The sequence below is a fragment of the Streptomyces alfalfae genome (assembly GCF_004127445.1).
GTDB classification, from domain to species: domain Bacteria; phylum Actinomycetota; class Actinomycetes; order Streptomycetales; family Streptomycetaceae; genus Streptomyces; species Streptomyces alfalfae.
The window spans coordinates 1-57,671 of sequence record NZ_QEXM01000015.1 but is presented as its reverse complement, the minus strand read 5'-3'; the positions used below and the strand labels follow the sequence as shown (position 1 = coordinate 57,671).

Below are 57,671 nucleotides of genomic sequence, written 5' to 3'. Positions count from 1 at the left end.
GAAGGTCTCCTCGCCGCCGACCTGCTCGTAGTAGGTCTGCTCCTGGACCGTGCCGTGTGGGATCTCTTTCACGCTGTCCATGGTCTCAGACGGGGCGGCCGAGTACGGAAGGCCTAGGACCGCCCCGCTGCCGGTCCCGGATCGCCGCCGTCCGGCCGCTCGCATCGGGGGCTCCGGCGCAGCACAGTGGATGTATGGAACCGGATCCCGCACGTGCCGCCGACGCCAGGGCCTCCCTCGTGCGCGAGATCGAGGCGAGCGGGGCCTGGGCGGAGGACCCCGCGTGGCGGGCGTCGTTCGAGGCCGTGCCGCGGCACCTGTTCGTGCCGTACTACTACCTCGGGGCGCCTGGCGGGTACGAACGGCTGTGGTGCGAGGACCCGGACCCCGGGCGCCGGGACCGCTGGCTGAGCGGGGCCTACGCCGACGCCCCGCTCGCCACCCGCGTACGCGACGGAGAGCTGATCTCCTCCAGCAGCCAGCCGTCCCTGATGGCGAAGATGCTGGCGTGGCTGGACGTGCGGGACGGGGCCGACTGCGACGTCCTGGAGATCGGCGCGGGCACCGGCTACAACGCCGCGCTGCTCGCCCACCGGCTCGGCGACGCCCACGTCACCACCGTCGACCTGGACCCGGAGATCACCGAGTCCGCGCGCCGGCACCTGGCGGCCGCCGGCTTCCGCCCGGTCGTGGTGACCGGTGACGGGGCCGCGGGGTGCCGGGAGCGCGCGCCGTACGACCGGATCATCGCCACCTGCACCCTCAGCTCGGTGCCGCGTGCCTGGCTCGCCCAGTGCCGCCCCGGCGCCCGCGTCCTCGCGCCGCTGGCCACCGGCCTGATCGCGCTGACCGTCCGGGACGCCGACCACGCCGAGGGGCGCTTCCTGCACACGCCCGCCTATTTCGTGCCGCTGCGCGGCGGTGACGTGCGCGACCCCTATGAGCGGCGCATCGGCGGACTGCCGCGCGAAGCCCTGCAGAACGAACTCTTCCGGTTCCTGCTTGAGCTGACCGCGGGCAGCCTCGACCCGCACGAGGCGCTCGCGCTGTGGCAGCGCGAGCGGCGGCCGGTGCGCGAGCGCTTCGGGGTGACCGTGCGCGGACCGTACGAGTGGGCCTGGCTCGACGACCCCGAAGGGCCGTACGTCTGGCCGCTGTGACGGTCCGCGTACGGGTCAGTCGCGGCGGACCGTGATGGTGGTCCAGGCGCCCACGTGCACGCGGTCGCCGTCCTGGAGCGGGACGGGGACGAACGGCTGGATGGGCTCCTCGCCGTCGTTGACCGTCGTGCCGTTCGTGGAGTTCTGGTCGACGACCGCCCAGCTCCCGTCCGGCTGCTGGACCAGGATCGCGTGCTGGTGCGAGACGCCCGGGTCCTCCGGCGGCACCGACAGGTCGATGTCCGGGGTGTCGCCCGTGGAGTGGCGGCGGCGGCCGATGGTGAGCTGGTTGCCGGCCAGCGGGCGCTGCTGCTCCGGCGAGTACGCGGGCAGGTTCAGCCCCGAGGCCTCGGGGCCGCTGCGCTGCATCATCGCCATGAAGTACTCGCGGTCGGGACCGATGGTCGCCGTCCACGTGCCCGGTCCCTGCGGCGCCTGCTGCTGCGGAGGCCCCTGCGGGAAAGGGTCCTGCTGCTGCGGCGGGCCCTGTGGCGGCGGGCCCTGCGGCGAGCCCTGCTGCTGCGGCGCCTGCTGCGGGGGCGGGCCCTGCTGCGACGCCGGGTTCTGGAACACGTCCTGGCGCCGGAAGGGCTCCTGCTGCTGGGGCGGCCTCGAGGGGGACTGCTCCTGCTGCGGCGGGCCCTGCCGGAACGGCTCGGCCGGGGCCGGAGGCGCCGCGGCGGACGACGACGGCGGGGAGATCACCCAGTCGTCATCACCGCCACCGCCGAAGGACGGCCCTCCGGAGCCGGGCGGCGGCGGGGGCGGGCCCTGCGGCGCACCGCTCTGCTGCGGGAACGCGGGCGCGGGCGGCGCGGGCGGACCCGGCTGCTGGAACGCCTGCGGGGCGCCGGGGCCCTGCGGACCGGACGGGCCGGGCTGCCCGCCGTTGCCGTTCCCGAAGGGCGGGATCGGCTCGGCGGGACGGTTCATCTGCGAGGGGCGCGAGCCCTGGTACTCGTACGAGTCCTGCCCCGGGTGACCGGAAGGCCCACCGGGACCACCGGGGCCGCCGGGGCCAGGGTTACCGGGACCGCCGGGGCCGCCGGGGCCGGGATTACCGGGACCGGGGCCAGGGCCACCGGGACCAGGCTGCTGGAACGGCCGGCCCGGGTGCGGCGGCGGCATACCGGGCCCGCCGTGCGTGGCCGGCAGCGGCGGGTTCGGCGCGGCCGGGGTGTACGACGTGGCGGTGTTCGTCAGGAAGTTCCACCGGCACTCCTCGCAGAACGGCGCGTTCGCCTCGCGGGGCGTGCGGCACTGCGGGCACAGCTCCGCCTCGGGGCCCGGGTCCGGCACGGCGGCCGGATGCGGGCGCCCGGGCGCGGGCCGCGAGAAGTTCGGGTCCTGGCCGGGCGGCGGCGGAGGATAGCCGTATCCGGCCGCGGGCGGCGGCGGGGGAGGCGGCGGTACGGCACCGGCCATGCGGTGACCGCAGACCTCGCACCAGTCATCGGAACCCGACTGGTGTCCGTTCGGGCAGGTCGGCATGTCGGCGCTTCCCCCTCTCCTTCTCCGGCCCGAGGGCCGTACGTGTGGTGTTCTACGCGAAGCTACTGCTTCTTCACGCGAACCGTCTTCGTCGACCGGGTCTCGAGTGTCATCTCGTCGGCCTCGGCGACCTTCGGTTTCAATCGAACAGTACCTTCCGCCGCGTCCACGACGTCCACCACCTTGGAAAGCAGTTTCGCCGTATCCGCGTTGCCGGAGGCGGCGGCGAGCTGGACGGCCCGGCCGAGCTTCGCGGTCGCACCGTCGAGATCGCCCGCTTTGCGGGCGTCGAGCCCCTGCTGGATCACCTGGGCCAGCTCGGCCTGGCCCGTGTAGTGCGCGACCTGCGGATTGATGCTGGTGGACGCCGCCATGTCGTCCGTCCACACCGCCCGCACCAGGCCCTGCGACAGCGTCTGCGCGCTCCCGTCGCCCTGCGGCACGACCAGGGAGACGCGGGCCGCGAGCATCTCCTGGCCGAGGCCGGCGCCGGGCACCTGTACACAGATGTGGTAGTCGCGGGACTCGTCGCCCCAGGACCCGGTGGGGTAGTCCCCGGCCCGCGGTCCCGCCTCCGTACGGCGGTCGGTCAGCTCCTCGACCGTGGGCGCCACCTGCTTGACGAACTTGATCTCCACGCCCACCGGCGTCCACAGGCGCAGGCTGACGTCGGCGACCTCCTTGCCCATGGCCGCCTCCATCATCGAGGTGAAGTCGGCGGCGAGCCCGGCCGGGTCGGCGACGATGTCGGCGGTGCCGAGCAGCGCGGAGGCGATCCCTGTGACCTCTTTCACCTCCCAGTCCGTGCCGACACCGCGGGCGTCGCAGGTGAAGCGGCCCGCACAGGAGTCGAGCGCGGCCTTGAGGTCCTCCGGCGACTCGTGTTCGTTGCGGCCGTCGGTGAGGAGGATGCCGTGCCGGATCGTGACGTCGGCGGAGGCGAGGACGCGGTCGGCCAGGCGCAGCCAGGCGCCGATCGCCGTGCCGCCGCCCGCGCTCAGCCTGCGCAGCGCCTGCTTGGCCTGCCCGCGGGTGGCCGCGTCCGCCACCGCGAGGCGGCCGTTGCCGGGGTAGACCTCCGTGGCGACATGGGTGCCGCCGATCACCGCGAAGCGCACGCCGTCGCGCAGGGCGTCGATCGCCGCGGCCGTGGCGTCCCGCGCGCCCCGCATCTTCGTCGGCGGGTAGTCCATGGAACCCGAGCAGTCGACCATGATCGCCACTGCGGCGTCCGGGCTCTGCCCCGCGGAGTACAGGTGCGGCGCGCCGACGGCCGCGCCGATCGTGCCGCCGCCGGTCGAACTGACCGTGGCGATGGCGTTGACCTCGCGGCCGCCCTCCGGCAGGAACTCGTTCTGGTAGACGTCGACCGAGAACTGCGGCACGTTCGATTTCGAGAAAATGGCCATGGATGCTGCTCCCCCTCAGATCCTCATGGGTTCCCGGCCTCCCCCGGCCGGTTCACGTGCGGGCGGCGTGCGCGCCGGCGGCGCGCGGCGCCCGCGTCGGTGCTAGGCCGATCCTGCCCCTCGCGGCACGAAGGGGAACGGGACGACGGCCACTGTTACGTTGTCGTGGCCCCCGCCGTCCAGCGCGTGGCCGACCAGGACCTGGGCGCTGTGCAGCGGCCGGTCCGCGGCGTCGGCGGGCACGGCCCGGGCCATCTCCTCGACGGCCTCGGCGTAGTTCCACAGTCCGTCCGTGCACACCACCACCACACCCGGGCGGTCGGGCTTGAAGGAAGCGGTGTGCGGCTCCAGTTCGTAGGCGTCGGCGCCGAGCCAGCCCGTGATGGCGTGCGCGCGCTCGTCGGCGTACGCCTCGGCCTCGTTCATCAGGCCCGCCGCGACCATCTGCGCGGCCCACGAGTCGTCCTCGGTGAGGCGGACGGTGGGGCCCTCGCGGTCGTCGGGGACCCAGTAGGCGCGGCTGTCGCCGACCCAGCCGACGACGAGCAGCCCGGCGGCGACGACGGCCCCGACCAGGGTGCAGGCGGGCGCGTTCTGGTGGGGGCTGTGCTCGCGGGCCGAAGTGGGCTCGGCCGCCAGGGCGTTGACCGCGTCGGCCGCCGAGAGGATGGCGTCGTGCATGGCCTGCTGCGGGTGCGTGCCGCGGGGGAGCGCCTCCTGGAGCGTCTCGTTGGCGGCGCGGGACGCGGCGAGCGAGGCCTCGTCGGGGCGGGTCGCGGAGGAGACGCCGTCGCAGACGATGGCGACGACGGCTGACGAGCCGTCGGGCAGGGCCGCCGCCGAGATCGCGAACGCGTCCTCGTTGCGGTGGTGGCGGAGCCCGCGGTCGCTGACCGCGGCGACGGTGTCGAGCTCCTGCTCCATGTGGTCGCGCTCGCGCGGCTGGGCGTGCCCGCAGTTCTCGCAGTACCCGTCGGCGTCGACGCGCCCCGAGCGGCAGGCCACGCAGACCTTGTCGCCCGCGGCCGGGGCGGGGTCGGGCACGGCCGTGCGCGGATCGGTGACGTCGGCGGGGATCGCGGGGGCCTCGGCGGGGAGCGGCGGGGCGGCGGCCGGCGCGGGCAGCGGGTACTCGTCGGGCTCCCTCAGCTCGCCGCCCGCCGAGTCCGTGCCCGGCAGGTCGGTGGGCAGGTGCGTGGGCGCCGGGGTGTCGGAGCTGTCCACCTCGGGGGCGGCGGGCCAGGGCTCCTCCGGGGCGGGGAAACCGGCCGACCCGTTGGGGGAGGCGGCGGGACGGGCCGGCACCGCCGACAGGTCGTACCCGCACGCTCCACAGAACAGGTCACCCGATTCCAGCGGCTCCTCGCAACTGGGACAGGCAGACAGTTGGGGCATCTGCGACATCACTCACACCCACGTCCGGGGGCGGAAACGGTTGGCCCGCTCCACCAGTTCGATCCTCTCCTCGCCACCCTGTGCGAGCCGGGCCAGTGTCCGGTACGAACGCTCCAGTCCGAACCGGAGACCGCGCTCGTCCAGTTCACTGCCGAGCAGTGCGGTCCGCGAGCCGGTGGCCGGCGGCGCGGAAACGTGACCAGAGTGCCTACCGGAGAGTACCCAGTCGAGCGCCGTCCCCAGAACCTCGGTCGACAGGCGCTCCCTGCGCACCGCGTCGAGACCGAAGCCGGACAGGGCCTCGATCTGGCCCGCGGCGGCCGTCAGGTCGTCCAGGAAGGCGGCGTCGGGCGGTGTGGCCGGTCCGTCCAGGCGCCGGCGGAGCCGCGCCCGCACCGCGGCGACGCGGGCCGCGGTGTAGTGGATCGAGGACTCCGGCACCGACTCCAGGGTGTGCACGGCGCCGGTCCGGTCACCGGCGGCGAGCCGCACCCGCGCCAGGCCGAACGCGGCGCTCACGTAGCTCGGGTCGGTGGTCCACACCAGGCGGTAGTACTCGGCGGCGTTGTCGAGCTGGCCGAGGACCTCCGCGGAGACGCCGAGGGCCAGCTTCGGCGCGGGCTCGCCGGGGAACGCGTCGTAGACCGCGTCGAAGGAGAGCGCCGCGTTCTCGAAGTCGCCGGTGGCCAGGGCCGCCACGCCCCGGTACCAGACCACCCGCCAGTCGTCCGGATGCTGCCGCTCCAGGTCGACCAGGGCCTGGGAGGCGGACGCCAGTTCGCCCATGGCGAGCCGGGCCCGCAGACCCCGCAGCCGCAGCTCCACCGAGTCGGCGGGCGCCGCTCCGAGCGCGGTGATCAGCTCCGCGGGCGCGGACGCCAGGAGCCCGGCGAGGAAACCCGCGTTCGGATCGCCCGGGTCGACGTGCGGCACCGGCAGGGCCAGCGCCGTCGCGACCGCGTCCAGCGGGCGCACGAGCGTGGACGTCGGGGGCGCGGGCGGCAGCGCCCGGTGGCCGCTGCCGACCTCGGGGACGGCCGGGCGCACCCCGAGCCGCGACACGTCGCCCGAGAGCTCCGCGAACAGGTCGGTGTCCGGGACCTTCACCTCGGGCCCGAACAGCGTGGACAGGGACGGGCGAGGCTTGCCCGTCTGGAGTGCGACGACCTCCCGCAGGACGCCCGTGAGCTGCTCGGCCATCTCCTGCGCCGAGGCGAAGCGGCGGGCCGGGTCCGGGTCGGTGGCGCGCACCAGGAGCCGGTAGAAGGACTCATAGGCGCGGAAGACCTCGATGTTGTCGGGGTCGGGCAGGGAGTCCGCGAAGACGTTCGTGTAGCCCTGGAAGTCGAAGGTCAGGACGGCGAGCGTCCGCGCGACCGTGTACAGGTCGGAGGCCACCGAGGGCCCGACCTCCGCCACCTCGGGGGCCTGGTAGCCGACCGTGCCGTAGATCGCGGACTCGTCGTCGTCCATCCTGCGGACCGCGCCCATGTCGATGACCTTGAGCTGGCCCTCGGTCTGGATGGCGTTGTCCACCTTGAAGTCGCAGTACAGGAGATTGCGGCTGTGCAGATGGCCGAGGGCCTCAAGGGCCTCGATGCCGTACGCGCACGCCTGCTCGACCGGCAGCGGGTCCCGCCTGCCGTCCGCCGAACGGCGGCTGTTGGCGATCTCCTTCAGGGACTTGCCGCCGACGTACTCCATGACGATGTACCCGTCCATGGAGCCGGTGCGCTGGTCCAGGTGCTCGACGAAGTTGTAGATGCGGACGATGTTGGCGTGCTCGATCTCGGCGAGGAAGCGCCGCTCGGAGATCGCGGCGGCCATCGCGTCCTGGTCGCCCGTGTCGAGCAGGCCCTTCAGCACCACCCAGCGGTCGGACACCGCGCGGTCTATCGCGAGATACACCCAGCCCAGGCCGCCGTGCGCCAGGCAGCCCACGACCTCGTACTGCCCGTGCACGATGTCACCGGGGTTCAGCTTCGGCACGAAGGAGTACGGGTGGCCGCACTTGGTGCAGAACCCCTCGGTCCGCCCCGGCCTGTCACCCCGCGCCCGCCCCACCGGCGCCCCGCAGTCCGAGCGCGAGCAGAACCGCTTCCGCTCGGGCACCTCCGGATTCTCCTGCACCGCGCCGCGCGGGTCGGGACGCGGCACGTCCGGCACCGCGACCAGGCCGACGCCGAGCCGCCCGCGCCCCGAGGACGGGGCCGCCGAGCCCGAGCTGCGCACCGAGACCGAACGGGACGTCGAACGGCCGGAGACGGAGCGCGAGAGCCGCCCCGACACCGACCTGCGGGAGGACTGCGAACGGGCGGAACGGGACGAGCGGGAGGAGGAGCGGGAGCCCGAGCCGCTGCCGGAGCCCCGCGAGCCCTTGCCGCCGCCCGTGATGCCGGTCGGCGACGACCCGACCATGCCGGTCGGCGAGACCACGGGCGCGAGACCGCACGTGTCGCAGTACAGCTCGCCGCCGCCCATGTCCTCGTACGACCCCGCGCATCCGGGCCGCTGGCACTGCCGCTGGCTCACGCTTCCTCCCTGCGGTCGGCGGTCCCGCCCTGCTGCGGGACCCTGGGGGCGAACAACTCGGCGGCGGCCCGCTGGTAGCGCAGCACCGCCTCCTCGGCCACGCGCAGGTCGCAGGGCGCGCTCCACAGCATCCGGCGGGCCGCGTCGTACCGCTCGATCAGGAGCGGGTCCTCGGCGTGGCCGTGCCGCGCCACCTTCGCCTTGTACGCGTCGAGGCGGCCCCGCAGCTCCGCGCGGACCGCGAGCGGCGCCGTGACGGCCGTCAGCGACTCACGGGCCCGCACCAGCTCCTCCTCGGCCTTCTCCTCCAGCGATTCGAGGAGCGGCGAAAGGCGGTGCCACTGGGCGTTCCTGCGGTAGTCCGACGCCAGCGCCAGCTGCTCCTGGAGCGCGGTCGGCGGGCCGCTGACCGCGGGCACCTCGGAGGCGGCGATCTTCGCGAGGACCTCGCCCCTGGCGTTCCTCGCCTCCGCCAGGGTGCGGTCGGCGCGGGACAGCACGTCGCGCAGCCGGCCGAGCCTGGCCTCCGCGTCCTGGCGGACGGTGAGCACCGCCTCGATCTCGCGGCGCACCTCCTCCAGGGCGCGCGCCTCGCGGTCGTAGCGGTCGGTGTGCGCACGGCCGCCGCCCGGCGCCGAACTGCCCTCGGCGCGCTGCCAGAACGCGAGCGGGTCGCTGATCACCTGCTCGCGCAGGGCGGTCAGGCTGCGCGTGATGCGCTCCAGGTCGTCGCCCGAGGGGTGCTCACCCGGGCGCACGCCCACGGAGTGCGCGAGCTGGCGGGTGCGGGCCAGCTCGGCGGCGAGCAGGTCGATGCGGGCGGGCAGCGCCGACCAGACGGCGTCGGCGGCCACCACCACGTCGAGCGAGTGCGCGTACAGGTCGTTCATCCGGGCGACCAGCTCTTCGAGCGTGAAGCGCTCGGTCAGCTTGGCGGGGCCGCCGGTGAGCGACGGCGAGGCGCCGGACGCGGAGCCGCCCGCCACCGTCACGGACCGGCCGCGCAGCAGCTCCGTGAGCTCCGCCAGGTCCTCGCGGCCGGGCCAGCGGCGGCGGGCGCGCAGCTCGCGCGCCGCCCGGAGGGCGCCCGCGTACGCGTCGAAGTAGGCCCAGAGCAGCGTGATCCGGTTCTCGGCGGCCGCCCACCGCTCCTCGGTGACGCCGGTCAGCTTCGCGCCCTCCAGGAGGCGGCGCCCGGCGTGGTCCTGCAGGGCGAGGAGCGAGGTCTCGATCGCCTCGTGCTCGGCGTCGAGGCGCGCCAGCGCACGGTCCACCTCGTCCCGGTCCATCAGTGGACCGGGGGGCTCCGTGACGCTCATCGATCACCTCTCCGCTCTGCGTGGCCGTGACTCTTCGGTCTTCTCACACCACTCTTCGGTCTTCCCACACCAGTTGTACGCCCTGGGGCATAACGTCCGCGTTCCCTCAGTCGCGGTAGTCCGCCTTCGGCGGTGACGCGTTCTCGCCGATGGGGCCCCTGAGCCATTCGTCGTAGGACTTCTTCCAGCCGTCCTTGTCCGCGCGGTAGTCGGCGAGGACCTTGTTGACCCGGCGGACCAGGTCGTCCGCGCCCTTCTTCATCGCCACCCCGTAGTACTCGGTGGTGAACGGCTTCTCGCCCTTCAGCTCCACCGCCGGGTCCTGCGCCGCCTGGCCCGCGGCGAGCGCGCTGTCGGTCACCACCGCGTCCACCTCGCCCAGTTGCAGCCGCACCAGGCAGTCGAGCTGGTTCGGCACCGTGGTGGAGATGTCGGCACCGTAGCTCTGCTTCTTGAGTTCGTCCTCGGCGATGGAGCCCGCGGCCGAGCAGACCTTCTTGCCCTTGAGCGACCCGTTGTAGCCCGTGATGTCGGACTTCCTGGGCGCGAGCACCTGCTGGCCGGTCTTGAAATACCCGCTGGAGAAGTCGACGTCCTTCAGGCGCTCGCAGTTGACGGTCATGGTGCGCACCACCATGTCGACCCGGCCGTCCTTGATCGCCGGGATGCGCTCGTTCGTCGGGATGGCGCGGAAGACGACCGCGTCGCGGTCGTCGAAGATCTCCTCGGCGATCTTCCGCGCGAGATCGATGTCGAAGCCCTCCAGTTGGCCGCCCTTCTTGTTCGGGTCGCGGTAGCCCCAGCGGAAGCTGTTCTGGTCGACGCCGACGACGAGCTTCTTGACCTTGCGGTTCTTGATCTCCTCGATCGTCGGGCCGTCCTCGTCCGACGGGGGCAGGCTCTGGTCGTCGCAGTTGTCGGCCTCGGCCCGCGCGGGCGCCGCCACCGGGACGGTGTCGCCGCCCCGGGCCGCGCCGGTCCCGCCGCCGTCGTCACCGGGGGGCAGGGCCACGAGGGTCGCCGCGAGGGCGGCGGTGAGGCCCAGCGCGCCGAGGCCCGCCAGGCGCCCGCCGCTCGGCCAGGACCTGCCGCGTGGTGTCCGCATCGTCCGTGCGCTCCCTTCCGCCCCTGCCGCCGATCCTGGCCGCGTCCCGGGCCCCGGCCCCGTGTCCGTCCCCGGCCCGCTCATCGGTACTCCGAGAGCCTGCGGCCGATGCCGAGCACGGCGCCCCCCGCGCCGAGCACCGCGAGAACCGCGGCGCCGACGGGCAGCCCGCGCATGGCGCCCCTGCCGTCCTCGGCCGCCTGCTCGAACTCCCGCCGCTCGTGCGCCAGCGCCCGGTCCAGGGCCGCGTCCACGTTGTCGAAGCACTCGCCGGTCGCGCCCTTGGCGCCGATGACCTTGTTGAGCGCTCCCTGGTAGTCACCGGAGTCGTCGCTCTCGCGGGCCACCTCGTGACGTTCCTTCCAGACGCCCACGTTCTCCGCGGCGTCCAGCACCGGGTTCTCGCCGCCCGGGTCGCCGTCGGCGAGGGCGACGGCCTCGCCGAGGAGGCCGCTGTCCTTGTCGCCGAGCCGCTTCATCAGCGCGCGGTAGGAGACGTCGAACTTGTCCTTGCTCTCGCCCTTCACCTCGGTGGTCTCCGCGCCCCGGCTCACCAGTGTGAGGTTCTCGTTGCCCCGGGCCTTCAGGGAGCCGATGCGGGCGTCGTTGAGGACGTTCAGGGAGCGCACGCCGTCGTCGTACGACTCGTTGAGCCCGGAGCGTGCGAACGTGTGCCCGATGACGAGCCAGAGCAGGACGACCGTGCCGGCGGCCGTCGCCGCGAGCAGGCCGGGGTTGAACACCCGGTTCGTACGGCGGTAGTTGCGGCGCTGCGTCCACGCGAGGGCGGCGAGCGCGGCGACGCCGAGGGCGATGGCGAACCACGGATACGGCTCGGCCTTGGCGTAGTCCGAGGACAGGCGGGCGTTCTCCGCCTTGTACAGCTTCTCGGCGGCCGGGAGCATCTGCGTCTGCATCTTGTCGTTCGCGTACCGCAGATAGGCGCCGCCCAGGGGCAGGCCCTGGCGGTTGTTGGCGCGGGCGCGCTCGATGAGGCCCGTGTACTCCGGGAGCAGTTCGTTCAGCTTGCCGACGGCGGCGGCCGACGACGAGGTCGAGCCCGCGTTCGACGCGGCCTTGGCGAGCTTCTCCGAGGCCCGCTCGATGTCCCGCTCGTACCGGTCGCGGACGGCGGCGGGCTCCTGGCCGCCGGCGAGGAAGCCGCTGGACGCCGCGGTGTTGGCGTCGGCCAGCGAGCGGTAGATGGCGGCGGCGTCGTCGCTCAGCGGCTGGCTGCGGTACAGCACGTCGTGCGCGGCAGCCGAGCGGTCCGTCATCTGCCAGGTGGTGACCGCGCCGAACCCGATGACGAGCGCGGCGAGGACGGCGCCGATGATCCGCAGCCTGCCCGGCTCGGTGGTCGCCGCGGCGCGCAGCCGGTCAGTGCCCTCGGCCCAGGCGGTGCGCCGCTTGGCGGCGGGCTGAGCGGCGGGCTGAGCGGCGGCCTGTGCGGTGGGAGACCTGCGGGCGGGCGGGACACCCGGGGGCGGCTGCGGCGGGGCGGCGGGCGGCGTCGGCGCGGACGGCCCCGGCACTCCGGCCTGACCGGGAGTCCCGGCCCGCGCCGGAGGGTCCGGCGGCACCGCGCTGCCGTTCGGCGGATGTGACACCTCGACCTCGACCTCCCCCTTGGTCATCGGACTGCGGCTCCGGCCCGGCGCGGCGGCACGGGAAGAAGTCCACGGCCGCAAGTATTGCCGCAGGGACTGACATCCGCACAGGCCTTGACTCGATCTTGTTCGGATCCCTGCTCTGGAACACGACATTCGAAGGTGTTCGGTTCCCTTTTCCCTCGAACGGGGCGAGCGGACGGGAGGGGCGGCGGTGTCGAACACGCCGGGCCGCGACGGGCGTTGAGCCCGGCGCGGCCCGGGAGGGGAGGCTCCTGGCGGGGCGCTCAGGCGTCGCTCTCGTACTGCTCCCGCACGCGCGCGTGCACCCCGGTCGGAGCCCCCACCTGGTCCAGGCCGAGCAGCGCGGCGCCCAGCACCGGCCGCGCCACGACCACCCGCGGCTCCGCCTTCGGCGCCCGCTCGGCGAGCAACGCCGCGATGCGGTTGTCCAGTTGCGGATGACGCGCCGCCAGGACGCTGCCGCCCAGCAGGACCGGAGCCTCCTCGGCGAGCAGCCCCAGGCGCTCAAGCGCCACGGCCGACATGGCGACGACCTCGTCGGCCATCCGGTCCACCAGCGAGCGCGCCACGCCGTCGCCCGCCGCCGCGGTCGCGAAGAGCACCGGCGTCAGCTCGTGCCGCCGCACCGCCGGGATGCGGCCCAGGTGCAGCGCCTCGATCAGCGCGTACATCGAATCCAGGCCGAAGTGCGCGGGCAGCGTCTCGCGCAGCGCGGTCGCCTCCCCGCGGCCGTCCTCGGCCCGCGCCGCGTGCCACAGCGCCTCCTCGGCGAGGCCGCCGCCCCCGCCCCAGTCGCCGGAGAGCCGGCCGATCGCGGGGAAGCGCGCCGTGCGCCCGTCGGGCAGCATGCCGACACAGTTGATGCCCGCCCCGCACACCACGGCGACGCCCCGCGGCTCGGCGTCCTCGAGGAGCCCGGCGCGCAGGATGGCGAAGGTGTCGTTGCGCACGTCGACGGAGGGGCCCCAGGCCCGCCTCCGCAGCGCGTCCGCGAGCTCGCGCTCCTCCACGGGCAGATCGGCGTTGGCGAGACAGGCCGAGACATGGCCCACGGAGTCCACGCCCGCCTCGGCGAACGCCCGCGCCACCGCCTCCGCGAGGACGTCCACCGCGGTCTCCACGCCGACCTGCGGCGGCTGGAACCCGCCGCCGCGCGCCGCGCCGACGACCTCGCCGTCGGCCGCGACCACCGCGACGTCGGTCTTGCTGTTGCCCGCGTCGATCGCGAGCACGCTCGTGCCTACGCCCACGCCAGGTGCTCCCGGTTGTGCGCGAGCAGGCTGTCGGTGAGCCGCTCGGCGTACGCGTACTGCCCGACCAGCGGATGGGCGAGCAGCGCCGTGAAGACGCGGTCGCGGCCGCCGTGCAGCGCGGCCTTCAGGGCGAGCTCCTCGTAGGCCGTGACGTTGGCGATCAGCCCCGTGTACAGCGGGTCGAGCGCCGGCGCCGCGAGCGGCGTGGCGCCCGTGGCGTCCACCGCGGCCTGCACCTCGATCACCGCGTCGTCGGGCAGGAACGGCAGCGTGCCGTTGTTGACGGTGTTGACCACCTGGTGGGGGCTGCCGCCGTTGCCGAGCAGCGAGGCCGCGAGGTCCACGGCCGCCTCGGAGTAGAAGGCGCCGCCGCGCTTGCCGAGCAGCGCCGGCTTCTCGTCGAGCGCAGGATCGCCGTACATCTCCAGGAGCTGCCGCTCCATCTCGGCCACCTCGGCGGCGCGCGACGGCTTGGTCCGCAGCTCCTCGACCACCGCGTCGTGCTGGTAGTAGTAGCGCAGGTAGTACGAGGGGACGACGCCGAGCCGGTCGACGATCTCGCGCGGCATCCGCAGGTCCTCGGCGACCGCGTCCCCGTGCTCGGCGAGCAGCTTGGGGAGCACGTCGTCACCGCCGGGGCCCCCGAGACGCACGCCGGTCTCCCACGTCAGGTGGTTGAGCCCCACGTGGTCGAGGTGCACCTCGCCCGGCGTGACGTCGAGCAGCTTGGCGAACTTCCGCTGGAAGCCGATCGCCACGTTGCACAGGCCGACCGCCTTGTGCCCGGCCTGGAGCAACGCGCGCGTGACGATGCCCACGGGGTTGGTGAAGTCGATGATCCAGGCGTCCGGGTTGGTCCGGCGTACGCGCTCGGCGATGTCCAGGACGACGGGGACCGTCCGCAGCGCCTTGGCCAGGCCGCCCGCGCCGGTGGTCTCCTGGCCGACGCAGCCGCACTCCAGCGGCCACGTCTCGTCCTGGTTGCGGGCCGCCTGTCCGCCGACGCGGAGCTGGAGCAGCACGGCGTCGGCGTCCGCGACGCCCGCGTCCACGTCGGAGGTGGTGACGATGCGGCCGGGGTGGCCCTGCTTGGCGAAGATGCGCCGCGCCAGGCCGCCCACCAGTTCGAGCCGGTCGGCGGCGGGGTCGACGAGGACCAGCTCCTCGATCGGCAGGGTGTCCCTCAACCGCGCGAATCCGTCGATGAGTTCGGGTGTGTAGGTCGACCCTCCGCCGACCACTGCGAGCTTCATATCGGTTCTCAGCCCTTTACTCCGGTGAGGGTGACGCCTTCGACGAAGGCCTTTTGTGCGAAGAAGAAGATGACGATGACGGGCGCCATGACGAGCAGGGTCGCGGCCATCGTCATGTTCCAGTTGACGCTGTGGGCGCTCTTGAACGACTCAAGTCCGTAGCTCAGTGTCCACGCGCCGGGGTTCTGGGCCGCGTAGATCTGCGGCCCGAAGTAGTCGTTCCAGCAGTAGAAGAACTGGAAGAGCGCGATCGCGGCGATGCCCGGCTTCGCCATCGGCACGACGATCTTGACCATGGTGCGGAACTCACCGCAGCCGTCCACCTTGGCCGACTCGATGTACTCCTTGGGGATGGTGAGGAGGAACTGCCGCAGCAGGAAGATCGAGTACGCGTCGCCGAACGCCATGGGGATGATCAGCGGCCACAGCGTGCCCGACAGGTGGAACTGCTGGGCCCAGACCAGGTACATGGGGATCACGATGACCTGCGGCGGCAGCATCATCGTCGAGATGACCAGCAGCATCGCGGTGCGCCGGCCCCGGAAGCGGAACTTGGCGAGCGCGTACGCCACGGGGATGGCCGAGCAGACCGTGAAGAGGGTGCCGAGCCCCGCGTAGAGCAGCGAGTTGCGCCACCAGTCCAGGAAGCCCGGCGTCTCGAACACCGTCTTGTAGTTCGACCAGTGCCAGGAGTCGGGCCACAGGTCGCCGCTCATGGCCTGCGAGTCGCTCATCACCGACGTCAGGAAGACGAAGACGAACGGCAGGACGAACAGCAGCGCGACGGCGATCGCGACACTGTGCACGGCGATCCAGTGCAGGACGCGCTTGCGGCGGGCGCGGGCGGCGGCGGGGCCGTGCGGCTGCGGCGGAGCGGGGGCGGGCGCGGCGGGCGCGCCGAGAGTCGTGGTCGTCATGGGGAATCCTCAGTCCTCCGCCGAGAGCAGTCCGGAGCGCTTGCGCATCAGGAGCAGGGTCACGGCCATGGCGATGGCGAAGAGCACGAGCGAGAGCACGCACGCGGCACCGGTGTTGAAGTTCTGGAAGCCCAGCTGGTAGACGAGCTGGGGGACCGTGAGGGTCGAGTGGTCGGGGTAACCGGGCTGGATGACGGAGCCGGGGCCGATGTTGACGCCGGAGGCGACCTTTCCTGCGACCAGGGCCTGCGTGTAGTACTGCATGGTCTGCACGACACCCGTGACCACCGCGAACATCACGATCGGCGTGATCGCGGGCCACGTGACGTAGCGGAACTTGGCCCACGCCCCCGCGCCGTCCAGGTCGGCGGCCTCGTACTGCTCCTTGGGCACGTCGAGCAGGGCGGCCATGAAGATGACCATCAGGTCGCCGATGCCCCACAGGGAGAGCATGACGAGCGAGGGCTTGGCGGTGTCCGGGTCGTTGAACCAGTTGGGCCCCGAGATCCCGACGGCCTCCAGGACCTCGTTCACCGGCCCCGTGCCCGGGTTGAGCAGGAAGACGAAGGCGACGGTGGCGGCGACCGGAGGCGCGAGATACGGCAGGTAGAAGGCGGTGCGGAAGAACCCGGCCCCCGTCTTGATCTTCGTGATCAGCAGTCCGAGCGACAGCCCGAAGACCACCCGCACGGCCACCATGACCACGACCAGCCAGAGCGTGTTCCACAGGGCCGGGCCGAACAGGGGCATCTGCTCGAACACGTACGTCCAGTTCCGCAGCCCCACGAAGGTGGGCTCCTTGATCTGGTTGTAGTGCATGAACGAGAAGTAGACGGTGGCGATCAGCGGATACGCGAAGAAGACGCTGAAGCCGACGAGCCAGGGGGAGAGGAACCCGAGCGTGCGCAGTCTGCGGCGCGCGGGGTTGGAGAGGGTCAGTGCCATGGCGGGGTCCTTAAGCTCTTCAGCTCTTCGACTGGAGGGTGTCGGCATCGATCTGCTCGTCGAGCTTCTTCAGGCCCTCACGCAGGTCACCCACGCGCCCGGCCTCCACGGAGTAGGCGAAGTCACCCAGCGAGACGACGTACGCGCCGCCGTTCACGGAGGGCGGCAGGGCCTTGCTGTGCTTGTTCCGGAGGATGTCGAAGAAGGTCCGGAAGGTCGGGTCGGCGTCCAGGTCCGGCGACTTGAGCGCGGCGAACGTGGAGGGCACGTTGTGGATGGCGTTCGCGAAGCTCACGACCTGCCGGGTGTCGGCGGTCAGGAACCGCACCAGCTCCCAGGCGGCGTTCTGGTGCTTGCTGCTGTGCGCGATCCCCGCGACGGTGCCCGTGATGAAGCCGCGCCCGTACGTCTCCGCCCGGTCGTCGGGGACGGGCAGCGGGGCCACGCCCCACTCGAAGTCCGCCTTGGCGTCCTTGAGCATCAGCCCGCGCCACTCACCGTCCAGATGCATGGCGACCTTCTGGGTCAGGAAGGCGTTCTGGCTGGACATCTCGTCACCGAAGGTGAGCCGGAACCGTTCGAGATCGTCGAAGCCGCCCTGCGCCCGCGCGAGCCTCCGCGCGGTCTTGAAGAAGTCGTACGTGGCGGGCTCCTCGGCCAGCCGTGAGTCGCCCTTCGCGTCGAAGTACCGGGGCCCCCACTGGGCGAAGAGCCGGTCGGGGCTGTTCTGGTAGAAGCGGAAGTTGGGCATGTACCCGACCTGCTTGTACGAGTTCCTGCCGCTGCGGACGGTCAGCTTCTTGCTGACCTCCTCGAACTCCGACATGGTGCGCGGCGGCCGCTCGATGCCCGCCTTCTCGTAGGCGTCCTTGTTGTAGTACATGCCGAAGGCGTCGGCGAGCAGGGGCAGGGCGCACTGGTTGCCGCGGTAACTGGTGTAGTCGAGCAGGGCCTTGGGGAACGTCTTGCGCTTGTCGAGCCCGGTCTTCTCCATGAACGGGTCGAGGTCCGCCCACATCCCGGAGTCGCAGTACTGCCCCACGTTGTTGGTGGTGAAGGACGACACCACGTCCGGAGCCTTGTCGCCGCCCGCGCGCAGGGCCTGGTTGATGGTGGCGTCCGAGACGTTGCCGGTGGCCTTGACGTCGATGTTCGGGTGCAGCTTCTCGAAGCGGGCGATGCTGTCGTCGACGGCCTTCACCTCGCCGGGCGTCGCCCAGCCGTGCCAGAACTTCAGGGTGACCGGCTTGGTCGGGTCGTCGTTCGCGCTGCCGACGCTCGGGTTGGCGCAGCCGGCGAGCATGAGCCCGGCTGCGGCGAGCGCCGCGGGTATGCGCCATCGCGGCATGGCGGACTTCCTTTACGGAGTACGGGGAGGGGGCGGGGCGGTGCTGTGCTCTGGTGTGCTCTGCTTCGGCGTGCGTGCGGGTGCCGGGTGTGGGGTCAGGCCGTGTCGAAGACCTGGTCGCGGGCCTGGGTGAGGGCCTCGCGGAGGGCGCCGGTGAGGATGGGGTCGCCGTCGAGTTCGCTGACGCCGACCTGGGGGCGCGGCAGGGCGAGGCCGGTCAGCTCCTCCTCCACCCGTGCGCGCAGCTTGTCGCCGCCGGCCTGGGCCACGGAGCCGGAGATGACGACGAGTTCGGGGTCGACGACGGCGACGACCGCCGCGATGCCGGTGGCGATGCGGCGGGCCACCTCGGTGAGGACGGCGTCGTCGGCGAGGGCGTCCTCCAGGGAGGCGCCGGGGCCGCCGAGCTCGCGGACCACGGGTGCGGAGACGAGGCTCTGGAAGCCGCCGCCGCCGTCGGGCCCGCAGGTCGCCTCCGGGCCGCCGCGTGCCAGGGGAGCGCCCGGCAGCGGCATGTAGCCGATCTCGCCCGCGCCGCCGGTCGCGCCGCGCAGCAGCGTGCCGCCGAGCACGATGGCGGCGCCCACGCCCTCGTCGAGCCAGGCCAGCACGTAGTTGTCGTGGTCCTGGGCGGCGCCTTCGTACTGCTCGGCGACCGCGGCGAGATTGACGTCGTTCTCGATGGCGACGGGGGTCCCGAGGACCGCGGCGAGGTCGTCGCGCAGGGTGCGGGAGTGCCAGCCGGGCAGGTGCGGGGCGTAGCGGAGCTGGCCGGTGTGCGGGTCGATGGCGCCGGGGGTGCCGATGACGGCCGCCCGCAGGTCGTCGTGGCCGAGCCCCGCCTGCCGCAGGGCGCCGTCGACTGCCTCGGCGACGAGCTGGGCGGTGCGGTGGCGCACGTCCTCGGCCACGGCGTCGGCCTCCACGCGCTCCCTGCCGAGGACCGTGCCGGTGATGTCGGCGACGAGGGCGGTGATGCCGGTGGGGTCGGCGGACAGGGCGGCGACGTGGCCCGCGCCGGGGTGGACCTCGTACAGCAGGGCGTTGGGCCCCGGGCGCCCGCTCTGGCTGCCGGTGGTGTGCACGAGTCCGGCCGCTTCGAGCCGCCCGAGGAGCTGGGAGGTCGTCGGCTTGGACAGCCCGGTCAGCTCGCCGATGCGGGTACGGGTGAGTGGTCCGTGCGCCACGAGGAGGTCCAGCACGGCCCGGTCGTTCATGGCCCGCAGGACGCGCGGCGTGCCGGGGGTGCCCGGGGTGCCCGGAGCCCCGGGGGTGCTGCCTGCTGCCATGACGCCACCTGCCTGTGCCAGTCGGCTGCCGCCGCTTAACTGTTAGGAAACTTTCCGAACTGTCCAACCGGTGTGGACGGTAGGCCTGGCGTGAATATGCCGTCAAGGGAAGGAGGCTCTGCGGCAACCAAGTCGTTACCTGCGGGGGTGTGGCGTTGCGCGGGGTGCGTCCCGGGCTTCGGCCGCGGCCGGGGGCGTTGCGTGCTTGCCGGGGCCGCCCGGTTCTCCGGGAGTGTGGCGGTTCCGCCCCGTCAGTAAAGGGCGCTCCTTCGTCGCGTCGGCTGCGCCGATGTCCCTTCGGGCCACCCTTGACTGCCGGCGCTCCACCGCAGGGGTTTTGCCGGCCGGGCGGCCGGGGTGGGGAGTCGGGGTCTGGTGGGTTGGGGGTGCGGTTTCCCTGCCGGGTGCGGACTAGTCCTTCTGGTGCGGGCGTCAGGGGGTGGCGGGTTGCTGCCGGTCCGGCGGTCCGGCTGGGTGGGTCATCGGCTGTCGCTGCCGGGTGCGGACTGGTTCGTCGCAGCCTCGGCGATGTTGATGGGCGCGCGGCCGGGTGGATCGGCTGGGCTCCGGTGGCGGTGTCGGGCCTCGCGGCCGGGTGCGGACCGGTCCATACGGGGCTCGGGTGAGGGGCAGCGCTCGGCCGGGCGGATTGGCGGACGGGCTTCGGTGGCGGTGTCGGGCCTCGCGGCCGGGTGCTGGCCGGTCCATACGGGGCGCGGGACAGGGGCAGCGCTCAGCCCGGCGGACGGGCGGATGCCCTCTGCGGTGGCGGTGGCGGTGGCGGTGGTGGCGGTGGCGATGGCGGTGGTGGCGGTGGCGATGGCGGTGGTGGGTCTGGGGCACGTGGGGGCGGGGTTGGTCCTCCCGCCCTGGAACGGAAAGAGCCGGCCGGCGCTTCGATTCGGTTGGTAGTCGCGGCCGACTGCGGACCGGTTCATATGGGCGGCAGGTAAGGAACGTGCTCGGCCTGGCAGGCGGGTCGGCCGGGGTCGGGCCTGCATGGGGCACGCGTGCCGGCTGTTGTATCCGGACCCGGGTCCGGGTCGGGGCGGTGTGCCGGCGAGTGAGACGATCACCCACCGCACCGGGACAGGAGGGCGGGGTGGCGGCACCAACTTTGCGCAAGTTGTGTTTCGCCCAACAGGGGGCGCACGCGGCAGAGAGTGCGCCATCAGCAAAGTAGGTCCCGCCCACACCACCGCCGCACGCCACAACACCAACGCCAGCCCAGCCCAGCCCTCCGGAGCCCGACACCACAACCTCGGAAAGCCACCAAAGGAGGTGCCCCAGCCCCCGCACTGAGGGCACACCGCCCACCCCGGACGTGACGGATAGGGGATCGCAGAAGGGCCCCCACTACCGCCAGAGAAACAGCAGGTCAGAAGCAGACGCCTGACCCCGACAGCGGGCTTTCCTGCACCGCACGCATGCACGCACGCATGCACGCACGCATGCACGCACGCATGCACGCACCATGCACTGCACTGCACACACTGCGTACGGTGCAGTGCAGTGCACGGCAATGACCAGCATCGCCCCCGACGCCGCATGGTCCGAGATGCCGCGCATCCGAGCCTCCGAGCCCGAGGCCCCCGTACCGGCGAATGTGATGACCGGCGAACCGGAGGACCAGCGAACCCGCGCACGGGCGAGTCGGAGGCCCGCCCCCGTGACGTCCGCGCCAGAAGGACTGGTCAGCACCCGGCAGGAAAACCGCACGGCCCATCCCACCTGTCCCACTGGACCGGCAGGCCCCCGTGCCCCCTGACGTCCGCACCAGAAGGACTGGTCCGCACCCGGCGGGAAAACCGCACGGCCCATCCCACCTGAGCCGCCGGACCGGCAGGCCCCCGTGCCCCCTGACGTCCGCACCAGAAGAACCAGTCCGCACCCGGCAGGAAAACCGCACCCCCAACCCACCCGGCCCCGCCGCCCCACCCCGGCCGCCCGGCCGGCAAAACCCCTGCGGTGGAGCGCCGGCAGTCAAGGGTGGCCCGAAGGGACATCGGCGCAGCCGACGCGACGAAGGAGCGCCCTTTACTGGCGGGGCGGAACCGCCACACTCCCGGAGAACCGGGCGGCCCCGGTGACCTGGCAAGGCTCCCGGCCCGGCGGAGCTCCCGGCCGGGCGGAGCCCCGAGGCTGGCGTTACTTCGACAAGTTCGGCGGCGGCGTGATGGGCGCCGTCGCCAGGGACTGCGGGGACGTCGTCGAGGCGTACGCGGACGGGGGCGCCATGCCCGCCGAGGGGTCGGGCGCATCCCCCGGCGGGGGCACCGGCAGGCCGCCCACGATGCGGATGCCCGCCGCGTCGAAGGCGCGCTTGACGCGCCACCGCAGCTCCCGCTCCACACCCAGCGACTGGCCCGGCATCGTCTTCGCCGAGACGCGGACCACCATCGAGTCGAGCAGCACGCTGTCCAGGCCCAGGATCTCCACCGGGCCCCACAGCCGCTCGTTCCACGGCTCGTCCTTCGCCATGGTCTCGCCGACCTGGGCCAGCGTGGACTTGACCTTGTCCAGGTCCTCGTCCGGACGGACCGTCACGTCGACGCCGGCCGTGGACCAGCCCTGGGAGAGGTTACCGATGCGCTTGACCTCGCCGTTGCGGACGTACCAGATCTCGCCGTTGTCGCCCCGCAGCTTCGTCACGCGCAGGCCGACCTCGATCACCTCGCCGGAGGCGACACCGGCGTCGATCGAGTCGCCCACGCCGTACTGGTCCTCCAGGATCATGAAGACGCCGGAGAGGAAGTCCGTGACGAGGTTCCGCGCGCCGAAGCCGATCGCGACGCCCGCGACACCCGCGGAGGCGAGCAGCGGCGCGAGGTTGATCTCGAAGGTGCCGAGCACCATCAGCGCGGCGGTGCCGAGGATCAGGAACGACGCCACCGAGCGCAGCACGGAACCTATGGCCTGCGAGCGCTGACGGCGGCGCTCCACGTTGACCAGGAGACCGCCGAGAGCCGTCCCGTCCACGGCCTGCGCCGTGCGGTTCATGCGGTCGATCAGCTTGGTGATCGCCCGGCGGACCAGGATGCGCAGGGTGACGGCTATCGCCACGATGAGCACGATGCGCAGGCCGATGCCGAGCCACGCGGACCAGTTCTGCTCGACCCAGCTCGCCGCGTTCGTGGCGCTCTCCTGGGCGTCCTCGAAGGTGGGTGGCTTCGGCGACGACGTGTCGTCCGGGTCCGCTCCGGCTGCCGAAAGGACGGACAAGAGCACGGCAGGTACCTCCAGGTATCGCGGCCTGCCCGGCGAACGAGAGAGCGATCAGCGGTGATCGACGATGTACCGGGGGAACCGGGCAGACCCACCACACTAACGGGGCATTGTGTGTGGATCGTTGTGATGTTCGAAGGAGGGTGGAGGGAGAGACGGTGCTCACCTGGGAAGGAAGGAAGTGACGCATCGTCGCCGGACGACCTGTGGTCGAAAACACTTCAAGGCCGTTACCGGCACATGGTGGCGCTTCGACCAGGCATGAGGGGAGACTGGCAGCAGATCGTCCCGGCGCGAGCCACGCGCCGCCGGCGTACAAGGAGGCATCCGTGCCGCATGTCCTGGTCCTCAACGCGTCGTACGAGCCTCTCGGCGTCGTACCGCTCCGCCGCGCGCTCGTCCTCGTCCTGGAGAACAAGGCTCTCTGCCTCGAGGAATCCGGCGCCTTCATGCACAGTGCCACACGCACCGTCCCCGCACCCAGCGTGGTCCGCCTCAAGCGGTTCGTACGGGTTCCCTACCGCGGCCCCGTTCCGCTGACCAGGCGGGCGCTGTTCGCCCGCGACGGCGGCCGGTGCATGTACTGCGGTGGCGTCGCAACCAGCGTCGACCACGTCATCCCCAAGAGCCGGGGCGGCCGGCACGCCTGGGACAACGTGGTGGCCTCGTGCCGCCGCTGCAACCACGTCAAGGCCGACCGGCACCTCATGGAGCTCGGCTGGCGGCTGCGGCACAAGCCCGCCCCGCCCTCGGGCCTCGCGTGGCGCATCATCGGGACCGGGCACAGGGATCCGCGCTGGCTGCCCTACTTGCAGCCGTTCGGCGCGGACGACGCGATGGCTCGGATCGATGGCATTTCCGCCTAGCAAACGATCCGGGCCTTCGTCGTAGAAGGGCGCGGGGGGGTGCGCATGCCGAGGGTCCGGCGCGCGCACCCCACCGCCTACTCCTCCGCCACCGCGTACGCCTCCACCGACCAGAGGGAGTAGCCGAACCGCGTGGCGCGCTCGTCGCCCTGGACACGGAGGTAACGCGTGTCACGCGCGTCCATGCGGATCGCCTCGCGCCCGCCCTTGCCGTCCCGCACCGTCGCGGCCGTCCGCCAGGTCTTGCCGTCGGCGGACGTCTGGACGCGGTACCCGGCGGCGTAGGCGTCCTGCCAGCGCAGCACGACCTGGCCGAGCCTGACCGGTTCCGTCAGCTCGACCTGCCACCAGGCGCCGTCCTCGACCGGTGAGGACCAGCGGGTCCTCGGGTCGCCGTCGTTGGCGGCCGACGCGGGGAAGTCCTTCGTCTCGTCGCCCGACGACGTCGCGCGCCCCTCGCGCGCCACGTCCGGTCCCGCCGTACGCGGGTAGGCGCGCACGGAGACCGTGCGGGTCTCGTCGCCGAACGTCAGCGGGATGTCGTACGTCCCCGCGCGCGTGCCCGGCAGGACCGTGATGTCGACCGGCACGTCGACCCGCGTGCCGCGCGGCAGCGTGGACTCCTCGGGCATCCGCACCCGGATGCCCTTCGGGGCCTCGGCCGTGAGTCTGCCGCGTATGTCGCCGGGGCGCTGGGGGAGCAGCCGGGCCGTGACGCGCCGGGAACCGCCGCCGATCTCCGCGTCCGCCTCGGCGCGCTCCAGCGAGAGACGGGCCTCGGGGGCGTCGGCGTACCAGGGGACGAGATGGCGGACCGTGCCGTCGGTGAGCGTGGTGCGCACGGCGTCGGCGCGCAACGCCCTGCCCCCGGCACCGGCGGCTCCGCCCTTGCCGCCGCCGTTGCCGCCCTCCGCACCCTTGCCGCGTCCCTTCGCGGCGCCCGCGAGGTCGACCTCGGTGAAGCCGCTCGCCGAGAGCGTGCCGATCCGCTGCCAGCCCTCGCCCGGCACATGCGCCTCGACGGTGCCCTCGGTCCCTGGGTCGGTCAGCGCCGTCACGGCGGCCAGCGTGTGCGTACGGCCGAACCGGGCCGTCGCGTGGTCCGAAGCCCGGTCGCTGTCGGTGCCCGCCCAGGCCGCGTACGCCTTCTGGGCCCGTGCCAGGAACGGGTCGAGCACGCCTTCGCCGACGGTCACCCGTTCGTCCTTCAGCTCCTCGCGCAGCTCCGTCAGTCTGCGGGAGGCGCGCCAGGCGGCGGCCCCGTCGCCGGCGGACTGGGCGCGCAGCATGTCGACGGCGGCCTCACCGGCTTCGCCGTACGCGCCGAGCTTCTCGATCCAGGGTCTGATCTCGTCGTCGAGGGGGCTGTCGGCGAGGCGGCGCGGGGCCTCACGCATGACGCCGAACGCCTTGCGCAGCGCCGTCGCCGAGTCCTCGATCCGTTTCCGGTCCGTCGTCGTGCGGGCCTGCCACAGGTCCCGCATGAGGGGGCGCAGATACGCGGACTCGTCGGCGCCGAGCACGGAGGACGCGTCGTTGCCCGCGAGGGCCCGCAGCGCGCCCCGCGCCTCGGGGTCGCCGCCCGCCAGGTCGTCGATGGCGGCGAGCCAGGACTCGTGGGGGCGGTAGGCGCGGGGGTTCCAGGCGTAGTCGGCGGCGGTGAACAGCGGGATGCGGGAGGCCGACGGCTGCTCCATGGCGTTGCCGAGGAGGGCGGCCGAACCGGTGGCGACGGCGGGCTCACGGCCGGTGTAGGGGCCGAGGAAGATGCGGTCCTGCGCGAAGTCGTTGACGGGGTAGTTGTCCATCGTGACCAGCGGGTGCGGGCCGAAGGCGTCCCTGGCGCCCGCGAGTTCGCGCCCGGTGATGGTCTTGGGGACCACGCCCACGCCCGTCCACGCCACCTGGACGCGGGTGTCGAGGTCGTCCGAGAGGGCCGCGCGGTACTCCGTCGTGCCCTTCTGGAAGTACTCGGTCGGCATCAGGGAGAGCGGCTCCGCGCCGGGGTGGCGCTCGGCGAGGTGCGCGGCCACGGCGTTGGCCACCCGGGCCTGCGCCTTCGCGGCGGCCCTGGGGCCCCTGCCGAACGTCTCGGCGTCCCGCTCGCAGTGCCACTCGCTGTAGCTGACGTCCTGGAACTGGAGCTGGAAGGCGCGCACTCCGAGCGCCCACATCGCGTCCAGCTTGCGGGTGAGGTCCTTGACGTCCCGGTCGGAGGACATGCACATGGCCTGGCCGGGGGCGACGGCCCAGGCGAGCGTGACGTGGTTGGCCTTCGCCCGCTCGGCGAGGGCGCGGAAGCCGGCGCGCTGCCCGGCCGGGTAGGGCTCGCGCCAGCGGGCCTGGCGGTAGAGGTCGTCGCCGGGGGCGTAGAGGTAGCGGTTCTGCTTGGTGCGGCCGAGGAAGTCGAGCTGGGCGAGGCGCTGGCCGCGGGTCCACGGGGTGCCGTAGAAGCCCTCGGTCAGGCCGCGCACGGCCGTGCCCGGCCAGTCCCGCACCCGGACGCCCGGAATCGTGCGGGTCTTGGCCGAGACGAGCTGGCGCAGGGTCTGCACGCCGTGGAAGAGGCCGTCGTCGCCGGTTCCTTCGAGGGCGACGGTGTCCCGTCCGTCGACGCGGCCGACGGCCAGGCGGTAGCCGCCGGACGGCAGGTCGGCCCGTTCGCGGGCGCCGAGCGCGCGCAGGGCCCGGTCGGCGCCGGAGCCGCCCGCCCGCACGACGAGGGTGCTGCCCGCGGGCAGCGGGTCACCGTCGCGGACCTCGGTGACGCGCTGGACGCCGGCGTCGCGCAGCAGCTCACGGAGGGCCTTCAGGGCGTACGGGTCGGAGTCCGCGCGCCCGCTTCGGGCGCCGTCGCCGGCGGCGGTCACGAGGACCACGTCGTCCCCCACGGTGACGGCCCTCCCCGCGGCGTCCATCGTCTGGGGGCGCGGCCAGACGGGCGGCGGCTGTGGCGCCGCCTCGCGCTCACCGCCGACGGTGTCCGGGGAGGTGGCGGGGGCGCCGGGTGTCCCCGGTGCCGCGAGGGCGCCCGGGGCTCCGCCGAGGGCGCCCGCGATGACGGCGACCGCGATGGCGGCCGCGCCCTTCCTGCGCCGCAACTGCACGGCCGCTCCCCTGTTTCCCATGGCCCCTGTGGCCCCTGACGTCACATGTGGCAGTGAGCCCACCACTGCGGCGGCCGAGGTGTCAACGGGAGGAGGTGTGACAGGAGTGATTCTTCGCGGAACCCACGCGAACACGGGCCCGGCCGCTGTAACGCGGGCCGAGGCGGCAGCACAGCAGGGCCCTGAACCGCCTCCTCCGGACGGCGCACATTTTCCCGGCTGGAGCAGCCTCGGAGCTTGATCTTCCGGAGTGAGCCGGGGCGCGGGAAAAACAACTCCCGCGCCGGGAACCTGACGTGACCAGCGTCACGTTGATACAACGTATACGTCTGCGGCCCCACGTATTGGGTAGGGCTGCCGTGACCTGCCCCCTGACAAGGAGCTCACACGTGGCCGCTTCCGCCAACCTCCTCCTCGACGCCCTCTCCAAACAGGTGCCCGGGCCGGTCTCCGGACAGGTGCCCCGGCAGTCGTCGGGCCCCGACTGGGCCAAGGCGACCGGACCGGACCCGGCGCAGCTCTCCGGACCCGACTCGGGCCTCGACGGATCCTGCTCCTGCGGCTGCTTCGAGCCGCCCCTGACCAGCGAGCCCCCGCTCGCCGACGCCGCGCCGCTCACCAGCGAGCCGCCCCTCGCCGACGCCGCCCCCCTCACCAGCGAGCCCACCTCCACCGGTATGGCCTCGGGCCTGGACTACATGGGGGTCTGATGGCCCTACCCCGGCTGGCCGCCTCGTACGGCGTGGCCACCTCCTACTCCCCGTCCCCGGGCCGCACGGTCCCCGCCGCCGACACGGCGGTGGTCGCGGCCCTCGCCGCCCTCGGCGTGGACGCGAGCACTCCCGACGCGGTCTCCGCCGCCCTCGCCGCGCGCGAGGCGGAGCTGTCCGCGCGTCTGCTCCCGCCGACCGTGGTGACCTGGACGGACGGCGCCCCGTCCGCCGCCCCCCTGCTCGCGGAGCTGCCGCACGGCACACGCGTGCGGGTCGAGGCGGAGCAGGGCGGGACCCACACGTGGGTGGCAGGCTCCGACGCGGGCCCGCCGCTGCCGCCGGGCGTGCACACCCTCCACGTACGGAGCCCCGACGGGCGCGAGGCACGGGCGCACCTCATCGCCGCCCCCCGCCGGATCAAGACCCCGCGGCGCCGCACGCACGGCCTCCTGGTCCAGCTCTACTCCCTGCTGTCCCACCGCTCCTGGGGCATGGGCGACCTCGGTGACCTGGCCGAGCTCGCCGCCTGGTCGGGCCGCGCCCTGGACGTCGGCTTCCTCCAGGTCAATCCGCTGCACGCCGCCGTGCCGAGCCCGCCAAAAGGGCCGGGCGGCGACCCCTCTCCGTACCGCCCCTCCTCCCGTCGCTTCCCCGACCCGGTGCACCTGCGCGTCGAGGCCGTCCCGGAGTTCACGGAGCTGCGGGGCGAGGCCCGGAAGCGGGCCGAGGAGCTGTGCCGCCGGGCCGAAGGGCTGCGCGAAGGGGTCCTCGGGCGGGGCGAGTCGATCGACCGCGACGCGGTCTGGGCCCTCAAGCGCGAAGCGCTCGAACTGCTCGCCGACGTCCCCGTCGGCCCCGGCCGCTGCGCCGCCTACAGCGCCTTCCTCGCCGAGCAGGGCCCGGCCCTCGAAGACCACGCCACCTGGTACGCCCTCGCCGAGACCCACGGCCCCGACTGGCACACCTGGCCCGCCGAGCTCCGCGACCCGGCGTCGGCCGCCACCACCCGCGCGCGCCGCGAGCTCCTGGACCGCGTCGACTTCCACTGCCGCCTCGCCTGGCTCACCGACGAACAACTGGCCACCGCCCAGCGCACCGCCCGCGAGGCGGGCATGGACATCGGCCTGGTGCACGACCTGGCGGTCGGCGTGCACCCCGGCGGGGCCGACGCCTGGGCCCAGCAGCGGCATTTCGCCCAGCGCATGTCGGTCGGCGCGCCGCCGGACGCGTTCAACGCGCGCGGCCAGGACTGGGGCCTGCCGCCCTGGCGCCCCGACCGCCTCGCCGAGTCGGGCTACGCCCCGTACCGCGCCCTGCTCCGCGGCCTCCTGCGGCACGCTGGCGCGCTGCGGATCGACCACGTCATGGGCCTGTTCCGGCTCTGGTGGGTCCCCGAGGGCCACGACCCCACCCAGGGGACGTACGTGCACTACGACGCGGAGGCCATGCTCGCGGTGCTCGCCCTGGAGGCCGCCCGCGCGGACGCCGTCGTCATCGGCGAGGACCTCGGGACCGTCGAGCCGGGGGTCCGCGACACCCTGCGCGAGCACGGCGTCCTCGGCACCTCCGTGCTCTGGTTCGAGCGGGACTGGCAGGGCACGGGCCGGCCACTGCCCGCCGAGGAGTGGCGCGCCGACTGCGTCGCCACCGCCACCACGCACGATCTGCCCCCGACCGCCGCCCGCCTCACCGGCGAGCACGTCCAACTGCGCCACGACCTCGGCCTGCTGACCCGCCCCCTGGCCGAGGAGCAGGGCGAGGCCGCCGCCGACGTCCGCGAGTGGCTGGGGCTGCTCTCCCGGCTCGGCATGCTGCCGGGCGGCGTGGGCTGCGAGGAGGACGAGATCCGCGCCGTGCACCGCTTCCTGCTCGCCACCCCGGCCCGCATGGTCGGCATCTGGCTGCCGGACGCCGTCGGCGACCGCCGCCCGCAGAACCTGCCGGGCACCTGGGACGAGTATCCCAACTGGCGGCTGCCGATCGCCGACGCCACCGGACGCCCCGTCAGCCTGGAGGAGCTGGCGGCCTCCCCGCGGCTGCACGCGCTCCTCGCGGTGTTCCGCGAGGCCGCCCGCGACGACACGAGGGCCCGTACGGCACCCCCGGGCGCGCACCCCGTTTAGGAGTTCGCTACGTTGGCACCGTGGACAAGAAGAACGCTCTGCGCGCCGGCGCCCTGGCTTCCGGCACGACGCTGATGATGCTGCTCATGTCGTCCCCCGCGCTCGCGGACATGCGGGACGACGGCGACGACCCGGGCCCCGGCCTGAGCGTCATCGACACGCTCGGCCTCTACGTCGTGGCCCCCATCGTGCTGTTCCTGGTCATCGCGGGCCTCGTGATGGTCGGCGACAAGTCCCGCAAGCAGCACAAGCAGGGCTGACGCGCGCCGCGGGGCCCGGTCCCGCCCGCCGCCACGACTTCCGCGCCGAGGGCGCCCCTGACCGACGTACGTACGCGTGCCCCGCGTACGTCACCGGTGAGGGGCGCCCTCGGCGCGCTCCGCGTCCGTCCCGTGGCGGCGGCTGACACGGACGGGCGTGCCGGGGGGCGGGCTACGGCCGCTCGGCCGTCAGATAGCGCTGGAGCGTCGGCGCGAGCCACCGCGTGACCTCCTCGCGCGTCAGCGCCACCGACGGCGGGAACCGCAGGACGTACCGGGTCAGCGCCAGGCCGAGGACCTGCGCGGCGCAGAGCCCCGCCCGCGTCGGAGCCTCCGCCGGATCGGGGCAGACCGCGCGCGCGACCGGCAGCAGCTGCTCCTCGAAGATCGTCCGCATGCGCTCGGCGCCCGGCTGGTTGGTGAGCGCCACCCGGAGGAGCGCGGTGAGCACGCCCCCGTCCTCCCACATGTCGAGGAAGTGCGTCACGAGGACCCGCCCGACGTCCTCGCGCGGCACCCGCGTGAAGTCCGGCATCCGCAGGTCGGCGGAGGTGGCGGCGGCGAAGAGGCCCTCCTTGTTGCCGTAGTAGCGCATCACCATCGACGGATCGATGCGCGCGTCCCTGGCGATGGCGCGGATCGTCGCGCGCTCGTACCCGTCCGCGGCGAACCGCTCGCGGGCCGCCGCGAGGATGCAGGCGCGGGTGGTGTCGGAGCGGCGGGGGGAGGCGTCGGCCGAGGGGGCGGCAGGGGCTTTTCCGGTCATGCCAACAAACGTAGGCCAACATGTGTTGACAGTCCAGAGCCGCCGGACTTACGTTGCCAACAGGCGTTGACCAACAAACGTTGGCATCAGGAGGCAGCCATGAACGGCATCGGCGGCACGGGCGACAGCAGCAGCATCGGCGGCATCGGCGGCGTGGACGTGGGCAAGGGCGTCGTCGTGGTGGGCGCGGGCCCCACCGGTCTGCTGCTCGCCGGTGACCTGGCCGCGGCGGGCGTCGCCGTCACCCTCGTGGAGAAGCGCGCGCACGGCATCAGCAACCTCTCCCGCGCGCTGGTCGTGCACGCCCGCACCCTGGAGCAGTTCGACGCGCGGGGGATCGCCGACGAACTGGAGGCCGTCGGGGAACCGCTCGGCGAACTGCGCCTCTTCGACCGCCTCACGCTCGACCTCAGCCAGCTGCGTTCCCGCTTCCGGCACGTCCTCGTCCTGCCGCAGTACGAGGTCGAGAAGGTCCTTGAGCGCCGCGCGGTGAAGGCCGGGGTGCGTTTCGCGTACGAGACCGAGCTCGTCGGGCTCACCCAGGACGCGCACGGCGTACGGCTCGACGTGCGCGGCCCCGACGGTGCGACGCAGACCCTCACCGCCGCCTACGCCGTCGGCGCCGACGGGCTGCGCAGCGGTGTCCGCGAGGCGGTCGGCCTGCCCTTCCCCGGCAGGTCCGTCATCCGCTCGCTGGTCCTCGCCGACGTCAGGCTCACCGAGCGGCCGCCGGCCCTGCTGACCGTCGACACCGCGGGCGACGCCTTCGCCTTCATCGCCCCCTTCGCCGACGGCTACCACCGCGTCATCGGCTGGGACCGCTCGCGGAACGTCCCCGACAGCGAACCGCTCGACCTCGACGAGGTCAGGGGGATCGTCCGGCAGGCCCTCGGGCGCGACTTCGGGATGCACGACGCCCGCTGGATGTCCCGCTTCCACAGCGACGAGCGGCAGGCGCCCGCGTACCGCGTGGGCCGGGTCTTCCTCGCCGGGGACGCCGCGCACGTCCACTCCCCGGCGGGCGGCCAGGGCATGAACACCGGCCTCCAGGACGCCGCGAACCTGAGCTGGAAGCTGGTCGCCGCCGTCGAGGGGCGGGCGCCGCAGGGCCTGCTCGACACCTACGAGGCCGAGCGGCACCCGGTGGGCAAGGCGGTCCTCCGCAGCAGCGGCGGCCTCGTCAGGTTCGCCATGGCCAAGCGGCCGTGGACGCGGGCGGCGCGCGGCCTGTTCGCCGCCGTCGTCAGCCGGGTGGGCCCCGTGCGAACCAGGGCGGTCGGCCGGATCACCGGTGTCGGCATCTCGTATCCGGCCCCGAGGGGCGCTCACCGCCTGGTCGGGCGTCGCGTACCGGATGTCACGCTCGCCGCTGGGCGGCTCCATGAGCTGCTGCGCGCGGGTGAGTTCGTGCTCATCGCGCCGCGGGACGTGGCGTTCGAGACGGGCAGGGCGGTCCCGGCCCACTGGTCGAGCGCCCGCCGTACGACGCTCCTCGTCCGGCCCGACGGTCACGTGGCGTGGGCCGCGGAGGAGGCGGACGCGGGGGCCGTCGAGGTGGCGCTGGGGGAGTGGGGCGTGAGGGGCGACGGGTGAAGGGGCGTGCGGGGTGCCGGGGTGAAGGGGCGTGCAGGGCGCCGGGTGGGGGTCGGGGTCGGGCGCTCGGCCCAACCGTTCGTCACGCCTTAATGGAAGCGTCGTAAAGTTTCGATGGACCTGATGAGTGTCCTGCTGTCACGGTAGTCCCGTACCGCACTCGACATCCCCGCCGCCCCGCGCGGGGAAGGCAGGCAAGGGATACCACGTGACACTCCTCGACCGGACCCCGCACGGCGCCGCTCAGGCCGCGGGAGCGAGCGCCGCCCGCCCCATCGGCGCCGGGATCGGCCTCGCGGTCCTCGCCACGGTCGTCTGGTCGGGCAGCTTCGTCACCTCCCGGGCGCTGCACGACACCGTGCCGCCCATCCAGCACGCGTTCTGGCGCTGGATCATCGCCATCGCGGCCGTGGCGCCCTTCGCGCTGCGGGAGACCTGGCGGCAACGGCGGCTCCTCCGCGGGCACCTGCGGTTCCTGCTGCTCTCCGCCCTGCTGGGCGTCACCGTCTACAACACCCTGGTGAACCAGGCGGGGACGACCACCACCGCGGGCAACATGGGCATGATCATGGCCGCCTCGCCCGTCCTGATGGCCGTGTACGAACGCGCCGGCGGGACCAGGCTCGGGGCGCGCCGCGTGACCGGCATGTCCGTCGCCTGCGCGGGCGTCCTGCTCCTCGTCAGCAAGGGCTCCCTCGCCATGGACTTCGCCGCCGGTGACCTGTGGACCATCGCGGGCGCGCTCGCCTTCGGCTCCTACAGCGTGCTCCTCCGGCGCAGGCCCCCGGAGATCGGCGGGCTGCCCTTCCTCCTGTCGACGTTCGTGCTCGGCGCGCTGATGCTGCTGCCGGTGTTCGTGGCCAGTTACGCCGTCCAGGGCGGCTTCGAGCCGACCGTCGCCACCGTCTCCCCGCTCTTGTACGTGGGCGTGGTCTCCTCGGCGGTGGCCTTCTTCGCCTGGAACAGGGCCATCTCGATCATCGGCGCGGCCCGCGCCGGCGTCGTCTACTACCTCCAGCCCGTCTGTGTCGCCCTGCTCTCCTACGCGCTCCTCGGCGAGTCCATGGGGTGGCTCCAGGTGCTCTGCATGGGCCTGATCCTCGGTGGGGTCGTGCTCGGCTCGGCCCGCACCACGTAGGGCCGGCGTCCGGTGGGAACGGCCCCTTCCTCCAGTCGGTACGTTGACCCCATGAGCGAGTGGGACATCAAGAAGCTGCAGATTTTGCGGACGTTGAGCGAGCGGGGCACCGTCACGGCGACCGCCGGGGCGCTGCGGATGACGCCGTCCGCGGTCTCGCAGCAGCTGTCCAACCTCGCCAAGCAGCTCGGTGTGCCGCTCCTCGAAGCCCATGGACGCCGGGTCAGGCTGACCGACGCCGCGCACCTCGTGCTGCGGCACGCCGAAGCGGTCTTCGCGCAACTGGAGCGGGCCGACGCGGAGTTGGCCGCGTACGCGCACGGCGAAGCGGGGGAGGTGCGGGTCGGGGCCTTCTCCACCGCCGTGCCCGCGCTCGTCGTCCCCGCGGTGCGGGCGCTGCGGTCGGCGGCGCCGGGCATCTCGGTACGGGTACGGGAGGCCGAGGCGGCCGAGGCGTACGAGCTCCTTGCCGCGGGGGAGGTCGACGTGGCGCTGTCCCTCGCGGTGCAGGCGCCCGCACCGTCCGACGCCGACACGCGCTTCACCCGGGAGTCGCTGGTCGCCGACCCGCTGGACGTGGCGCTGCCCGTCGACCATGCGCTGGCGGCGGCCGAGGGGCTGCGCCTCGCCGACCTGGCGGGGGAGCCGTGGATCTTCGGGGGCAGCGGGCCGTGGTCCGAGATCACGCGGGCGGCGTGCGAGGGGGCCGGGTTCACTCCCGAGCAGGCGCATTCCGCTTCCGGCTGGACGGCGATTCTCGCCATGGTCGAGGCGGGGATGGGGGTGGCCCTGGTGCCGCGGATGGCGGCGGTGCGGCGTGACGGGGTGGTGATGCGGGGGCTCTCCGCGGACCGCCCTCGGCGGCATGTGGTCGCCGCGGTGCGGAAGGGGGCCGCGGGCGGGGTGGCCGTCGCCCGGGTCCTGGCGGAGCTTCGCACCGCCGGCGCGGCGGTTGCCCCTTAGCGGGGGCGGCTCTCGGGGGCCTCAGCCGCGGCGCCCGCGGCTTCGGGCTCTCCCGCGCGCCCGGGACCCTGCGGTGGGCGGGTTGCCGTGTCGTCGTCTGCGGGCCGTTCCTGTCCTGTCCCGCGCTTCGCGCGGATGTCTCCCACCTGCCCGCCCGAAACCCCGAAGCACCCCCCGCCCGTCCGAAACCCCGGGTAACGGACGGGTGGGTGGGAAAGGTCTTCGGCGAGGCATAGCCAGGCGGCACGGCTGAACCGGGGGACCAGGCACCGCCCGCCCCCCCGGCCAGGGAGAGGCCAGGCCCCGGCCCGAGGGACCAAGCCCGCCCAGCCGGGGAGGCCAGGCCACGCCGGGTCAGGGGGGGAAGCCCCGCCCGGCCGGAGGGCACCGCTTCCCCGCCCGGCCGGAGGGCGACCTCAGTCCACCGACTGCGCCCGCAGCGCGCGCTCGACGCCCGCGCGGGCCTCGGTGATCAGGCGGCGCAGGGCCGCGGAGGGGTTCTCCGAGGCGAGCCACGCGTCGGTGGCGTCCAGCGTCGCCCGCGACACCTGGAGCGCGGGGTAGAGCCCGATGGCGATCTGCTGCGCCATCTCGTGGGAGCGCGAGTCCCACGCCCCCTTGACCGCGGCGAAGTACTTCTCCGCGTACGGCGCGAGCAGCTCCCGCTGGTCCGTCTGGACGAAGCCGCCGATCACCGCCTCCTGGATGGCGTTGGGCAGCGTGTCGGACTCGACGACCGACACCCAGGCCGCGGCCTTGGCCTCCGGGGTCGGCAGCGCGGCCCTGGCGGACGCCGCGTGACGCTCGCCCGCGGCCGTCTTGTCCCGCTCCAGCTCCGCCGCGATGCCGGCCTCGTCGAGCCGCCCCGTCGCCGCGAGGCGGTTCACGAACGCCCAGCGCAGCTCGGTGTCCACGGCCAGGCCGTCGATCGACTCCGTACCGGCCAGCAGGCCTTCGAGGAGCGCCAGGTCCGCGTCCGTACGCGCCGTCGCCGCGAAGGCCCGCGCCCACGCGAGCTGGTGGTCGCCGCCGGGCTCCGCCGCGCGCAGGTGGGAGAGGGTCTCCTCGGTCCAGCGGGCCAGCGCGGCGTCGCGGCCCGCGGGCGCCGCGTACAGGTCGAGCGCCAGCTTCACCTGCCGGTGCAGCGACTGCACGACGCCGATGTCGGACTCCTTGCCGATGCCGGAGAGGACCAGCGCGAGGTAGTCGCGCGTCGGCAGCTCCGCGTCGCGCGTCATGTCCCACGCCGACGCCCAGCACAGCGCCCGCGGCAGCGACGCCTCGAAGTCACCGATGTGGTCCGTGACGAACGCCAGCGACTCGGCGTCCAGGCGCACCTTCGCGTACGAGAGGTCGTCGTCGTTCAGCAGGATCACCGCCGGGCGGCGCTTGCCGACCAGCGCGTCCACGGCCGTCAGCTCGCCGTCCACGTCCAGCTCGACGCGGTCCGTGCGCAGCAGCTTGCCGGACGCCTCGTCCAGGTCGTACAGGCCGATCGCGATCCGGTGCGGCCGCAGCGTCGGCTCGCCCTTGGCGCCCGCGGGCAGCGCGGGTGCCTCCTGCTTGACGGCGAAGGACGTGATGACGCCGGAGGTGTCGACGTCGACGACCGGGCGCAGCACGTTGATGCCCGCGGTCTCCAGCCACTTCTTCGACCAGGTCTTCAGGTCGCGCCCGCTGGTCTCCTCCAGGGCGCCGAGCAGGTCGGACAGGCGCGTGTTGCCGAACGCGTGCGCCTTGAAGTACTTCTGCACGCCCCGGAAGAACTCGTCCATCCCGACGTAGGCGACGAGCTGCTTGAGCACCGACGCGCCCTTGGCGTACGTGATGCCGTCGAAGTTGACGAGCACGTCGTCCAGGTCGCGGATGTCCGCCATGATCGGGTGCGTCGACGGAAGCTGGTCCTGGCGGTACGCCCACGTCTTCATGGAGTTGGCGAACGTCGTCCAGGAGTGCGGCCAGCGCGATCCTTCCGCGTACGCCTGGCAGGCGATGGACGTGTACGTGGCGAACGACTCGTTCAGCCAGAGGTCGTTCCACCACTCCATCGTCACGAGGTCGCCGAACCACATGTGGGCCAGCTCGTGCAGGATCGTCTCCGCGCGCGTCTCGTACGCCGCGTCCGTCACCTTCGAGCGGAACACGTACTGGTCGCGGATTGTGACCGCGCCCGCGTTCTCCATGGCGCCCGCGTTGAACTCCGGCACGAACAGCTGGTCGTACTTGGCGAACGGGTAGGCGTAGTCGAACTTCTCCTGGAACCAGTCGAAGCCCTGCCGTGTCACCTCGAAGATCGCGTCCGCGTCGAGGAACTCGGCGAGCGAGGGCCGGCAGTAGATGCCGAGCGGCACCGACTGGCCGTTCGGACCCTCGTACGAGGAGTGCACCGCGTGGTACGGGCCGGCGATCAGGGCGGTGATGTACGAGGAGATGCGCGGCGTCGGCTCGAAGTGCCAGACGTCGTCCTTGGGCTCGGGCGTCGGCGAGTTGGAGATCACCGTCCAGCCCGCGGGCGCCTTCACGGTGAACCGGAAGGTGGCCTTCAGGTCCGGCTGCTCGAAGGAGGCGAAGACGCGGCGGGCGTCGGGCACCTCGAACTGCGTGTAGAGGTACGCCTGCCCGTCGACCGGGTCGACGAAGCGGTGCAGGCCCTCGCCGGTGTTGGTGTACTCGCAGTCGGCGACGACCCGCAGCTCGTTGCGGCCCGCCTTGAGGTGCCGCAGCGCGATGCGCGAGTCGCGGAACACCGCGGCCACGTCGAGGGCGTGACCGTTCAGGACGACCTCGTGGACCGCGGGGGCCACCAGGTCGATGAAGGTCTCCGCGCCCGCCTCCGCGGAGTCGAAGCGCACCGTGGTCACGGACCGGTAGGTGCCTCCCCCGCTCTCGCCTTCGGCCGAGGGGGAGGCACCCCCACCCTGCGCTCCGGAGAGATCGAGGTCGATCTCGTACGAGTCAACGGTGAGCAGCTTCGCCCGCTGCTGCGCCTCTTCGCGGGTCAGATTGGTGCCGGGCACGCGGTCATCTCCTCGGGTACGACGGGTGGGATCTCGCTGGTGCGGACCCCTGGGTACGAGCGGGTGCACTTGTGGTGTTTCCGGCCATCCTTCCATGCGGGTTCGCCTGGCCGCCCGGCCCATTGTTCTCGTGCCGCCGCTCCCGCTACGCTCCGCGCGTCCGCAGGGGACCACCGGGACCACAGGGGGCGGCGGCCATGATCGACGTACTGGTGGCGGGAGCGGGCATCGGCGGGCTCACGGCCGCGCTGAGCCTGCACGCGGCGGGCATCGGCGTACGCGTGGTGGACCCGGTCGACGAACTGCGGCCCGTCGGCGTGGGGGTCGACCTGCTGCCGTACGCGGTGGGCGAGTTGACGCAGCTCGGCCTCGGCGGCGGGCTCGCGGCGACCGCGGTGGCGCCCGAGGCCGCGGTCCACTTCGACCGGCACGGCGAGCGGGTCGGGGGCGAGCCGTGCGGCCTCGCGCTCGGGCACCCCTGGCCGCGGTACTCGCTGCACCGCGGGGCCCTTCAGCTCATGCTCCTGGACGCCGTCCGCGACCGGCTCGGCGACCACGCCGTGCGGACGGGGACCGCCTTCGTCCGACTCGCCGAGCGCGAGGGGGCCGGGCTGCGCGTCATCCTGCGGGACATGGAGCGGGGCCGGGAGTACGGGGTGGGGGTGCGGGCCCTCGTGGGGGCGGACGGGCTGCACTCCGCGGTACGGGCCACGCTGCACCCCGGGGAGGGGCCGCCGCTGTGGAGCGGCGTGCGGATGTGGCGCGGGATCACGGAGTGGCTTCCGGTGCTGGGCGGGCAGACGATCGCGATGGCGGCCGACGACACCGCGAAGTTCGTCGTCCACCCGGTGTCGCGGCAGGCGCGGGAGCGGGGGCGGGCGCTGCTGAGCTGGGTGGCGGAGGTGCGGTTCCCGCCCGCGCACCACCAGGCCGTCGCCGGGCCCGCCGACTGGAATCGCTCCGGGCGGCTCTCGGACGTCCTGCCGCACTTCGCCGGGTGGCGGATGGCGGATCTCGACGTGCCCGCGCTGATCGCGGGGACCCGGCAGATCCTGGAGTGCCCGATGGTGGACCGGGACCCGCTGGCCCGGTGGGGGCGGGGGCCCGTGACGCTGCTCGGGGACGCGGCGCACCCCATGTGCCCCTCGTACCCCGTGGGCTCCGAGAGCGGCTCCCAGGCGGTGCTCGACGCGCGGGCGCTCGCGCAGTGCCTGGCGTACGCGGGGGCCGACCGGGAGGCGGGGCTGCGGCACTACGAGGACGTGCGGGGGGAGGCGGCCAACGCGGTGGTCCTCGCGGCGAGGTCTGGCCCCTGGGCCTTGGGGCGGTCCCTGCCGCGGCCTTCGGGGCGGCGGGGTGCTCCTGGCTCGGCCGAGCGGGGGCTTCGTCCGCCCATGCCGGACGGGCGGCCGTAGCCGGGCTCGGCCCCGGCGTCTTGGCTCGGCGTCTTGGCTCGGCCCGTCGCGGGCTGCGCCGCGCTCGTCCTCAATCGCCGGACAGGCTCAGAGCGCCTGGCTGCGCGTCGCGCCCGGCGTCTTGGCTCGGCCCGTCGCCGGCTGCGCCTGGCTCGTCCTCAATCGCCGGACGGGCTTCAGGTCCTGGCTGAGCGCCGCGCTCGTGCTCGATCGTCGGGGGCAGGCTTCAGTTTCCTGGCCGTGCGCCGCGCTCGTCCTTGACCGTCGGGTGGGCTCGGAGCGCCTGGCTGCGCGTCGCGCCCGGTGTCTTGGCTCGGCCCGTCGCCGGGCGGGCTCTGACGTGTTTGCGGCCCGAGTTCCCCGTCCGAAAACCGCCAGCCTCCCGGCCCTTCCCGCGCGAGGCTCGACCCATGAGTACCGCTTACACGCCTCGCCCCATCGACCCCGGAACCCTCGCCGAGCTGCGGCGGTGTGATGACGCCGGGCGGGAATGCGTTCCGTACGTCGATCACGAGGGCGGGAGTCCCCTGCGCTGCTGCCTGCGGCGGGTCGCCCCCGGTGAGCGCGTCGCGCTCGTGTCGTACGCGCCGTTGCGGCGCTGGGCCGCGGGGAGCGGGGCGGCGCCCGGGGCCTACGACGAGCAGGGGCCCGTCTTCATCCACGCCGAACCGTGCGCGGGGCCCGAGGAGGGGCGGGAGGGGTACCCGTTCTCCAGGGCCGGGACGCTGCGGGTGCTGCGGCGGTACGACGCCCGCGGCCGGATCGTCGGCGGGCGGCTGCTGGAGATCACCGAGGCCGCGGCGGACGACCTCGACGCCGCTTTCGGCGAGGCCTTCGCCGACCCGGCGGTCGCCCTCGTCCACGTGCGGGCCGTGGAGTACGGCTGCTTCCAGTACGAGGTGCGCCGAGGGGACTGATCAGCACGTCCGCAGGGCGTGGGCGAACTCCCGTACCCGCGCCGTCTCCCCGTCCCGGTGCCACACCATCCCGAGGACGGAGTCCGGCAGGCCGTCGACCGGTACGAAGACGACGTCCTTGCGGCCGTGGTACTCCGCCGTCGGCCGGCACAGCAGCATCGCGCCCCGGCCCGCCGCCACCAGCGTCAGACCCTCCTGGAGCGTGCGGACCTCCGGTGCGGGCACGTCCGAGGGGGCGTGGGCCGCACGCCAGTACGCGGGGGCCGGGGCCGTGGCCGCGATCAGCGGGGTCTCCTTCAGCTCCGCGGCCGTCACCGACTCCCGCCGCGCGTAGGGGTGCCGTACCGACACCGCCACCGTCTGGCGCTCGCGGGAGAAGACCGGCCCGAGCACCAGCTCCGTCTCCGCCACCGGCAGCAGCACGATCGCCGTGTCCACCTCACCGCGCCGCACCGCGCCGAAGGGGTCGGCGAACGGGATCTCCAGGATCTGGGTCGTGCAGGCCGGGTGGCGTTCCTGGAACGCCGCTATCGCCGCCATCAGACGGGTGTCCGCCGTCCCCTGGAAACCGATCCGCAGCGTGCCCTCCACGCCCCGCGCCGCCGCCCTCGCCCGTTCGACCGTCGACGACAGGTCCTCGTAGGCGGGACGGAGTTCGGCGAGGAACCGCGTGCCCAGCGGGGTCAGCGCGACCCGGCGGCTCGTGCGCTCGACGAGCCGGGCGCCGATCCGCTGCTCCAGCGCGGCAAGGAGCTGGCTGACGCGGCTCTGCGAGACGTACAGGCGCTCGCCCGTCCTGCCGAAGTGCAACTCCTCGGCGAGCACCAGGAAGCACTCCAGTTCGCGGATCTCCAGGCCACGCTCCACCGCCCCCATGGAACGCCTCCATTCGTGCCGCCGCATCGATGACTCCGGCTCATACAAGGATGAGATCTGCGGCGTTGTTCCCCCCGCGGGCTCGTCACAGGGTGGATGGCATGCCGCAGAGCACACACCACACACCGAACAAGCAGAGCAGGCCGGGCAAGCGGACCAGGGCGGGCAAGCGGATCAGGCCGAGCGGGACGGGCCGGTCGCCCGTGCGGGGCGGGCAGCCCGAGCGCGGACGCCTCGCCGTGCTCGCCGTCGCCGCCGCCACCTTCTCCGTCGTCACCACGGAGATGCTGCCCGTGGGCCTCCTCACCTCCATCGGCTCCGGGCTCGGCGTCTCCGACGGCAACGCCGGGCTGGCCGTCACCCTGCCCGGGGTGGTCGCGGCGCTCGCCGCCCCGCTGCTGCCCGTCGCGGTGCGCCGCGCCGACCGGCGTACGGTCCTGTGCGTCCTGCTCGTCCTGCTCGCCGCCGCCAACCTGGCGTCCGCGCTCGCCCCCGGCTTCGGCGTGCTCCTCGCGGCGCGTGTCCTGGTCGGCGTGTGCATCGGCGGGGTGTGGGCCGTCGCCGCGGGGCTCGGGGTGCGTCTGGTCCGCGCGGAGGGCGCCGGGCGCGCCACCGCGGTGATCTTCAGCGGCATCGCCGTCGCCTCCGTGCTCGGCGTGCCCGCGGGGACGCTCCTCGGTGAGCTGGCCGGCTGGCGCTGGGGGTTCGCGGCCCTCGCCGTGCTCGCGCTGGGCGTGGCGGCGCTGCTCGCCGTGCTGCTGCCCCGGCTCCCCGCGGGCGAGGGGGTGCGGCTCGGCGCGTTCGCCGGTCTGCTGCGGGTGAGGCGGCTGCGCGCCGGGCTGATCGCGGTCACACTGCTCGTGACCGGGCACTTCGCCGCGTACACCTACGTGCGGCCCGTCCTCGAACGGCTGCCCGGCATCGGCGCGGGCCTCGTCAGCGGGCTGCTCCTCGCCTACGGGACCGCCGGCATCGTCGGGAACTTCGCGGGCGGAGCCGTCGCGGCCCGCGATCCGCGCAGGGCGCTGCTCGCCATCAGCGCGGGGCTCGGCGCGGTGGTGCTCCTGCTGGTCCCGGCGGGCGGCTCGCTCGCCGCGTCCGGGGTGCTGCTCATCGCCTGGGGCCTGGCGTACGGCGGGGTCTCGGTCTCCGCCCAGAACTGGGTGATGGCCGCCGCCCCGCACGCCCGCGAGGCCGCGTCCGCGCTCTTCGCGGGCGTCTTCAACGTGGCGATCGCGCTCGGCGCCTTCGCGGGCGGCCGGGTCGCGGACGGCGGCGGAGCCGGCGCCGTCCTGTGGCTCGGCGGCGGGCTCTCGGCGCTCGCCCTGATCGCCGTGGCCCACGCGCGGGACACCCCCGCCGACGCGTCCACGGCAGAGCCACAGGGGTAGCGGCAGGGGCGGCCACCGACGAACGGTGACCGCCCCCCTACGCGCGGGACGTGCGTCAGCCCTTGAGCTCCGCCGCGACGAGCTCCGCGATCTGGACGGCGTTCAGCGCCGCGCCCTTGCGGAGGTTGTCGTCGGAGATGAAGAAGGCCAGGCCGTTCTCGACGGTCTCGTCGTTGCGGATACGGCCCACGAAGGAGTCGTCCTTGCCCGCGGCGACCAGCGGCGTCGGCACCTCCGTGACGACGACGCCCTCGGCGGCCTCAAGGAGCTCGGTGGCGCGCTCCGGGCTCAGCGGACGCGCGAAGCGGGCGTTGACCTGGAGGGAGTGGCCGGTGAAGACGGGGACGCGCACGCACGTGCCCGAGACCTTCAGCTCCGGGATCTCCAGGATCTTGCGGGACTCGTGGCGGAGCTTCTGCTCCTCGTCCGTCTCGTTCAGACCGTCGTCGACGACGGAACCGGCCATCGGCAGGACGTTGTACGCGATCGGCGCGACGTACTTGTCCGGCTCGGGGAACTCGACCGACGAGCCGTCGTGCGTGAGGTCGGGGGCGGCGTCGCCGACCTTCTTGACCTGCTGGAACAGCTCCTCCACCCCGGCGAGGCCGGAACCGGACACCGCCTGGTAGGTGGCGACGACCAGCGCTTCGAGGCCGGCTTCGGCGTGCAGCGGCTTCAGGACGGGCATCGCGGCCATCGTCGTGCAGTTCGGGTTGGCGATGATGCCCTTGGGGCGGTCCTTGATCGCGTGCGGGTTCACCTCGGAGACGACGAGGGGGACCTCGGGGTGCCGGCGCCAGGCGGAGGAGTTGTCGATCACGACGGCGCCCTGGGAGGCGACCTTCTCGGCGAGGGCCTTGGACGTGGCGCCGCCGGCCGAGAACAGCACGATGTCCAGGTCCGTGTAGTCGGCCGTGGAGGCGTCCTCCACGGTCACACCGTCGATGACCGTCCCGGCGCTGCGGGCCGAGGCGAACAGGCGCAGCTCGTCGGCCGGGAACTTCCGCTCGGCGAGGATCTTGCGCATGACCGTGCCGACCTGACCGGTGGCTCCGACGATTCCGACCTTCACAGGGACTTCCTCCGTTTGTGCGTGCGGCCTCGTGACCTCGGCCGGTCTGGTGCGGGGTGGCTCCATGATGCGTCTCTCCAGTGCCGCGTTGTCCAATCCATTGTCCGAGGTGCGGGACGCCACATTTCCCGGTCGGCCCGGTGAACATCCCCCGGCGGCTCGCCGAACGTTCCCGGCGTCCCGCGCGTCGTAGGGGAAACGCGGGGAGGGGAGGCGCACATTGCTGCGCGGAAAGGCGCGCCGCGCGCCGAAGACGCAGGGGGCGGCAGGGGCGGACCCGCGCGGCCCGGACCCGCTCGCTCCGGCGCAGGTGGACCGGGTGCGGGCGGTGCTCGCCCTCGGCGGCGTGCCGTACGCCGACCTCCCCGACGGCGTCCAGCAGGTGCGGCTGAAGCTCCTTGAGCGGGCCGCGGACGGGCGCGAGGCGCCGCGTGACGTCTCCGCGTGGGCGGCGGTCGTGGCCTCCAACCTGGCCATGGACTGGCACCGGGCCCGGCGCAGACAGGAGCGGCTCGGCGAGCGCCTCGCCGTGCTGTGGCGGGAGGCGACGGACGAGGACGGCGCCGAGGCGCGGGCCCTGTCGCTGGCCGTGGCGCAGGGCCTCGGCGCGCTGCCCGCCGCCCAGCGGCAGGTCGTGGTGCTCCGCTTCTACGCCGACCTGCCGGTGCGGGCGATCGCCGACGAGCTGGGTGTCCCCGAGGGCACGGTCAAGAGCAGGCTGCACACGGCGGTGCGGCTCCTGCGGGCGCGGCTGTACGAAGGGGAGGTGGTGTGACGGTGCCGGAAGAGGAGGAGCGGGACTGCGACGCGCTGATGTCCGCGATCACGGACGAGCCCGTCCCCGACGAGGCCAGGAGCGACCCCGGCTTCGCCGCCGAGCACGCGGCGGCCCTCGCGGACGTCGCCGTGCTGCGGGAGCGGCTCGCCGTGGTGGGCGACGCCCTGGCCGCGGGCCCGTCGCGGCGGACGGCCGTACCGCTGCGGCCCCCGCGCACGGCCCGCCGCCGCGCCGGCGTGGCGCTCGGCGCGGTCGCCGCCACGGTGGCCGCCGCCCTGGCCGGCGGGCTCGGGTGGCTGGCGGTGGACGCCGGGCAGGGCACCGCCGACAAGGACAGCGGGGCGAGCGTGGCGTCCGAGGCGAAGGGCGAACCGGACGGCGGCGCGGACGCCTCCCCCGGCGCCGGGGGCCTGGTGGCGTGCGCGCGGCTGATCGTGGAAGGCACGGTCACGGCGGTCGACCCGCTGCCGGGCGGCTCGCAGGACCGGGTCACGGTCGACGTGACGCGCCACATCAAGCCGGAGTCGGGCAGCGGCACGGTCAGGTTTCCGCTCGACCGCGAGGCGGACCCCCGCCTGAAGGCGGGCGACCGCGTCCTGGTCGCGTTCGGCAAGGGGTCCGCCGAACCGTCCGACTGGGCGGTGGGCAAGGAACGCGCCCGCCTCCGCACGCTGATCCTGCAGGCCCTCCCGGCTGCGAAGAGGCTCAGCTGCGGGGGTGGGGGCTGACTCCACGCGGGGACGCGGAAAAGTCCCGCCGAAATCCGCGCGAAGGCGGCATTCCAGCGGGACTTCTCCACAATCACGGACCAGGCGTGCCCGGCCAGGCGCTGCCCGACCAGAGCTGCTGGTCGGACCTGCCCGGCCATGCGCGCCCGGCCATGCGCACCCGACCAGGCGTGCCCGGCCAGAACTGCCGGTCGGAACTGCCCGGCCAGGCGCTGCCGACCAGAGCTGCTGGTCGGACCTGCCCGGCCATGCGTGCCCGGTCAGGGTTGCCGGTCGGACCTGCCCGACCATGCGCACCCGACCAGGCGTGCCCGGCCAGAACTGCCGGTCGGAACTGCCCGGCCATGCGTGCCCGGCCAGGGCTGCTGGTCGGACCTGCCCGACCATGCGCGCCCGGTCAAGGCTGCCGGTCGCACCCGTCCGGTCACACCGTTACGGCGTGACCTTCTCGATCTTCACGCTGCCGCTGCCCGCCGCCGTGCCGCGGGCGTTCACGAGCGACACCTCGCCGAAGAGCTCGCGGCCCTCGGCGGCCGGGGCCTTCGCCTCGACCTTGGCCTCGACCTGCGCCGATTCGCCGTTGCCGAGCTTGGTCTGCTGGGCCTCGTCGACGGTGACGCTGCCGAGGGCGCCCGAGAAGAAGACGTCACGGTAGTCGTACGCGGTCGTGCCGGACGGCACCGAGTAGCCCGTCACCTCGATCGTGTACGTACCGGCGGCCGGCTTCGTCAGCGAGACGGACTCCTCCGAATCGCCCTCCGCCGAGGAACCGACGACCGCGCCGTCCTTCTTGAGCGTCAGGTCCAGGTCGGCGGCGATGTCCGCGGGGGAGCCGATGACGACGTCGAGCCGCTCGGCGCCCGCGGGCACGACGACCGTGGACGTCTGGACGGCGCCCTGGGCGATGCTCGGGCGGGCCGACTTGGCCGAGCCGAGGGAGCCGCCCTTCAGGTGGCCGTCGACCGCGGCGAAGTTGTTCTTCGCCTTCCAGGTGACCGGCGCCGGGGTGCCGACCTTGGCCTCGGGAAGCGTCTGCACGGCCGGGTCGAAGTCGACGCCGAGGGCGGCGACCTTCAGCTCGTAGGGGTTGTCGAGCAGCGGCGACGTGCGGCGCGACTCGACCTCGATCTCCCAGACGCCCGCCTGCGGCTCGGCGTACGAACGCAGGTCCGCGCGGCAGGTGTTGGCCGGGTTCTCGTAGTTGGGGTAGCAGACGATCGACGAGGTGGAGTCGACCGGGACGCCGTAGGGGTGGATCGCGATGAAGCGCGTCTGGCTCTTGCCCTTCAGGCCGCCGAGGGCGACTTCGAGGGACTTGGCGCCCTTCGGCACGGTCACGAAGTACGACGTGGGGCTGTTGCGCTGCGTCGAGCCCTTGGCCGAGAACGTGTACGACGGCTTCGCGAGCGGCGCCGAGACGACGACCGCCGACATGATCTGGTGGTCGATGCCCTCGGTGCGCTCGTCGTCGACGGTCAGGATCGCGCTGTGCAGACCGGCCGACTTCGCCTTCGCCTGGACCTTGACGGTGACCGGCTTGTTCAGCGGCAGCGTGACGTCGTCGTCGCCGAGCAGCTTGAACGTGCCCTCGTGGTTGTTCTCCAGCTCCAGCTCGTGGCGGACGCCGCGGTCGGGGCCGGAGGTGCGGGTGATCGTGACGTCGTACGTCCGCTTCCGGCCGGTCTTCAGGCCGCCCTCACGGTCGTAGACGCCGGTGCCGGGCTTCTTCAGCTCCTGCTCCAGGGCGGTGTCGACCGGGGCCTTCACCGTGTACGTGTGCGCCGTGGCGTCGTCCTCGATGGCCTCCCAGGCGTCGACGACGTCGATCAGGCCGGTGCCCTGGGCGTACGCCTGCTCGCCGCGGATGCGGTCCGCGGTCGAGGTGAGCGCGGTGCGCAGCTTCGCCGGGGTCAGGTCGATCTTCTCGCGCTTGGCGGCGGAGAGCAGGAGCGCCGAGGCGCCCGCGGCCTGCGGGGACGCCATCGACGTGCCCTGCAGCATGGAGTAGCCGGCCGGCAGCTTGTAGCCCGCCTCGGCGACCGGGGAGCCCGGCAGCCAGGTCTGGGTGGTGTTGATGGCCGAACCGGGGGCGGAGATGATCGGCGTGAAGCCGCCGTCCTCACGCGGGCCGCGCGAGGAGAAGGGCATCATCGCGTACTTCTTCTCCACCTGGGAGCCGTAGTTGGCGGCCCAGGTCTCCTTGGAGATGGAGGCGCCGACCGAGATGACCTTGTCGGCCAGGGACGGGTCGCCGATGGTGTTGGCGCCGGGGCCGGAGTTGCCCGCGGAGATCACCAGCTGCACGCCGTAGGTGTCGATGAGGCGCGTGTACAGCTCGGCGCGCGCGTTGTTGCCGTCGTTCAGCGCCGGAAGGCCGCCGATCGACATGTTGACGATGTCGACGCCGCGCTCGGTGACGAGATCGATCATGCCCTCGGTGAGCGCGACGTTGGTGCAGCCGCCGGTCCAGGTGCAGGCGCGGGACGAGACGAGCTTGGCGCCGGGGGCGGCGCCGTTCATCTTGCCGCCGAACAGGCCGTTCGCCGCGGTGATGCCCGCGACGTGCGTGCCGTGCTCGGACTCGATGACGCCGATGTTGACGAAGTCGGCCTTCTTGCCGACCCAGTCGCCGCCGTACGGGTCCGTCGGCACGTCCTTGCGGATCTCGACGACGAACGGGACACGCTCGACGACGTCGGTCGCCGGGTCGTCCTTTCCGAAGTAGGCGACCTGGTGGCCGTCCTTGTACGGCTTCATCGGTTCGTCGTCGGTGAAGTCGTTGTTGTCGTTCAGGTCGACGCGGACCGTGCCGGCCGCCGGGTCGTACAGCACGCCCCAGCTGTCGGTGGTGTCGCCGTCGCGGTTGATGTCGCCCTTGGCGTCGCCGCCGGTGGTGGCCGACTCGCGGAAGCGGTTGACCTGGAAGGAGCCCGCCGGGGCCTTCCACGTCTCGCTGTCCCAGGTGAAGGTGGGGCCGCTGACCGGGTTGGTCATGCGGCGCCAGGTGCTGTCCGCGTCGACGATCGGGTCGGTCGCCGTCACCCAGTCGGTGATCTTGCGCTCGCCGGTGGTCGTCTTCTTGAGCGCCGGGTGACCGAGGTCGACGCCGGAGTCGAGGATGCCGATGGTGACGCCCCGGCCGTCGGCCTTGCGGTGCTTCTTCACGAAGTCCACGGCGCCGGTCTCGGCGGAGGGGTTGTACGGGTTGTCCGCCGGGGTCTTCTTGTCCGGGCCCGCGTACGTGCCGCGCGCGCCGCGCTCCGCGCCCTTGGCGCGGTCGGCGGCCGGGGTCGGGTCGTCCAGCTCGATCTCGTGCCGCAGGTCGATGGCGTGCACGGACGACAGCTTGGCCGCGGACTTGATCGCCGCGTCGGCCTTGCCGGTCGGCACGGTCGCGCGGACGTAGCCGAGCTTGTCGTAGGTGCGGCCGACCGAGCCGCCCTTGACGCCGTCGAGCTGGTCGGCGACCCGCTCGGTGGCGCCGGGCGCGGTGGCGACCATCATGGTGACGGTCTTCTCGCCCTCCGCCTTGGCGTCGGCGAGCAGGTCGGCGTCGGCGGCGCCGAGCTTGCCGTCCGTCGACTTGGGGGCGGGCACGGGGGTCTCGTCCGCCGCGAAGGCGAGGGGCACGGCCCCGGTCGCGCACAGCGCGGCGGTGAGACCGACGGCTATCGCGAGACGGGGCGCGCGTCTGGCGCTGGAACTGGATCTGGGCATCGGCATCCCTGTACGTGAAGGTCGGGAGAGGGTGATCCGGCCGCCGATTTTCGGACGGGTCCGAAATCCGGGGTCGGATGACCGCTCAGCTTTACTTAAGTGACAGGTGTTTGGGGAGAGTTGTCCGAGCTGTGATCAGTGCGTGACGCAATTCCGCCATACGCCATCGTGGACAAGGGGGCCTATAGCGGGACTTGACCCGGGGGCCGGGCCCCCGGCGATGCTTCGGCGGCACGCGGGGGACCTCGCGGCCGGCCACGCGAACCCACGGACCAGGGGTCAACTCACAGCGAAGCGTCTAGCGTCAACCCGTGCAGAAAGAACTCCGGGTGGCGGCCTACGCCGTATGCGTGCGGAACGGGCATATCCTCCTCGCCCGCTGGGTCGCGGGCGACGGCAGCAGACGCTGGACGCTGCCGGGCGGCGGCATGGACCACGGCGAGGACCCCTACGACACGGTCATCCGCGAGGCGGACGAGGAGACGGGCTACGTGGTGGAGCCCGTGACCCTCCTCGGCGTCGACAGCCTGCGCCGCCGCTACCCCCGCAGACTCGGCGCCGTCGCCGACTTCCACGGGCTGCGCATCGTGTACGAGGGCCGCGTCACCGGCGGCGAGCTGCGCCACGAGACCAACGGCTCCACCGACCTCGCGGCCTGGCACCCCCTGGAGTCCGTCCCCGGCCTCGACCGCGTGGGGCTCGTCGACATCGGCCTCGGCCTCTGGCGCGACCGCCCCGCCGCCGGGCGCGGCCGGCCCGCCGACCCCGCGCCCTGAGCCTCCGCTTCCCCGCGAGGTGAACGCGGAGTGACCGCTTCCCTTCCAGCCGTGGAGAGGTGCGTGACCGCGTAGGGTGCCCGGTGATCCACGTACGGTGATCGGTGCGGCGTGTTGCCGTCTCGTTCACGCGCAGGCCATCCCCGCTGCCAACGATCCAGTACGAGTGAGGAATCCGCGGGTCCGAAACGGTCCCGGGGCCCTCGCGACCACTGCCGACGCGTTCGCACCCGGGGAGACCGCGCCATGCCGCGCACACGCACCGTCGCCACCGCAGCCGCCGGCATCGACCGCCGCGCCCTCCTCGCCGCCACCGGAGCCGTCGCGCTCTCCGCGGGCATCGGCCACACCCTCGGCCCCGGCGCGGACTCCGGCAACGCGGCGCCCCTGGGCCGCACCGCCGTGGCGCGCTCACGGCAGGCGCCCGCCGCGCCCCTCGCGCCCTACAAGGGCGGCACCACCCTGCTCACCGTCGCCGCCCCGCGCGGCTCTTCCGGCTACCGGCGGCTCGGCGACGGGCCCGCCTGGCGTCGCGTCGTGCGCGGGGACCTCGCGGCGGCCAAGGCGGGGCGCGAGGAGCGGAGGACCGCGCTCGCCGCGTTCGTGCAGTTCACCGACCTGCACCTGGTCGACGTACAGCACCCGCTGCGGTACGAGTACCTGCGGGCGCAGACCGCGAGCGCGTGGCGGCCGCACGAGTCCCTCTCGGTGGCCGGGGCCGTCTCCCTGGTCGAACGCGTCAACGCCCTGCGCGGCGCGCCCGCCACCGGCGGCCCCCTGCACTGCGTCGTGACGACCGGCGACAACACCGACAACAACTCCCGCGCCGAACTCGACTGGTACCTCAAGGTCATGAGCGGCGGCCGCATCACCCCCAACACCGGCGACCCGCGCCGCTACGAGGGCGTGCAGGCCAGCGGCCTCCCGCTGTACTGGCACCCCGACGACGCCCTGCGCGACGCCGACAAGAGCCTCGGCTTCCCGCGGCTGCACGGCTTCCTCGACGCGGCGATCCGCGCGGTCAACAGCCCGGGCCTCGCCCTGCCCTGGTACTCCACCGTCGGCAACCACGACGCGCTGCCCGGCGGCTGCTGGGCGCCCAGGGACCCGTACCTCACCGACTTCGCCGTCGGCGGCAAGAAACTGATGTCCCTCGACGAGACGCGGGGCGCCGCCCTGTGGAAGGCGGTGAAGAAGGGGCGCGATCCCAAGGGGGCCCGGTTCAAGGAGCTGCTGGAGTCCGAGGCGCGGCGCATGCGTTCGGTCACGCCGGACGCGTCACGTGCGCCCTTCACCCCGGCCGAGTACGTCAGGGCGCATCTGGACCCCGCCCACCGGGGCGCGGGCCCCGTCGGCCACGGCTACACCGAGGAGAACCTGGCGGCGGACACCCAGTACTACTCCTTCCGCGTCAGCGACGACGTGCTCGGCATCAGCCTGGACAGCACCGACCCGGCCGGGCACTACGAGGGCTCCCTGGGCACCCGGCAGCTGCGCTGGCTGGAGCGTGAGCTGGCGGCCAACGAGCGGCGGGCCGGCGGCCCTTCGTACGTCGTCGTCTTCAGCCACCACACCAGCCGGACCATGCGCAACCTCCGCCAGGACCCGTCGCGGCCCGCCGAGGCGCGGCACGGCGGCGACGAGATCGTCTCGCTGCTCGGCCGGCACCGTTCGGTCCTCGCCTGGGTCAACGGGCACAGCCACAAGAACGCGATCACCCCGCACCGGACCGCCCACGGCTCCTTCTGGGAGGTCTCCACCGCGTCGCACATCGACTTCCCGCAGCTCGCGCGGGTGGTGGAGCTGACCGACAACCACGACGGCACGGTCTCCCTGTTCACCACGCTCATCGAGTCCGCGGCCCCGCACCGCACGGACTTCGCCGACCTCTCCCAGACCGGCCTGGCCGCGCTGTACCGCGAACTGTCCTTCAACGCCCCCGGCGCGAAGCCCGCGCTCGGCGGGGAGGCGGGCGACAGGAACACGGAGCTGATCCTGCGGAAGGGCTGATTTCGGCTCAACCCTCGTGCCCCGCTCAACCTCGCCGGGAGCCCGCGGGTCCTTCGGGCCGATGATCAGACAACGGGAGGGACGGCACATGACCGTGCGCAGGACATGGACGTCAGTGGCGGCAGCGGCAGCCGTGACGGTGGCGGCGGGGGTGCTCGCGGCGCCGGCACTCGCGGCGGGGCCCGGGGGCGGGCAGGGCGGCGGCGACCGGCACCGGGCGACGCAGCGCGCGATGGAGGCCGCGCTCGACGCGGACGCCCCGGGCGTGACCGTGCAGGTCAGGGACCGGCACGGCGATTGGGACTCCGCGGCGGGACTCGGCGACCTGACCCGGCAGCGCCCGCGCGGCAGCCAGGACCACTACCGGATCGGCAGCGTCACCAAGACGTTCGTGGCCACGGTCGTGCTGCAACTGGAGGCGGAGGGCGCGCTCGACCTCGACGACACGGTGGGGCGCTGGCTGCCCGGGGTCGTGGAGGGGCACGGTCACGACGGTGACCGGATCACCGTGCGCCAGCTCCTGAACCACACCAGCGGCATCTACAACGTGACGGCCGACCCGTGGTTCCAGCGGAGAGTCTTCGGCGAGGCGTTCCTCGCCCACCGCTACGACACCTGGACCCCGGAGCAGCAGGTCGCCCTCGCCATGCGCCACGAGCCGGACTTCGCTCCCGGCAAGGGCTGGAAGTACTCCAACACCAATTACGTCATCGCTGCGATGATCATCGAGAAGGTCACGGGCACGCCCTACGCGGAGCAGATCAAGGAGCGCGTCATCGAGCCGCTCGGGCTGCGCGGCACCAGTGTCCCCGGTGTCCGGCCGGACCTGCCGAAGCCCAGCTCCAGGGCCTACACCCGGCTGTCCGACGAGCCGGGCGCCAAGAACCACGACGTGACACGGCTCAACCCGTCCGTGGCGGGGGCGGCGGGGGAGATGATCTCCGACTCGGCCGACCTGAACCGCTTCTACTCGGCCCTGCTGCGCGGAAAGCTCCTGCCGAAGAAGCAGCTCGCGGAGATGAAGACCACCGTGCCGAGGGACGCGAACCGGCCCGAAGGGCGCTACGGGCTCGGCATCGCACCCTTCCCCACCTCCTGCGGCACGGTGGTGTGGGGGCATGACGGCGGTATCCACGGCTCGTCGTCCCTGGCCGTGGCGACGGCGGACGGCCGCCATGCGCTGGCGCTCAACTTCAACGGCCCTGGCGGAGACGCGGGGGCCGTCGTCGACGCCGAGTTCTGCGGCGACCGGTAGCACGGGCCGCTAACGGGGGAGCACCACGACATACGCCGCCGGGTCCCGGTCGTGCGACGCCATCAGGGCGGTACGGACGACCGTGGCCTGCTGGTCGAGGGCGTCCCTGAGCTTCTGCCCGGTGAGGTGGACGACCGTGATGCCGAGCCGCTCCAGGTGCTCGCGCTTGCGTGCGTACGCCGACCACAGGGCGTCGTCGTCGTGCCGCAGGCCCTGCCGGGGCGCGCGGGTGTCCAGCTCCACGGCGACGGCCTGGTCGGGCCAGTAGGCGTCGACGCTGCCGAGCCGCGGGCCGCCCGGAAGCCGGAGGTCCACGTTCCACAGGGGCGCGGGCAGGCCGTGCTCGGCGACCATGCGGTACAGCCGGTCCTCGGCGATGGCGCGCCCCTCGGCGAGCAGCGAGTCGACGGCGTCCACGACGTGCGGCAGGGACAGCAGCCGGGCGTTGCGCAACTCGCGGACCACGGCCACCGGTTCGCAGTGGCCGCCGCGCACCGCCTCGGTGAGCAGCCGGCGCACGGCGCCCGCGTCGACGAGCTGGGCCACCGCGTCGGCGAGGGCGCGCGGCACCGGCGCCACCGGGAACCCGGCGATCTGCTGGGTGGTCGGCATCGCGGCGCTGCGCACGAGCCGGGCGAAGCCCACGGACCGCAGGCGGCGCGTGCGGGGCACCAGGATGTCGACGCGGTCGAGCGAGAGCAGCGGGGGAGCGGAGGTGAAGCGGTGCAGGGCGAGGGCGGCGAGGCCGGTGACCATCGCGTCGGCGTACGAAGCGTGGGGCTCGCCCGCGCCGGGCTGCGCGGGCACGGCTTTCGCCTGGCGGACCGGTGGGCGCCCCGCGTACAACAGGGCGCCGTGCAGCCGTTCCTCGCTGGTCGGCGGGCCCGGGTGCAGGAGCCACACGCCGGGCAGGAGTTGCCGCCAGGGGCCGCCGGGGAGGCAGTGCGCGCCGGCGTCGGCGGTGGAGACGCCGTGCGTGCGGAGCTGGGCGGCGCTCATGACGCGGGGGCGGGCGTCCGTGAGGTGCTGGAGGGGGAGGGGGGAGAGCGGGGTTTCGTGGTTCATGCCCGGGTCGTTCCCTTTCCGGGGCGGCTCCCTAACCGCTGTTACACGTCCGTCGTCAAACCCGGACAACTCTGCCCTAAAGCACGGGCGTTCGACCACCGATGATCTCTGGCCCCCGGGCCCGCGGAGAAAACTCCCGGCACCGCGATTCACCTGCGCGTGGTCCCTCGGTTAGGACAGGTGTCCAGGGGTCCCGAGGCTCCCCGGGCCGCCCCCGGGTGACCCCGCGCTGGAGACGCGGGACGCCCGGGGACGGGGCCGGACGCGGCCTAGGACGCGTCGCAGGCCTGGGCCCGCAGGGAGCGGGCGAGGTCGTCGCGGGCCTCCAGGACCAGGCGGCGCAGGGCCGGGGCCGCGGCCTCGTGCGCGCTGAGCCAGGCGTCCGCCGCCGCCAGCGTCGCCTCGTCGGACTGGAGGTGGGGGAACAGGCCCCGCACCACGTCCATGCCGATCTGGATGGACCGCTCCGCCCACACCCGCTCGATCGCGTCGAAGTACTTCGCGACGTACGGCGCGGTGAGCTCCCGCTGCGACGGCTGCGAGAACCCGGAGATCGTCGCCTCGACCAGCGCGTTCGACAGGGCGCTCGACTCCACCACGGAGGCCCACGCCTGTGCCTTGACGGCCGCCGAGGGACGGGCGGCCAGGCACCGCACCTGGTGCCGCTTGCCGGAGGCGGTGTCGTCGCGGGCCAGCTCCGCCGCGAGGACCTCCTCGTCGGCGGCGCCGTGCGCGGCCAGCGGGGCGAGCAGCGCCCAGCGCATCTCCTGGTCGATGTCCAGGCCGTCGATCTTGGCCGTGCCGTCGAGCAGGCCCTGGAGCAGCTGGAGGTCGGCCGGGGAGGACGCCACCGCGGCGAGGAAGCGGGCCCACGTCAGCTGGTGCTGGCTGCCGGGCTCGGCGATCCGCAGTTCCCGCAGCGCCCCTTCGGCGAGGGACCGGGAGCCCTCCTCGCGCCACTCGGGCGCGGCGTAGTGCGTGAGGGCGGAGTTGGTCCACGCGTGCAGCATCTGCAGGACGCCGATGTCGCTCTCCCGGCCCGCGAAGCGCAGCACGAGCCCGATGAAGTCCCGCGCGGGCATGAGCGCGTCCCGCGTCAGACTCCACAGGGCGGACCAGCACAGGGCGCGGGCGAGCGGGTCGGTGATGTCGCCGAGGTGCTCGCGCAGCGTGACGAGGGAGTTCTCGTCGAAGCGGATCTTGCAGTAGGTCAGGTCGTCGTCGTTGACCAGGACCAGCTCGGGAGCCTGCTCACCGGCCAGCTCGGCCACGACCGTGCGCGGGCCCTCGACGTCGACCTCCGCGCGGGCGTACCGCTCCAGGGCGCCGCCGGCGGCCCTGCGGTAGAGGCCCACCGCCACGCGGTGCGGGCGCAGCTCGGGGTGGGACTCGGCGGCCTCCTGGAGCACGGACAGCTCGGTGACGCGGCCCTCCGCGTTCAGGATGACCTGCGGGGTCAGGGAGTTGACGCCCGCGGTCTGCAGCCAGGACCGCGACCAGGCGGCCATGTCGCGCCCCGAGGTCTCCTCCAGGACGGAGAGCAGGTCGCCGAGGACCGTGTTGCCGTACGCGTGGCGCTTGAAGTAGCGGCGGGCGCCCTCCAGGAACGCGTCCCGCCCGACGTACGCCACGAGCTGCTTGAGCACCGAGGCGCCCTTGGCGTACGTGATCCCGTCGAAGTTGAGCTTGGCGTCCTCCAGGTCGCGGATGTCGGCCGTGACCGGGTGGGTGGAGGGGAGCTGGTCGGCGCGGTAGGCCCAGGCCTTGCGGTTGTTGGCGAAGGTGATCCAGCCGTTGGTGAAGCGCGTCGCCTCGACCATGGAGAAGGAGCCCATGAAGTCGGCGAAGGACTCCTTGAGCCACAGGTCGTCCCACCACCGCATGGTGACCAGGTCGCCGAACCACATGTGCGCCATCTCGTGGAGGATGACGTTGGCCCGGCGCTCGTACGACGCCTGGGTGACCTTGCCGCGGAAGATGAACTCCTCGCGGAACGTCACGAGGCCCGGGTTCTCCATCGCGCCCAGGTTGTACTCCGGCACGAAGGCCTGGTCGTACTTCCCGAAGGGGTAGGGGTAGTCGAAGTTGTCGTGGAAGAAGTCCAGGCCCTGCTTCGTCACCAGGAAGACGTCGTCGGCGTCGAAGTGCGGGGCGAGGCCCTTGCGGCACATCGCGCCGAGCGGGATCTCCAGGCGCGTGCCGTCGGCGAGGACGCGCTCGTACCGGTCCTCGACGTGGTGGTAGGGGCCCGCCACGACCGTCGTGATGTACGTCGAGATCGGCTTGGTCTCGGCGAACCTCCAGACGCCGTCGGACAGCTCACCCACGCCGTTGGACCACACCGTCCAGCCCTCGGGGGCCTGCACCTGGAAGCGGTAGGGAGCCTTCAGGTCCGGCTGCTCGAAGTTGGCGTAGACACGGCGGGAGTCCGCCGGTTCGTACTGGGTGTAGAGGTAGACCTCGCCGTCCTCCGGGTCGACGAAGCGGTGCATGCCCTCGCCGGTGCGGCTGTAGGCGCACTGCGCGTCCACCACCAGTTCGTTCTCCTCGGCCAGGTCTTCGAGCGCGATCCTGGTGCCGTCGAAGACCTCGGCGGGGTCGAGGTCCCTGCCGTTGAGCGAGAGGGCCGTGACGCTCGGCGCGATGAGGTCCGCGAAGCTCGCGGCGCCCGGCTCGGCGCGGAAGCGGATCGTGGTCACCGACCGGAACGTGCGCGGCTCCTGACCGCTCTCGCCGACCGCCGAACGCAGGTCGAGGAAGACCTCGTAGCCATCGACGGACAGCAGCGCGGCCCTCTCATGGGCCTCGTCGCGGGACAGATTCTCACCGGGCACGGGCGGCACTCCTTCGTGACTCGCTTGGTTGCGTGACGCGCATGCCACATGACGCGCATGCCGCATGACTCGTACGAATGTCTAGATCCTCGCATGTGCCGTCGGCGGCCGACATCCGGGAATGCCCCGGTGCGCCCCCGACGTTCCCCTGCCCAGGCGCCGAACACATTCCCTAGGGAGAGACATGTCCGAGAACACCGGCAAGACCCCTGTCGACTTCTGGTTCGACCCCCTGTGCCCCTGGGCGTGGATGACGTCCCGCTGGATGCTGGAGGTGGAGAAGGTCCGCGACGTCCAGGTCCGCTGGCACGTGATGAGCCTCGCCGTCCTGAACGAGGACAAGATCGACGAGCTGCCCGAGGAATACCGGGAAATGCTGGAGACCAAGGCCTGGGGCCCGGTCCGCGTCGTCATCGCCGCCCAGCAGAAGCACGGCGACGAGATCGTCGGGGAGCTGTACACCGCGCTCGGCACGCGCTTCCACAACCGCGGCGAGGGCCCCACCCGCGAGGCGGTCGCCGGCGCCCTGAAGGACGTGGGTCTGCCCGCCGACCTCGTCGAGCACATGGATTCCGACGCCTACGACACCGAGCTGCGCGCCTCCCACAAGGAGGGCATCGACAAGGTGGGCCAGGAGGTCGGCACGCCGGTGATCGCGGTCCCCGGCGCCGACGGCGAGCAGGTCGCCTTCTTCGGCCCCGTGGTCACCCCCGCCCCCAAGGGCGAGGCCGCCGCCAAGCTCTGGGACGGCACGCTGCTCGTGGCGTCGACGCCGGGCTTCTACGAGATCAAGCGCACCCGGACGCAGGGCCCGATCTTCGACTGACCGGCCGCCTCCCGTAGGGGCGCCCCGGCCCTAGCCGAAGGTCTCCTTCGGCAGCTCGAAGCCCCGCTTTTGCACGTGGTACGGCTGGACCCAGAGGCAGCCCGGGTTCGTGCAGCGCCAGAAGCCGCGGGCCTCCGCGACACCCACTTCCCGGGCGATGTGCACCTCCTCGGCCGGAGTGACCCTGCGGAACAGGTGCAGTTGTCGGCATGTGGGGCAGTGCTTCTCGTCCACCATGCCGACACGTTCCCGCGGAACCCCGGCGACCGAAAGGCCCCCGTGAGTCACGTCCTCACGGGGGCCTTTCCCTCATCCGCCCGCCCCGGCGAAAGTTGAGAAGACGATCACGAGGCGGGACGTTCTCACGGGGCGAGCAGGAGGCTGTTCACCCGCTGCTTGGCGGCCTCGTAGCGCTTGGCCACGTCCTGCCAGTTGACGACCTGCCACATGGCCTCGATGAAGTCGACCTTCTGGTTCTTGTACTGCAGGTAGAAGGCGTGCTCCCAGGCGTCGAAGACCAGGATCGGCGTGGAGCCCTGGCCGACGTTGCCCTGGTGGTCGTAGACCTGCTCGACGATGAGGCGGCCGCTGAGCGGCTCGTAGGCGAGGACGCCCCAGCCGGAGCCCTGCGTGGTCGCCGAGGCCTTGGTGAGCTGGGCCTTGAACTTGGCGAAGGAGCCGAACGACTCGGTGATCGCGTCCGCGAGCTCGCCCACCCCGTCGGCGGCCAGCGGCTCGCCGCCGCCACCGTCCTTGGGGCTGTTCATGTTGTGCCAGTAGATGCTGTGCAGGATGTGGCCGGAGAGGTGGAAGGCCAGGTTCTTCTCCAGGCCGTTGATGGCGCCCCACGTCTCCTTGTCGCGCGCCTCCTCCAGCTGTTCCAGGGTGTCGTTCGCGCCCTTCACGTACGCCGCGTGGTGCTTGTCGTGGTGCAGCTCGATGATCTGCGGGTTGATCACCGGCTCGAGCGCCGCGTAGTCGTACGGGAGTTCAGGAAGCGTGTAAATGGCCATGGTGCGAGCCCTCCGACTGCTGCTCTGCTGAGTGCATCCGCTTATTGCAACCTATATGCAAGTGCAGGCTAACAGCAGGAGCGCCGCGCAGTTGATCAGCCCTTCGACCTAGGACCGCCGAGGACGCGAATGGGCCGGGTGGGCGGAAGGGTCGGGGCATGCGGAAGGGGCCCGGGG

At 73.1% G+C, this 57,671-nt stretch carries 42 protein-coding genes (1 of these 42 running past the window's edge); 17 read left to right on the top strand and 25 right to left on the bottom strand.

From position 1 onward, the window contains the following. A protein-coding gene (locus DCW30_RS05200; RefSeq protein WP_103557483.1) for a globin crosses the window boundary here: on the bottom strand, positions 1–81 show its 5' end (the start). 333 nt of this gene lie to the left of the window's left edge; the window shows 81 of its 414 coding nt (coding positions 1–81); its start codon is at positions 79–81; its stop codon lies beyond the left edge, outside the window. A gap of 113 nt (positions 82–194) precedes the next feature. Between DCW30_RS05200 and DCW30_RS05195 the strand changes: the two genes are divergently transcribed. Continuing rightward, entirely contained in the window at positions 195–1,160 is a 966-nt protein-coding gene (locus DCW30_RS05195; protein ID WP_076686296.1) for a methyltransferase domain-containing protein, read from the top strand. 15 nt (positions 1,161–1,175) lie between these two features. On the opposite strand, the gene DCW30_RS05190 is transcribed toward DCW30_RS05195, so the two are convergent. From DCW30_RS05190 to DCW30_RS05120, 14 genes are all read right to left on the bottom strand, one after another. Continuing rightward, positions 1,176–2,651 (bottom strand): FHA domain-containing protein, encoded by a 1,476-nt coding sequence (locus tag DCW30_RS05190; RefSeq protein WP_076686298.1) that lies wholly within the window; start codon positions 2,649–2,651, stop codon positions 1,176–1,178. Positions 2,652–2,713: 62 nt separating this feature from the next. Next, the gene (locus DCW30_RS05185; RefSeq protein WP_076686300.1) at positions 2,714–4,060 is read right to left on the bottom strand and encodes a vWA domain-containing protein; all 1,347 of its coding nucleotides are present in this window, start codon (positions 4,058–4,060) and stop codon (positions 2,714–2,716) included. Between the two features lie 102 nt (positions 4,061–4,162). Beyond that, a complete protein-coding gene (locus DCW30_RS05180; protein ID WP_103557646.1) occupies positions 4,163–5,464 on the bottom strand; it encodes a PP2C family protein-serine/threonine phosphatase in 1,302 nt (433 codons plus the stop codon). Between the two features lie 3 nt (positions 5,465–5,467). Further along, on the bottom strand, positions 5,468–7,936 hold the full coding sequence (locus DCW30_RS05175) for a serine/threonine-protein kinase (protein ID WP_103557484.1): 2,469 nt from the start codon (positions 7,934–7,936) through the stop codon (positions 5,468–5,470). 47 nt (positions 7,937–7,983) lie between these two features. After that, positions 7,984–9,306, bottom strand: a complete 1,323-nt coding sequence (locus DCW30_RS05170; protein ID WP_076686306.1) for a hypothetical protein — start codon at positions 9,304–9,306, stop codon at positions 7,984–7,986. Positions 9,307–9,412: 106 nt separating this feature from the next. After that, positions 9,413–10,411, bottom strand: coding sequence for a glutamate ABC transporter substrate-binding protein (locus DCW30_RS05165; protein ID WP_076686308.1), 999 nt, complete (start codon positions 10,409–10,411; stop codon positions 9,413–9,415). Positions 10,412–10,491: 80 nt separating this feature from the next. After that, complete coding sequence (locus DCW30_RS05160) at positions 10,492–12,021, bottom strand: hypothetical protein (RefSeq protein WP_076689323.1); 1,530 nt, start codon at positions 12,019–12,021, stop codon at positions 10,492–10,494. Between the two features lie 287 nt (positions 12,022–12,308). Next, positions 12,309–13,295 (bottom strand): N-acetylglucosamine kinase, encoded by a 987-nt coding sequence (locus DCW30_RS05155; protein WP_076686309.1) that lies wholly within the window; start codon positions 13,293–13,295, stop codon positions 12,309–12,311. Further along, positions 13,286–14,551 carry a 6-phospho-beta-glucosidase gene (locus DCW30_RS05150; protein ID WP_076686311.1) on the bottom strand — a complete coding sequence of 422 codons (1,266 nt, stop codon included), beginning with the start codon at positions 14,549–14,551 and terminating at the stop codon, positions 13,286–13,288. Before DCW30_RS05150 ends, DCW30_RS05155 begins: the two co-directional genes overlap by 10 nt. Before the next feature lie 8 nt (positions 14,552–14,559). Beyond that, positions 14,560–15,468 carry a carbohydrate ABC transporter permease gene (locus tag DCW30_RS05145; protein ID WP_076686313.1) on the bottom strand — a complete coding sequence of 303 codons (909 nt, stop codon included), beginning with the start codon at positions 15,466–15,468 and terminating at the stop codon, positions 14,560–14,562. Positions 15,469–15,477: 9 nt separating this feature from the next. Then, positions 15,478–16,413, bottom strand: a complete 936-nt coding sequence (locus DCW30_RS05140; protein ID WP_062773985.1) for a carbohydrate ABC transporter permease — start codon at positions 16,411–16,413, stop codon at positions 15,478–15,480. A gap of 19 nt (positions 16,414–16,432) precedes the next feature. Then, positions 16,433–17,761: an ABC transporter substrate-binding protein gene (locus tag DCW30_RS05135; RefSeq protein ID WP_076686315.1), complete on the bottom strand. Its 1,329-nt coding sequence runs from the start codon at positions 17,759–17,761 to the stop codon at positions 16,433–16,435. Positions 17,762–17,856: 95 nt separating this feature from the next. Further along, the gene (locus tag DCW30_RS05130; RefSeq protein ID WP_076686318.1) at positions 17,857–19,050 is read right to left on the bottom strand and encodes an ROK family transcriptional regulator; all 1,194 of its coding nucleotides are present in this window, start codon (positions 19,048–19,050) and stop codon (positions 17,857–17,859) included. Positions 19,051–21,198: 2,148 nt separating this feature from the next. Further along, complete coding sequence (locus DCW30_RS05120) at positions 21,199–22,278, bottom strand: mechanosensitive ion channel family protein (protein ID WP_062773977.1); 1,080 nt, start codon at positions 22,276–22,278, stop codon at positions 21,199–21,201. Between the two features lie 326 nt (positions 22,279–22,604). Here DCW30_RS05120 and DCW30_RS05115 point away from each other — a divergent pair, with 326 nt between their 5' ends. Beyond that, complete coding sequence (locus tag DCW30_RS05115) at positions 22,605–23,141, top strand: HNH endonuclease (RefSeq protein ID WP_062773975.1); 537 nt, start codon at positions 22,605–22,607, stop codon at positions 23,139–23,141. 77 nt (positions 23,142–23,218) lie between these two features. On the opposite strand, the gene DCW30_RS05110 is transcribed toward DCW30_RS05115, so the two are convergent. Further along, positions 23,219–26,269, bottom strand: coding sequence for a glycoside hydrolase family 84 protein (locus DCW30_RS05110; RefSeq protein ID WP_237283436.1), 3,051 nt, complete (start codon positions 26,267–26,269; stop codon positions 23,219–23,221). 368 nt (positions 26,270–26,637) lie between these two features. On the opposite strand from DCW30_RS05110, the gene DCW30_RS05105 reads away from it, so the two are divergent. The 3 genes from DCW30_RS05105 to DCW30_RS05095 are packed head-to-tail and all read left to right on the top strand — an operon-like array spanning position 26,638 to position 29,344. Beyond that, positions 26,638–26,958: a hypothetical protein gene (locus DCW30_RS05105; protein ID WP_062773971.1), complete on the top strand. Its 321-nt coding sequence runs from the start codon at positions 26,638–26,640 to the stop codon at positions 26,956–26,958. Continuing rightward, positions 26,958–29,084, top strand: a complete 2,127-nt coding sequence (gene malQ, locus DCW30_RS05100; protein ID WP_076686321.1) for a 4-alpha-glucanotransferase — start codon at positions 26,958–26,960, stop codon at positions 29,082–29,084. Before DCW30_RS05105 ends, malQ begins: the two co-directional genes overlap by 1 nt. 20 nt (positions 29,085–29,104) lie before the next feature. Continuing rightward, entirely contained in the window at positions 29,105–29,344 is a 240-nt protein-coding gene (locus DCW30_RS05095; protein ID WP_062773967.1) for a hypothetical protein, read from the top strand. A gap of 172 nt (positions 29,345–29,516) precedes the next feature. On the opposite strand, the gene DCW30_RS05090 is transcribed toward DCW30_RS05095, so the two are convergent. After that, a complete protein-coding gene (locus tag DCW30_RS05090; RefSeq protein ID WP_076686323.1) occupies positions 29,517–30,110 on the bottom strand; it encodes a TetR/AcrR family transcriptional regulator in 594 nt (197 codons plus the stop codon). 99 nt (positions 30,111–30,209) lie between these two features. Between DCW30_RS05090 and DCW30_RS05085 the strand changes: the two genes are divergently transcribed. The 3 genes from DCW30_RS05085 (at position 30,210) to DCW30_RS05075 (ending at position 33,804) form a co-directional block, all read left to right on the top strand. Next, a complete protein-coding gene (locus tag DCW30_RS05085) occupies positions 30,210–31,703 on the top strand; it encodes an FAD-dependent monooxygenase (RefSeq protein WP_079250138.1) in 1,494 nt (497 codons plus the stop codon). Between the two features lie 274 nt (positions 31,704–31,977). Further along, a complete protein-coding gene (locus tag DCW30_RS05080; protein WP_237283572.1) occupies positions 31,978–32,841 on the top strand; it encodes a DMT family transporter in 864 nt (287 codons plus the stop codon). A 51-nt stretch (positions 32,842–32,892) separates the two neighbouring features. Further along, complete coding sequence (locus tag DCW30_RS05075) at positions 32,893–33,804, top strand: LysR family transcriptional regulator (protein WP_076686325.1); 912 nt, start codon at positions 32,893–32,895, stop codon at positions 33,802–33,804. 416 nt (positions 33,805–34,220) lie between these two features. On the opposite strand, the gene pepN (DCW30_RS05070) is transcribed toward DCW30_RS05075, so the two are convergent. Further along, positions 34,221–36,821, bottom strand: a complete 2,601-nt coding sequence (pepN, locus tag DCW30_RS05070; RefSeq protein ID WP_076686327.1) for an aminopeptidase N — start codon at positions 36,819–36,821, stop codon at positions 34,221–34,223. Between the two features lie 197 nt (positions 36,822–37,018). On the opposite strand from pepN (DCW30_RS05070), the gene DCW30_RS05065 reads away from it, so the two are divergent. Both DCW30_RS05065 and DCW30_RS05060 read left to right on the top strand, forming a co-directional pair. After that, the gene (locus DCW30_RS05065; RefSeq protein ID WP_079250140.1) at positions 37,019–38,236 is read left to right on the top strand and encodes an FAD-dependent monooxygenase; all 1,218 of its coding nucleotides are present in this window, start codon (positions 37,019–37,021) and stop codon (positions 38,234–38,236) included. 410 nt (positions 38,237–38,646) lie between these two features. Next, positions 38,647–39,153, top strand: a complete 507-nt coding sequence (locus DCW30_RS05060; protein ID WP_076686329.1) for a DUF1203 domain-containing protein — start codon at positions 38,647–38,649, stop codon at positions 39,151–39,153. Here the strand turns inward: DCW30_RS05060 and DCW30_RS05055 are convergent, their stop codons facing one another. Beyond that, a complete protein-coding gene (locus DCW30_RS05055; protein WP_076686330.1) occupies positions 39,154–40,029 on the bottom strand; it encodes a LysR family transcriptional regulator in 876 nt (291 codons plus the stop codon). A 101-nt stretch (positions 40,030–40,130) separates the two neighbouring features. On the opposite strand from DCW30_RS05055, the gene DCW30_RS05050 reads away from it, so the two are divergent. Beyond that, positions 40,131–41,420, top strand: a complete 1,290-nt coding sequence (locus DCW30_RS05050) for an MFS transporter (protein ID WP_079250141.1) — start codon at positions 40,131–40,133, stop codon at positions 41,418–41,420. A 55-nt stretch (positions 41,421–41,475) separates the two neighbouring features. Here DCW30_RS05050 and DCW30_RS05045 read toward each other — a convergent pair whose 3' ends face one another. Beyond that, complete coding sequence (locus DCW30_RS05045) at positions 41,476–42,492, bottom strand: aspartate-semialdehyde dehydrogenase (protein WP_076686332.1); 1,017 nt, start codon at positions 42,490–42,492, stop codon at positions 41,476–41,478. A 220-nt stretch (positions 42,493–42,712) separates the two neighbouring features. Between DCW30_RS05045 and DCW30_RS05040 the strand changes: the two genes are divergently transcribed. Then, on the top strand, positions 42,713–43,267 hold the full coding sequence (locus tag DCW30_RS05040; RefSeq protein WP_076686334.1) for an RNA polymerase sigma factor: 555 nt from the start codon (positions 42,713–42,715) through the stop codon (positions 43,265–43,267). Next, entirely contained in the window at positions 43,264–43,998 is a 735-nt protein-coding gene (locus DCW30_RS05035) for a hypothetical protein (RefSeq protein WP_205576615.1), read from the top strand. Before DCW30_RS05040 ends, DCW30_RS05035 begins: the two co-directional genes overlap by 4 nt. 432 nt (positions 43,999–44,430) lie before the next feature. On the opposite strand, the gene DCW30_RS05030 is transcribed toward DCW30_RS05035, so the two are convergent. Beyond that, entirely contained in the window at positions 44,431–47,715 is a 3,285-nt protein-coding gene (locus DCW30_RS05030) for a S8 family serine peptidase (RefSeq protein WP_079250142.1), read from the bottom strand. Between the two features lie 311 nt (positions 47,716–48,026). On the opposite strand from DCW30_RS05030, the gene DCW30_RS05025 reads away from it, so the two are divergent. From DCW30_RS05025 to DCW30_RS05015, 3 genes are all read left to right on the top strand, one after another. Continuing rightward, positions 48,027–48,491 carry an NUDIX hydrolase gene (locus tag DCW30_RS05025; protein ID WP_076686337.1) on the top strand — a complete coding sequence of 155 codons (465 nt, stop codon included), beginning with the start codon at positions 48,027–48,029 and terminating at the stop codon, positions 48,489–48,491. Positions 48,492–48,737: 246 nt separating this feature from the next. Continuing rightward, complete coding sequence (locus DCW30_RS05020; protein WP_076686338.1) at positions 48,738–50,501, top strand: TIGR03767 family metallophosphoesterase; 1,764 nt, start codon at positions 48,738–48,740, stop codon at positions 50,499–50,501. 88 nt (positions 50,502–50,589) lie between these two features. Further along, positions 50,590–51,756 carry a serine hydrolase domain-containing protein gene (locus DCW30_RS05015; RefSeq protein WP_076686340.1) on the top strand — a complete coding sequence of 389 codons (1,167 nt, stop codon included), beginning with the start codon at positions 50,590–50,592 and terminating at the stop codon, positions 51,754–51,756. 9 nt (positions 51,757–51,765) lie between these two features. Here DCW30_RS05015 and DCW30_RS05010 read toward each other — a convergent pair whose 3' ends face one another. Beyond that, complete coding sequence (locus tag DCW30_RS05010; protein ID WP_076686342.1) at positions 51,766–52,821, bottom strand: hypothetical protein; 1,056 nt, start codon at positions 52,819–52,821, stop codon at positions 51,766–51,768. A gap of 269 nt (positions 52,822–53,090) precedes the next feature. Continuing rightward, positions 53,091–55,655, bottom strand: coding sequence for an aminopeptidase N (gene pepN, locus DCW30_RS05005; protein ID WP_076686343.1), 2,565 nt, complete (start codon positions 55,653–55,655; stop codon positions 53,091–53,093). A gap of 184 nt (positions 55,656–55,839) precedes the next feature. Here pepN (DCW30_RS05005) and DCW30_RS05000 point away from each other — a divergent pair, with 184 nt between their 5' ends. Next, complete coding sequence (locus tag DCW30_RS05000; RefSeq protein WP_062773930.1) at positions 55,840–56,481, top strand: mycothiol-dependent nitroreductase Rv2466c family protein; 642 nt, start codon at positions 55,840–55,842, stop codon at positions 56,479–56,481. 30 nt (positions 56,482–56,511) lie between these two features. Here the strand turns inward: DCW30_RS05000 and DCW30_RS04995 are convergent, their stop codons facing one another. Together DCW30_RS04995 and DCW30_RS04990 are read right to left on the bottom strand one after the other, a co-directional pair. Continuing rightward, complete coding sequence (locus tag DCW30_RS04995; protein WP_076686345.1) at positions 56,512–56,718, bottom strand: hypothetical protein; 207 nt, start codon at positions 56,716–56,718, stop codon at positions 56,512–56,514. A 125-nt stretch (positions 56,719–56,843) separates the two neighbouring features. Further along, entirely contained in the window at positions 56,844–57,494 is a 651-nt protein-coding gene (locus DCW30_RS04990; RefSeq protein WP_062773926.1) for a superoxide dismutase, read from the bottom strand. Between the last annotated feature and the right edge of the window lie 177 nt (positions 57,495–57,671).

What these genes read in the sequence shown, in the direction of transcription:
- DCW30_RS05195 (WP_076686296.1), top strand. Translation starts at nt 195, where the DNA reads ATGGAACCGGATCCCGCACGTGCCGCCGACGCCAGGGCCTCCCTCGTG.
- DCW30_RS05190 (WP_076686298.1), bottom strand. Translation starts at nt 2,651, where the DNA reads ATGCCGACCTGCCCGAACGGACACCAGTCGGGTTCCGATGACTGGTGC.
- DCW30_RS05185 (WP_076686300.1), bottom strand. Translation starts at nt 4,060, where the DNA reads ATGGCCATTTTCTCGAAATCGAACGTGCCGCAGTTCTCGGTCGACGTC.
- DCW30_RS05180 (WP_103557646.1), bottom strand. Translation starts at nt 5,464, where the DNA reads ATGTCGCAGATGCCCCAACTGTCTGCCTGTCCCAGTTGCGAGGAGCCG.
- DCW30_RS05175 (WP_103557484.1), bottom strand. Translation starts at nt 7,936, where the DNA reads ATGGGCGGCGGCGAGCTGTACTGCGACACGTGCGGTCTCGCGCCCGTG.
- DCW30_RS05170 (WP_076686306.1), bottom strand. Translation starts at nt 9,306, where the DNA reads ATGAGCGTCACGGAGCCCCCCGGTCCACTGATGGACCGGGACGAGGTG.
- DCW30_RS05165 (WP_076686308.1), bottom strand. Translation starts at nt 10,411, where the DNA reads ATGCGGACACCACGCGGCAGGTCCTGGCCGAGCGGCGGGCGCCTGGCG.
- DCW30_RS05150 (WP_076686311.1), bottom strand. Translation starts at nt 14,551, where the DNA reads ATGAAGCTCGCAGTGGTCGGCGGAGGGTCGACCTACACACCCGAACTC.
- DCW30_RS05145 (WP_076686313.1), bottom strand. Translation starts at nt 15,468, where the DNA reads ATGACGACCACGACTCTCGGCGCGCCCGCCGCGCCCGCCCCCGCTCCG.
- DCW30_RS05140 (WP_062773985.1), bottom strand. Translation starts at nt 16,413, where the DNA reads ATGGCACTGACCCTCTCCAACCCCGCGCGCCGCAGACTGCGCACGCTC.
- DCW30_RS05135 (WP_076686315.1), bottom strand. Translation starts at nt 17,761, where the DNA reads ATGCCGCGATGGCGCATACCCGCGGCGCTCGCCGCAGCCGGGCTCATG.
- DCW30_RS05130 (WP_076686318.1), bottom strand. Translation starts at nt 19,050, where the DNA reads ATGGCAGCAGGCAGCACCCCCGGGGCTCCGGGCACCCCGGGCACCCCC.
- DCW30_RS05110 (WP_237283436.1), bottom strand. Translation starts at nt 26,269, where the DNA reads ATGGGAAACAGGGGAGCGGCCGTGCAGTTGCGGCGCAGGAAGGGCGCG.
- malQ (WP_076686321.1), top strand. Translation starts at nt 26,958, where the DNA reads ATGGCCCTACCCCGGCTGGCCGCCTCGTACGGCGTGGCCACCTCCTAC.
- DCW30_RS05090 (WP_076686323.1), bottom strand. Translation starts at nt 30,110, where the DNA reads ATGACCGGAAAAGCCCCTGCCGCCCCCTCGGCCGACGCCTCCCCCCGC.
- DCW30_RS05085 (WP_079250138.1), top strand. Translation starts at nt 30,210, where the DNA reads ATGAACGGCATCGGCGGCACGGGCGACAGCAGCAGCATCGGCGGCATC.
- DCW30_RS05075 (WP_076686325.1), top strand. Translation starts at nt 32,893, where the DNA reads ATGAGCGAGTGGGACATCAAGAAGCTGCAGATTTTGCGGACGTTGAGC.
- DCW30_RS05065 (WP_079250140.1), top strand. Translation starts at nt 37,019, where the DNA reads ATGATCGACGTACTGGTGGCGGGAGCGGGCATCGGCGGGCTCACGGCC.
- DCW30_RS05060 (WP_076686329.1), top strand. Translation starts at nt 38,647, where the DNA reads ATGAGTACCGCTTACACGCCTCGCCCCATCGACCCCGGAACCCTCGCC.
- DCW30_RS05055 (WP_076686330.1), bottom strand. Translation starts at nt 40,029, where the DNA reads ATGGGGGCGGTGGAGCGTGGCCTGGAGATCCGCGAACTGGAGTGCTTC.
- DCW30_RS05050 (WP_079250141.1), top strand. Translation starts at nt 40,131, where the DNA reads ATGCCGCAGAGCACACACCACACACCGAACAAGCAGAGCAGGCCGGGC.
- DCW30_RS05030 (WP_079250142.1), bottom strand. Translation starts at nt 47,715, where the DNA reads ATGCCCAGATCCAGTTCCAGCGCCAGACGCGCGCCCCGTCTCGCGATA.
- DCW30_RS05020 (WP_076686338.1), top strand. Translation starts at nt 48,738, where the DNA reads ATGCCGCGCACACGCACCGTCGCCACCGCAGCCGCCGGCATCGACCGC.
- DCW30_RS05015 (WP_076686340.1), top strand. Translation starts at nt 50,590, where the DNA reads ATGACCGTGCGCAGGACATGGACGTCAGTGGCGGCAGCGGCAGCCGTG.
- DCW30_RS05010 (WP_076686342.1), bottom strand. Translation starts at nt 52,821, where the DNA reads ATGAACCACGAAACCCCGCTCTCCCCCCTCCCCCTCCAGCACCTCACG.
- DCW30_RS05000 (WP_062773930.1), top strand. Translation starts at nt 55,840, where the DNA reads ATGTCCGAGAACACCGGCAAGACCCCTGTCGACTTCTGGTTCGACCCC.
- DCW30_RS04995 (WP_076686345.1), bottom strand. Translation starts at nt 56,718, where the DNA reads ATGGTGGACGAGAAGCACTGCCCCACATGCCGACAACTGCACCTGTTC.
- DCW30_RS04990 (WP_062773926.1), bottom strand. Translation starts at nt 57,494, where the DNA reads ATGGCCATTTACACGCTTCCTGAACTCCCGTACGACTACGCGGCGCTC.